Below are 57671 nucleotides of genomic sequence, written 5' to 3'. Positions count from 1 at the left end.
GTGTTGATGAGGATCGGGTAGAAGGCCCCCAGGAACACGAGGAAGAACGCCGAGCCGGCCCCGAGCCCGAACAGGATCATGGCGAGCGGCAGCCACGCGGTGACGGGAATCGGCCGCAGGATCTGCAACACGGGATCGAGCAGCGCCCGGACCACGGGCACGCGCCCGATCATCAGGCCGAGCGGCAGGGCCGCCGCGGCGGCCAGGGCGAAGCCGCCATAGACCCGGGACAACGAGGCCCAGAGATGGGTCCACAGGGTGGCGCTGAAGGCGTCGTCGTTGATGCCGCCGAAGGCCATGTCGCGCAACGCCAGCCAGACTTCGGCGGGGGGCGGGACCAAGCTGTAGGGCCGGCCCGCGGTGGCGAAGTGCCAGAACGCGAGGATCGCCAGCGGCACCACCAGGGCGAGGGCCGGCCCGCGCAGGCGGTCGAGGACGCGGAACGGGGCGGCCGGCCACGCCGCCTTCGTCTGAGCCGGCAAGGAATCCGGCGAGGGGGCCGATATGTCGGCGGGGCGCATGGCGCCCTCGATCGCGGCGCTCATGCGTCCCTCATGGCGTCGACGAAGCGGGTGTCGATGAAGCCGTCCTCAGGCAGCCGCTTGATCTGCTTCATGGCCAGCATGCGCTCGGCATAGATCTTGGCCTGACGCACCTCGTCCGGCCCGAGCTTCCAGGTGAGTTCGACGTTCGGGGCCGAGAGCACCAGCGCGTCGCGCTTCTGGCCGAGCTTGGCCACCGCCATGGCGATCATCGCCTCCCGGTCCTTGGCGGCGAACTCGGTGGCCTTGCGGTGGATCTGCAGCATGGTGCGCACGAGGTCGGGCCGCTCGGCCAGCGTGTCCCGGTGGGCGCCGAACACCATGTTCAGCGAGCCCATCTCGGTGCCGTAGGGATACTCGACGAGTTGGCCGATGCCCGAGGCGAGGCTGACGCCGGGGGCGGGCTCGGCGCCGACATAGGCGTCGACATCGCCGCGGGCGAGGGCGAGATGCATCTCCGAGAAGGAGACGCGCACCGGCGTGATGTCCTTCACGGACAGCCCCTCCATACGCATCCGCTCCAGGGCGAACACCTCCTGCGTGCTGCCGGGCCAGATCGCCACTCGCTTGCCGCGCAGGTCCTTGATCGACCGGATGTCGGAATCCTTGCGGGCGATCACCCCCATGCCGCGGTTGCAGGTCGAGGCGATCACGACGATCGGCTCGCCCGCCGCCGCCCCGAGGGTCGCCGCCGCGAGGCCGAAGGTGCCGAAATCCACCGATTTGGTGACGACGGCGTTCTTACCCTCGGTCGGGCTCTCGAACGGGATGACCTCGACCCGCACGCCCTCGGGGGTGAAGCGCTCGTAGAAATGGGGTGCGATCGAGTGGATGAGCTTGAGCGAGCCCATCCGGATGACGGTGGGGGCGGCCTGCGCCCAGGCGGGGCGGACGGGCCACGAACTCGCGACGAGGCCGGTCCCGAGACCGGCGAGTAGGCTGCGGCGGTCGATCATCGGGCGGCTCCTGCATGTTCCGATGACCCGACCCTAGGAAGCGGGGGTGTTGCCGGGAAGTGCTATTTCTTGAAGGATCTGTTGCGAATTAGGCAACACCTTCCGCGGGAGCATCGGGATGAAGCATCTGCGCAGCCTCACCGCGGTGGCCGAGGTCGCCCGCTGCGGCTCGATCCGGCGGGCGGCCGAGCGGCTCAACCTCACGCCCTCGGCCCTCACCCGGCAGATCCAGGACATCGAGTACGAGCTCGGAACGCCGATCTTCGAGCGCCTCGCCCAGGGGATGCGCCTCAACGCGGCGGGGGAATTGCTGGCGCGGCACATCCGTGACCAGGCGGCGGATCTCGACCGGGTCCGCTCCCAGATCGCCGACCTCTCCGGCGTGCGCCGGGGCCATGTGGCGCTGGCCTGCAGCCAAGCCTTCGTCACCCGGATGATCCCGGAGGAGGTCGAGACCTACCGGGCGCAATTCCCGCAGGTCGCCTTCACCGTGCAGGTGCGCGACCATACCCAGGCGGTGGCCGCCCTGGTCTCCTTCGAGGCCGACCTCGCGCTCATCCTCCAGCCGCCGCCCTCGGCGGAGCTGCAGGCGCTCTATGCGGGCCGCCAATCGCTCTGCGTGCTGATGCGCGCCCGCCATCCCCTGGCGGCGCAGGAGGGGCCGATCCGGCTGCGCGACTGCCTCGCCCACGCGCTGGCCCTGCCCGACCGCTCGCTGGCCATCCGCCACCACATCGAGCACGCCTTGGCCCGGCGCGGCGTCGAGATGCGGGCGACCGTGGAATCCGGATCGCTGGAATTCCTGCGCAACGTCGTCCTGCGGGAGGATGTCGTCAGCTTCCAGGTGCCGAGCGGAATCCCCGAGGACCCGCGCCTGCACAGCCGCCCGATCGACACCCGCGACCTCGACCCGATGTGCGTCGTGCTGGCGCAGCTGCGCGGGCGCCTGCTCCCGGTCGCGGCCACCAAGTTCGCCGATCAGCTCGCCGCGCGTCTGAACCGTCAGGCGGCCCAGGCGTGATCGCGCGTCGAGGGGTGTCGAGGCGGCGCGAGACGGGATGCGCCGGGGGTCCGCGTCAGCCGGCGGGCGGCCGCGTTCCGGCCCGGAGCGTGATGCGCGTCAGCTCGGAGGTCGGGCCCAACCTCAGGGCGAAGCCCGGCCACAGCCCCGTGCCGTTGTTGACGTAGAGCGTCATGCCCCCGACGGCGTAGGCGCCCGAGACGAAGCCGCCATTCGCCCGAGCGACCAGCCGGTCGAGCCCCACGATCATCCCGCCATGCGTGTGGCCGGACAGCTGCAGCGCCACGCCCTTCGCGGCGGCCGTCGCCGCCCCCCGCGGCTGGTGGTCGAGAAGGATGACGGGGGCCCCCGCCGGGGCGCCGGCCAGCGCCGCATCGAGGTCGTGGGGCGGTTGGCCCGCATGCGAGGCCGAAAGGTCGGTGACGCCAGCCAGGACCAGGGCCGCGTCCCCGCGCCTCAGGACCGTGTGGCGGTTCGGCAGCACGGCCATGCCCAGACCGGCATAATGGCGCATCCAGGCCGCGTATTCGAAGAAGTATTCGTGGTTGCCGGGGATCAGCCAGACCCCATCGGGCGCCCGGAGATCCCGCAGCGGCGCGACATCGGCGCGGCGGGCGGCGAGGGAGCCGTCGATCAGGTCGCCGGTGACGACGATGAGATCGACCCCGAGGGCGTTGGAGCGCGCCACGACCTCGCGCGCCCAATCCGCCGGGAACAGGCGGCTGAGATGCAGGTCGGTGAGTTGGAGGAGGGTATAGCCCTCGAAGCCGGCCGGGAGGTTTGCGATCGCGACGGTGACATCCCGGATCGGCGGCACCCGGATGGCCTGCTGCACCGCGAAGGCCGACAGGAGCAGGGCCAGGATCGCCTCGGCGTAGCGCCACCCCACGGGGATCGCCCGGCCGCCTCCGAGCACGAGCGTGCCGACCCCCATCACGAGATCGAGCACCACCTGCATCGCCGCGAGCAGGACGATGGCGCCGAAGGCCCAGTTGAACAGGATCACCAGCGCGCGCGGAAACTCGGGGGAGAACACCGAGCCCGAGGAGAGGCGGCTCCACAGGTGGTACTGGGAGGCGACGAGCAGGAGGACCGCGACGCAGGCCTTCAGCGCGAACGGCCAGGGCAGGGGCCACACCACCCGGGCGATGACGTAGAGGCTGGGCAGGCCGAAGATCAGGTGGAACATGAACCGTCCGAGCGGGGCGAGGGGAGGGCACAACCGCGGTCGCATCGGCCCGGGAGGCGGAAGGCAGGGCCCTCGAGAATCCGATGCGGCCCGACGGCTTGGAGAACCGTCCGACCCCAATGTCCAGGATGCGGCGCTAGACGCGGGACCGGGACCGGCGGAAGGCGGGCCGCGAGGGATCGGCGAGGGGGCCCGCCATGGGGGCCACCGCGAGGATCGGCCGCCAGGTCTCGCTCCAGGCCGCCAGGGGCGAGGAATCGTCCCGGAACGTCAGGTCGAGGAAGGCGAGGGCGCCTTCCGCGGTCGCCTGCTTCACCTGGGGGTTGAGCCGCGCGCCGCCCGTCAGGGCCCGGTCGGTGAAGATGCTGTGCGACCCGCCCTCGAAGACCGCCAAGGCCTTCCGGGTGGTTCCCACCGCCGCGTAGACGTCGAGACGGTCCTGCACGGCGGAGCGCCGGCCGGGCAAGGCGATCACGTCCGCGGTCGCGGTGACGTGGAAGGTCGGCAGGGTGACGGCGCCGAGCACGGCGTGCAGGTCCCGCTCGCCGTAGAACGGCGGCGCCGAGATGACGATGCCGGCCTTGAAGCGCCTGTCCCTGCGGTCGAGCATCCGTCCGTCGCGAACGACCCGCGCCCCGCCGAGGATCAGGGTCGTGTTCGCGCCATAGGAATGGCCGGCGGCGACGAGGCGCGTCCGATCGATGAAGGGGGCGAAGGCGCTGTCGGCGCCGAGAATCCGGTCGAGGGCGAAGCTCACATCGGCGGCGCGGGCGAGGGCCTCGCGTTCGTCGGCCGCCACGTTCACGCGGTCGAGAATCGCGAACGGGTTGCCGGCCCAGACGCTGCCGTCGCTCCCGACATGCTGCACGTGAAGGCTCGCGTAGCCGTTGGCCGCCCAATGGCGCCCGAGATAGGCGTAGCCCGTCCGCGACTGGCCGAGGCCGTGCGAGAACACGATCAGGGGCACCGCGCCCGCGCGTGTTTCCGAGGACGGCCAGTACAGACGGGCCGGGACGGGGCGGGCCCGGCCGGCATCGACCCAGTCCAGATCGGCGATGCGCACGTCCTCGGACGCCGCCGCGGCCGGACGGATCGCCCGCGTCGCCACGCCCGTCGCGAGGCCGCCGACGAGCAGGCCCCCGAAGCGGCGCCGGCTGAAGCCGGGGCGCGGGTGTCGTTCATTCCTCACGGAGGACGGCCTCTTCCAAACGGTGGTGCCCACCGATGCACCCTGCCGGATAGGGCACTTGTCCTCCTCGACGCGGTGAGGAGGCGCACACCGCGTCGCGACCGGGCTTACGACGTCCGATTGTCATGGAACGAGGCGCGAGCCGGCCCCGACCGGGGATCGCAGCCCTCCTGATCCGGGCTCCGCTTGATCAAAGCGGAGCCCGGATCAGGCAAGCCCGCGCGGCGTTTGAGCGAAGCCCAAATCCGCCATCCCGAAGGGATCAACCGGATTTGGTATATCCCTACGCGGGAGCGGGGCCCGCCGCCTGCGACGCTTCCCCGAAACGGGCGCGGTACTCCTGCGGCGTGCTCGCCAGGAGGCGCAGGAAGCTCCGACGCATGGTTTCCTCGGCCCCGAACCCGCAGAGCCGGGCGATCCGCTTCACGGGCTGCCGGGTCTCCGCCAGCATCTGGCGCGCGGCCTCGACCCTCAGCCGCTCGACGGCCCGGGCCGGCGTCAGCCCGGTCTCGTCCACGTAGTGGCGACTGAAGCTGCGTTCGCTCATGCCGGCTTCCGCGGCGAGGCGCGGGAGCGACAGGTCCGCGCCGACATTCGCCCGCATCCAGCGGTGCAGCGCGCCGAAGCGGTCCCCCGCCGTCTGGAGCGCGAGGGCGGCGCTGAACTGGGCCTGACCGCCGGGGCGCTTCAGGAAGACGACGAGGTAGCGCGCCACCGCCATGGCCGTTTCGCGGCCGAGATCCTCCTCGACGAGCGCCAGCGCCAGATCGATCCCCGCGGTCACGCCGGCCGAGGTCCAGACCGGCCCATCCCGCAGGAAGATCGGGTCCGCCTCCACCCGCACGGCGGGAAAGCGCCGGGCGAAGGCGTCGCAGAACGACCAGTGGGTCACGGCCCGCCGGCCGTCCAGGGCCCCCGAGGCGGCCAGGAGGAAGGCCCCCGTGCAGACGGAGGCGACGCGGCGCGCCTGCCCGGCGCGTCCGCGCAGCCACGCGATCAGGTCGGGATCGGCGGCGGCGGCATCGACGCCGGGCCCTCCGGCGACGACCAGGGTGTCGACCCCTGCGGGCGTGGACGGCAGTGGATCGGCGGCGAGCGCCAGGCCCGCGGAGGAGGCGACGGAGCCACCGCCCTTCGCGGCGACGCAGAGCCGGTAGGGCGGGACGCCGCCCCCCTTCGCGACATGCTCGTTGGCCGATGCGAAGACCTGAAGCGGCCCGGTGACGTCGAGGATCTGTACGCCGGGGAAGGCGAGCACCTCCACGGAGCGAACGGGCGTTGGCGGAAAGCGAGGGCTATTTGGCATTTGCGCCAGAGCCTGCCGGACTAGGCTGCCCCTGTCCACCGGAGGCACCGATGATTTCGCCCGACACCCATCTGGAAATCGGCTCGCTGCTCTTCGAGGGCATCGACCAGATCGACCTGACCGGCCCGTTCGAGGTGCTGTCCCGCATCCCGAATGCGACCTACCGGATCTACGGCCCGACGGCCGCGCCTGTTCGGGATGTCCGCGGCCTGCGGCTGACGCCGGATGCGGCCATCGGCGATGCCCCGCCGCTCGATGTGCTGCACGTGCCCGGCGGGTTCGGGCAGGAGGACCTGATGGAGGACGAGGCCGTCCTCGATTGGCTCCGCCGCCAAGCCGCCGGTGCGCGGAGCGTCTTCTCGGTCTGCACCGGCGCCCTGCTCTGCGGCGCCGCCGGTCTCCTGCAGGGCCGCCGGGCCACCACGCACTGGGCCTCTTTCGATCTGCTGCCCTGTTTCGGCGCGACCCCCGTCGATGCGCGGGTCGTCGTCGATGGCGACTGGGTGTTCGCGGCGGGCGTCACCGCCGGGATCGACGGGGCCCTGCGCCTCGCGGCGGATTTGCGGGGCGAGGACGTGGCCAAGGCCATCCAGCTCTACATGGCCTACGCGCCCGAACCGCCCTTCGCCTGCGGGACGCCGGAGCAGGCGCCGCCCGACATCCTCGAGCAGGCCCGCGCCTCGGTGGCGGCGATCACGGAGCGCCGCACCGCGACCGCGCGCCGCGCCGCCGCCCGGCTCGGCGTGACGATCCGAACCTGACGCGCCCGGCGGCGTCCCCGCCCGGGCGGGCGGCCCGAAACGAAGCGGGACGGGACGCTTCCGTCCCGTCCCGTCAGGCCGCGCCACGGCGGCGTTGCGGGAGCCCGGCTAGGCCGCGCCCGAGGCGCCGAACATGATCCGCCGCCGCATCTCCCGGAAGCGGCCCTCCGCGCCCTCCTCCTGGGTCGCGAGCGAGACCGCGATGGCGACGAGGAAGGACAGCGGCATGCTGATGAGCGCCGGGTTCTTCATCGGGACGAACCACCAGGCTTGGGAGACCTCGGCGAGGCTCCGGCCCAGCACGTCGACCTGAACCGTGGGGGAGAGGCCGATCAGCAGGAGCGAGGAGACCGTCCCGACCAGGATGCTCGCCACCGCCGCCGGGGTCGTGAACCGCTTCCAGGTGATGGACAGAAGCAGGGCCGGGAAGTTGGCCGCCGCGGCGACGGCGAAGGCCAGCCCGGCCATGAAGGCGACGTTCTGCCCCTCGAACACGATGCCGAGGACGACGGCCAGGACGGCGATGGCGACCGTCGCGATCCGGGCGACGGCGAGTTGCTCGCGCTCCGGCGCATGGCCGTTGCGGACCACGTTGACCCAGAGGTCGTGGCAGACCGTGGCGACCCCGGACAGGGTCAGCCCGGCGACGACGGCGAGCATCGTCGCGAAAGCGACCGCGCAGATGAACCCGAAGAACCCGTTGCCGCCGACCGTGAGGGCGAGGAGCGGGGCCGCCATGTTGCCGCCGCCGCCGGCCTTGATCACCGCCTCCGGCCCGACGAGGACCATGGCTCCGAAGCCGATCACGAAGACGAGCAGGTGGAACGAGCCGATGATGCCGGTGGCGTAGAGGATCGACATCCGCGCCTCCTTGACGTCCGGGACCGTGAAGGCGCGCATCAGGATGTGCGGCAGCGCCGCCGTCCCGAACATCAGCCCCACGCCCAGCGAGATCGCGTCCCACCCGCTGCCGGCGACCTTGGAGCCGGGCTGCAGCACGCGCTCGCCGTATTTGTCGGCGGCCGCCGCGAAGAGACGCAGCGGGTTCATGTCGAAATGGGCGAGCACGAGGAGCGCCAGGACGAGCCCGCCGACGGAGAGGAGCACGGCCTTGATGACCTGGACCCAGGTCGTCGCCAGCATGCCGCCGAAGATCACGTAGGTGAGCATCGCCGTCCCGACCACGATGACCGAGGCCGCGTAGGGCATCCCGAAGAGGAGTTTGATCAGCGAGCCCGTCGCGACCATCTGGGCGATCAGATAGAGCAGGATCACGGTCAGCGTGCCGAGGGCGGCGGCCATGCGCACGGGCCGCTGCCGCAGGCGATAGGCGACGACGTCCGCGAAGGTGAACTTGCCCAGGTTGCGCAGCGGCTCGACGATCAGGAACGAGATGATCGGCCAGCCGACCAGGAAGCCGATGGAGTAGATCAGCCCGTCGAAGCCGTTCGACGTGATGATGCCGGCGATGCCCAGGAGCGCAGCGGCGCTGAGGAAGTCCCCCGCGAGCGCCCAGCCGTTCTGCCAGGCCGTGATCTGGCCGCCCGCGGCGAAGAACTGGTCCGTGGTGCGCGTGCGCCGCGCGGCCCAGTAGGTGATCCCGAGCGTCAACGCCATGAAGACGAAGAAGAAGGTGACGGCCAGTGGATTGTTCGCTGCCTGCATGGTCCCCTCCTCAGCGCATGATCCGGCGCACGGCCGGGTCGTAGACGCGGTTTGCCCAGACGACGTAGACGAGGCACAGGACGAACGACCCGACGATCACGCCCGCCCCGAGCAAGATGCAGAGCGACAATCCGGGCGCCAGAATCGTCCCCATCACAGGCTTCGCGAACGCGAACATCGTCATGAAGCTGAAATACATCGCGATCATCACGACACTCAAACCGATCGCGACGTGAGATCTGGTTCGCGCGATCCTGGCGAACTCCGTTCCTTCTTCGTGAAGGTCTATTCTGTCGGGTGAAAGCACGCTGCGCCTCCGTCGATCGGGTGGGGTCTGGCGAAACATCTGCGTGAGGCCGTAAGCCTCCGACGCGGGCGCGGCTCGGGACGGGCCGCGCCCGATCCCTCAGTGGCCGCCGCGGCGCGGCGGTTCGGCCGTCGTCTCCGAGAGGCCGGGACGCGCCAGGCCGGCGCCCCCATGGGCTCCCCCGGCGGCGCTCAAGCCCGATGCGTCGGGGGTCTCGAGGCGGTCGCCGGGGTACCCCGCGGCCTGGACGGCCGCATCGAAGCTGACCGGCTCCCGCGGCGTGCGGTCGACGTTGAGTTGGAAAATGTCGAAGCGGTTGTAGTAGCCGACCACGTCGTGGAACTGCTTGGGCTCCACGCAGGCCGCGACGTCGATGTCGGCGTAGACGATCGCCTCACCGCCCTGGTGGGGCTCCACGACATGCGCGCCGGTGGGATCGAGCACCATGGACACGCCCGCCGGGGTCCGCTCGACGAGGTCGACGAGGGAGGCGTCCCGCCCGCAGACGAGCGCCTTCGCGGCCCCGTCGAGGACGGCGGAGCAGACGATGTTGAACACCTTGGCCTCAAAGGCATGGGCCCCGGCGCGGATCTCGATGGCCCGCTTCAGGTCGTAGGCCGCGCTCTCCCCCGGCGGGCGGGTCGGCCAGGCCGGCGGATAGGTCGAGATGTGAACCTGCTCGCCCTGCGCCATCAGCGCGTAGCGGGCCAGGGGATTGGTGTTCTCGCCGCAGATGAGCATACCGACCCGACCGAGTTCGGTGGGGGTCACCCGCAGGCCTCGGGCGTCGCCGTTCGCCCAGACGAGCTTCTCGTAGAAGGTCGGCACGAGCTTGCGGTGGTGGTTGAGGATGGCGCCGGTCGGCCCGATCAGGACGTTCGCGTTCCACAGGCAACCGACGCTGGCCTCGGTGCTCTCGCTGAAACCGAGCGAGACGAGAACGCCGTGGCGCCGCGCGGCGGCGCGCACCGCGCCGATCTCCGGTCCGTCGAGGCGAACGGACTCGGCCGCGAGACGCTTGAACAGGTCGTGGTTGTGGATCGGCGCGCGGAGGGCCACCCAGAGGGGGAAGCCCGGCATGAAGCCCTCGGGGAACACCACGAGACCGGCGCCGGCGCGCGCCGCCTCGCCGATCAGCGCCGCCGCCTTCTCGGCCGTGGCGGCGCTGTCCAGGTAGACCGGGGCGACGTGACAGGCGGCAGCCTTGAATTGCGGGTAGCGTGCGGACATCGGCGCGGCTCCAAGATCGGGATGCCACATTTGCAACAGAGACCGCCGAGGCCGCGAAGGCGGAAAATCCGCAACGGCCGCTGCAATCCTGCCGCCCCATGCTCACAATTCGTTCAAGTAACCTGCCTCTTGCGTGAACAGATCGGTCAAGAAGCGCGTCACCGCGCGGACGCGGCCGACATGCTCGATGTCTTCGTGGACACCGAGATAGAGTTCGCGGCGCACGACGATGTCGTCGGCGAGGACCGGCACCAATGCCGGGTTCGTCTTTGCCGAGAAAAGCGGCAACAGGGCGAGTCCCGCCCCCGCCGCGACCGCGGTCTGCTGGGCCGCCATGCTGGTCGAGCGAAACACCACGGTGCTCGGCTTCAACACCTCGAGCAGCCAATGCACCGGTTCGATGGCGACGAGATCGTCGACGTAATCCACGAAATCGTGCTCCGGCAGCTCGGCGCGCGTCCGCGGCCGGCCGCGTCGGGCGAGATAGGCCTCCGACGCGAACAGGGCGAGGCGGAACTCGCCGACCCGCCGGACCGTGAGCCGCGGTCCCTGGGGTGGGACGAACGACACCGAGATGTCGGCCTCCCGCTTCGTCAGGTTGATCAGATGCCGCTCGGTGACGAGTTCGACGACGAGGCCGGGGGCGGTCGCGGCGAAGGCGGCAAACTTGGCCGACAGGTAGAACGCGGCGATGCCTTCCATGCTGGCGACCCGCACGCGCCCGACCGGCTGCGTGCCGGCCTGCAGGCCGAGCGCCTCCGGCACGCCGAGCATCTTCTGTTCGATGGCCTCGGCGATGACGAACAGCTTGTGACCGCCCTCGGTGAGCAGGAAGCCGTCGGAGCAGCGTTGGAACAGCTTGGTGTCGAGGTTCCGCTCCAGCTCGGCGATGCGGCGGCTGACCGTCGTGTTGTCGACCTTGAGCCGCCGGGCGGCCGGCATCAGCCGACCGTGCCGGGCCAGTTCAAGGAAGAAGGTGAGGTCGTTCCAATCGAACATAGGGCCGGTGCTCTGAGGCAAAGCACGAGCAAAGCCTAGCCGGTGCCTCTCCTCTTTGAAAGCGCAGGCATGGCTTTGAAAGCGCAGGTGTGGCAGCGGCCCGGAGCGCCTCCGTCGGGACAGGGTCCGGATGACGGAGCGTGGGCGGGGCAGGGGCCCCGCGATCCGGTCCCAGGCCGTTTTGTCGCCCCTGTCATACCAAATCCGGTTGATCCCTTCGGGATGGCGGATTTGGGCTTCGCTCAAACGCCGCGCGGGCTTGCCTGATCCGGGCTTCGCTTCGATCAAGCGGAGCCCGGATCAGCCGGCACCGCTGGCGGGGGTCGGGCCCGGGGCGGCAGGCCTGTCGCGTTCGGCGAGGAGGAACGGGAGGAGGACCGCGGTGAACGCCTTCGGATGCGAATAGTTGATCCCGTGCGCGGCGCCCGGGATGACCGCGAGACGACCGCGGGGCAGGGATGAGGCGAGGCGCTTCACGAAGGCATGGGGCACGACATAGTCGCGGGTGCCCCACACCACGAGCGTGGGCTGCGTGACCCGGAGGACCTTGTCGCCGATGCGGTTGCCGACCATGCTGTGCACGGTCTGGATGTAGCGCCGGATTCCGCCACGGAGGTAGTCGGAGAGCGCCACTCCGGCGAGTGACCAGCGCTCGAACGGGGCAATGGCAAAGAAGCCGACGACTTGCCGGACGAGGCTCCGGGCCTCCGGGTCCGGCGTGGGCCCCTGCAGGACGAGGCGGTCGACGCGGTGCGGGTGAACGAGCGCCAGCTCGACCAGCACCTCGCAACCGAGCGAATTGCCGATGAAGGCCGCGCGCTCCACGCCGACCGCCTCCATCCAGGCCGCCAGCGCATCGGCGAGCTCGCGCACCGTGAGCGCCCGGCTCGGCTTGTCGCTCAGGCCGAAGCCAGGCAGGTCCGGCGCATAGACCCGGACGTGGGGTGCGAGCTGCCGCGCGAGCGGGATCATGTAGCGGCTCGACATCCCGAGCCCGTGGACGAGGATCACGGGCAGGCGGTCTCGAGGGACGGGCGAGGCCGAGACCCGGGCATGCATCGTCACGCCGTCGACGCGGGTGCGCCGCGCCACGAGCCGGCCCCGCTCCTGGCGGGCCCGTCGTCCCGGCGCGGCGCCGACCAGAGCCAGAGCGGCCACGAGGGCCCCCGCCGTGACGACGATCCATCGCAGGGGCACGCTGAACCTTCCCGTCTCTGTCGAAGCGGATCTCGAAGCCGAACCCGTCCCCGCGCGACGCATCCGCTCGGGCGATCGCTTCGGACGATCCCGTGCTCGGCCATGGGCCAAGGCGACGCTGCCGTCGAGGGCAAAACATCCGGCCATCGTGGCGGCCGCGGCATGGCGCGGGGACCCGCCTCGAGCGCCTGTTCACGGCCGCCTCGACCTCTACCCCTCGGCCGGATCGCGCTCGTTCGGCGCGGTCGATGTCACACCGGGCGGGGCCGTCCTCGTCCTCCTCGCGAAGGTCCCGATGGGGGGACCGGATTCGAGACGGAGCGTCACATGAACATCGTCGTCATCGGCGGCACGGGGCTGATCGGTTCGCAGGTCGTCGCCCATCTGAAGAGCGCCGGCCACGCGGTGCGCGCGGCCTCGCCCAAGACGGGGGTGAACGCCGTCACGGGCGAGGGGCTCGCGGAGGCGTTGCGGGGCACCGACGTCGTCGTCGACGTCGCCAACGCGCCCGACTTTGCCGACGACGCGGTGATGGACTTCTTCGTCCGCGCCGGACGCAATCTCGCCGAGGCCGAGACGGAAGCGGGCGTCGCGCATCACGTGGCGCTCTCGGTGGTCGGGACGGAGAACCTGCTCGACAGCGGCTACTTCCGCGCCAAGCTCGCCCAGGAGGAGCGGATCGCGGCGACGGGCGTGCCCTGGACGCTCGTCCGCGCCACGCAGTTCTTCGAGTTCGTCGGCACGATCGCGGACGCCGCCGTCATCGACGGCCGCGCGCGCGTGACGTCCGCGTCGATTCAGCCGATCGCCTCGGCCGATGTGGCCGCGAAGATCGCCGAGGTCGCCGTGGCACCGCCCCGGAACGGCATGATCGAGATCGCCGGCCCCGAGCGGATGCCGATGGACGCCTTGGTGAAGCGCCATTTCGACGCCATCGGCCAGGCGCGGGAGGTCCTGAGGGACGACACCGCGCCGTATTTCGGGGTGGTCCTCGCCGATCGCTGGCTGACGCCCCGGGGCGAGGCGTGGCTCTCGACGCAACGCTTCGGCGATTGGCTGGCGGCGCAGCCCAAGCGCGTCGCCTGATACGGGCTCCGCTTGATCAAAGCGGAGCCCGTATCAGGCAAGCCCGCGCGGCGTTTGAGCGAAGCCCAAATCCGCCATCCCGAAGGGATCAACCGGATTGGGTATGAGGCCCATCGGGGACCGGGCGATGGCCGGCCGAAGAGGCTCAGTGCGACGCCGGGGCTCCCGCCCCTGCGCCGAACCGCGCGGCCCAGCGCTGGAGCTTGTCCGGGTTTCGGGTGATGTAGATGCCGGCGATCAGACCGCCCTCGATCTCGAGGGCGACGGTCTGGAGCAATCCGCCGGGCTCCCGGCTGACATAGCCCGGCAGGCCGTCGATCCAGAGATCCTGCAGCTTCTGGGCATGCTGGATCCACGATTTGCGCGCGGCGCCCTCGAACATGCGCGCGACCTTGTCGAGGCCGATGATGGGCCGTGGGAACGCGTGCACCTTTCCGCCCCCGTCGGAATGAACGACGACGGCATCGGCGAGCATGCTGCGCAACGCCGCGACGTCCCCCGTCGCCGAGGCTTCGAAGAAGGCTTTCGCGATGCGCGCGCCCTCGTCCCGCTCGACGGGAAAGCGGGGGCGTGCGGATTGCACGTGCTTGCGGGCCCTCGCGGCGAGCTGGCGCACCGCCGCCGGCTCGCGCCCGAGCGTCGCCGCGATCTCCGCGAGCGGAACAGCGAAGACGTCGTGCAGCAGGAACGCCGCCCGCTCCAGCGGCGAGAGCCGCTCCAAGGCCAGCATCAGCGTCAGGGTCAGGTCGTCGCTCTGGGCTTCGTCCGACGCCAGGGCGACGGGCTCGGGCAGCCACGTTCCGACATAGGTCTCCCGCCGTGCCCGGGCGGACTTCATGACATCGAGGCAGAGCCGCGTGACCGTGCGCGAGAGGAAGGCCCCGGCCGAGGACACGCCACCGTGGTCGACATGCCGCCAGCGGAGCCAGGCGTCCTGCACGACATCCTCCGCCTCGCCCAGGGATCCGAGCATGCGGTAGGCGAGCCGGACAAGCCGCGCCCGCTCCTGCTCGAAGACGTGGGTCGGATCATCGATCGGCATGGCGGACCGACCAGAGGCTGAGGGCCACGGCCACCAGCGCCGGAAGCGTCACCGCGGGGAAGTCTCGGGGCAGAACCTCCGGCCCGCAGATGCCCACCGCAACCTCCCAGAAGTGGAACAGCGCATGCCCCGAGAGCCAGAGCGCACCGATGCTCCAGAGCAGCACGCGCGCGCGCGGTCTCACCGCACCGTACACAAATCCCGCCCCGATCAGCACGAAGATCAGGCCGATATCGCGCAGGAAATGCTGATTGAAGGGGCCCGTCGTCGTCACGCCCGGCACCGCGACGTACCATGCCCCGGGCGAGACGAGCATGAAGGTGCCGTTGCCGATCAATCCGGCCCCGAGAAGGCCTCCCATCACCGGACTTGCCTTGATCATCGCGCGCTCCCCCCGTGGTTGATCCACGCGCGTGACGAGGCGACGGGGCCCGATGTGACAGGCCGCGCGCATCATCGCGGGGGTTTTCGGCCTTTTCGAGCGTTTGTTCAGAACACGGCGTGGTCGCCACGCTCGGCCACCGCGTCGCCCCGGATCACGCGGGCGTAATAGTCGAACAACGTCTCCGTGCCTGTCGAAGGCGTGGCCTGCGCATCGTAGCGCCCGGTCGCCGGATCCAGCACGAGCATGGACTCGGTCGCGTAGTAGCGGCCGATCCGCGCGAGTTCGGCCTTGGCCGCCAGGGCCGGGACCCCTCGTCCGAGCGTCGCCAGAACGGTGACGATCACATCCAGCATGCCCACCGGGACCTGGGTGAAGCGCGGTTTTCGCCCGAGCAGGGCGAACAGCCGCTCGCCCTGCGCCTTCGGCGTGATCGCGTCCCCCGGTCCGCCGATCGGCAGGATGCGATTGCGCCGGGCGCCGTCGTCGAGGCTATCCGCGAGGTAGCGCCCCACATCGTCGTCACTGATCGGCTTGCAGGCCGTCAGGGTTCCATCGCCGAACATCAGGAACGGCTTGCCGCGCTTCAGGCGCTCGATCTGCCCCGACAGCGATTTGAAATAGGCCGTCGGCCGAACGATCGTGTAGGCGAGCCCCGAGGCGATCAGCTCCGCCTCGAAGGCAAGCTTGGCGTGCTGAAACGCCAGGATGGGCTTCTGGACGCAGATCGCCGACAAAAGCACGACATGGGTCACGCCGGCCGACCGGCTCGCCTCAAGGGCCGCGCCCTGCGCGCGGTGATCGATCGCCCACGCGTCCTCGGGCAACCCGGTGCGCGAGGCGAGGCACGACACCAGCACGTCGAACCGTTCGCCGCGGACCCCGTCGCGCGCCAGCGACAACGGATCGGTCAGATCCACGATCCGCTCGGTGAGCCCGGCGTGATGTGCGGACGGGTCGCAGGCCGCCGCGGCGAGGGCGGTGACGGTGGGGCGCCGGACGAGACAGACGACCTCATGCCCGCGTGACACGAGCGCCCGCACGGTCGCCCGGCCGATCGTGCCGCTCGCCCCCAGGACGAGGACGCGGCGCGGCGTCCTGCCCGCCGCTCGATCCGTGGTCATGATCGCGTCACTCCGGCGCTGCGCCCTCTGAGAGGAGGGTCCTGGATAGCGGATCGAGGGCGATTCCCTCGAACTCTGTGCCTCGATGGCGACGCCTTGCGATGCCCCCCCGGGCGGCGGAGCCCGCGCCTCGGCCCGGCGAGGGGCGCCGCGGGCGGTTTGGCCCAGGGCCGATCCGGCGGAGAACGGACCCATGTCAGCCCGTGACGGGCAAAGCGGGCAGCCAGACCGTGAAGACCGAGCCGCGCCCGACCTCGCTCTCGACCGTGATCGCGCCGCCGTAGCGCGCCATCAGCGTATAGCTGATCGAGAGGCCGAGGCCCGTGCCCCCGTGGGTGCGGGTGGTGAAGAACGGATCGAACACCTTCCGCAGCCGGTCGGGCGGGATGCCGACCCCGGTATCCGCCACCTCGATCGCGACACCGGGGGTGCCGGCGCGGTCCTCGTCCCGCGTCGTCAGGTCGAGCCGGCCCCCCTCCGGCATCGCGTGGATGGCGTTGACCATCAGGTTGATGACGACCTGCTGCAACTCGGTCCGGCTGACCTCGACGGTCCGGCTCGCCCTGTCCGCATTCGCGACGGTGACATCGGCCCGTTCGAGCAGATGGCGGACGAGCACGCGGCAATCGCTCACGACATCGGCGGGCACCACCGTCTCGACATAGCCCGCATACTCGTCCGGCCGGGCGAACTGGAGCAGGCGGGTGACGATCATGTTCACGCGGTGGACCTGCTGGTCGATGAGGTCGAACTCGGTCCGGACCTCGTCCGCCGCTGAACCCAGCGCCTCGCGGGCGACCTCGAGATTGCCCTGGATCACGGCGATGGGATTGTTGATCTCGTGGGCGACGCCCGCCGTGATCTCGCCGATCGAGGCGAGCTTCTCCGACATCACGAGCTGGCGGCGGATCTCCTCGAGCTGGCGCGTGCGCTCCTCGACGCGCGCGTCGAGTTCGCGCGCGAAGGCGCGCAGCTCCGCGTCGCGGGCCTGGAGGCGGTCGAGCAACTCGTCGAAGCGGCGCGCCACGAGGCCGATCTCGTCGTGGCTGGGGACGGTGCCGGTGCGGGCCCCGAGATCGCCGGCATCGACCGCCGCGATCGTCCGGTTCATGCGCTCCAGCGGATGGAAGATCGCGCGGGCGAGCCCGATCAGGAACGGGACCGTCACGGCGGCCGCGATCGCGAACGTCGCCAGCAGCACCCCCACCATCGTCCAGCGCGCGAGGCGGAACGGACGCTCGAGGAAGCCGACATAGAGCATGCCGATCCGGTGACCGGCGCTGTCGGCGACGGGCTCGTAGGCCGAGATGTAGTGGTCGTTCACGACGAAGGCGCTGTCGAGCCAGGTACGGCCCTGGCCCAGCACCGCATCGCGCACCTCCCGCGAGACCCGGGTGCCCAGCGCGCGGCGGTCGCCGAACAGGCGTACATTGGTGGCGACGCGCACATCCCCGAGGAACAGGGTCGCGGTGCCCTGGCTGCCGGCGGGCAGGTCGGCATGGGCGTAGATCAGGTCGTTGATGGTGTCGACGAAGCCGAGATTGCCGTTCAGGAGCGAGCCCCCGACCAAGGCGCCGCGGCTCCCGTCGGAGAGCGGCGCGGGACTGGCCGAGTGGATGACGAGGCCGCGCGTCTCGACCGTGCGGTCGGTTTCGGCCGCGGCGGTCGTCGGCACGAGATCAAGGCAGGCCCGCGCCGCCAGCTCGGGGGCGATCGCGCTCATCTCGTCCGCCTCGAACAGGTCGAGGGCCGTTTCCGGCTTGCCGGCGAGCGCGGCGGCGACGACGGGCCGGCGTGCCGGGCTCGACGGCTGCGCGCCCGCGGGCGAGGCGGCCAGGATCGTGCCGTCGGACGCCGTCAGGTAGAGGAAGTCGAGGCCGAGCGCGGTCCGGCGCGCCTCGAGGAGGGGGTCGAGACCGCCCGCGCGGGCGGCTTCGGCGAAGGCCGCGGATTGCCCGAGCGCCGCGATCTGCTCGTCGCCCCGCTCCATGATGCGGCGGAGGTACTGGCGCGCGATGATCAGGTCGTCGCGCGCCTTCGAGACGAGCAGCGCATCGAACTCGGCGAGCCACCAGAACAGGGCGAAGCCGAGGACGATCGGCAGCACCGCCACCATCGGCAGCAGCGCGATGGCGAGCAGGCGGACGCGGACCGAGCGCAGCCCCCAGCGGTCCGGGGCGGGCTCAGAGATCGGACGGCGGCGTGGCATTCCATTCCACGCATTTGCGATCGAGGGTCTTGCGCGAGACGCCGAGGCGGCGCGCGGCCTCCGCCCGGTTGCCGTCGCAGGCAGCCAGCACCCGCAGGATATGGCGCTTCTCGACATCGGCGAGGTCGTCGGTGCGCGGCTCCGCGGGCACCCCGGGACCGGGCTCGCCGAAGGTGCCGAGGATCAGGGCGCGCTCGATGCGGTTGCGCAGTTCCCGCGCGTTGCCCGGCCAGGGATAGGCCTCGAAGCGCTGCAGCACGCTCATGGAGATCGGCAGAGGCGGCAGGGCGAGCTGTTGCGAGAGCTGATCCATGAACATCCGCGTGAACGGCTCGATGTCCTCGACCCGCTCGCGCAGGGGCGGCAGGTGGATGCGGACGACGTCGAGCCGATAGAAGAGATCGGCCCGGAACTGCCCCGCCGCGACCCGCTCGGGCAGGTCGGCGTTGGTGGCGGCGATCAGGCGCACGTCGATCGGGATCTCGCGGTCCGAGCCGACGGGGCGGACCTTGCGGTCCTCGATCACCCGCAGGAGCTTGGCCTGCATCGCGAGCGGCAGTTCGGCGATCTCGTCGAGGAAGAGCGTGCCCCCTTGCGCGTAGAAGAACAATCCCTCGCGGGAGGAGGCGGCGCTCGTGAACGCGCCCTTCACGTGGCCGAACAGCTCGCTCTCGATGATGTCGGCGGCGATCGCCCCGCAATTGACCGGCACGAACGGCCGGTCGGCGAAGGGCGATTGCTCGTGGAGCGCGCGCGCCGTGATCTCCTTGGCCGTCCCCGACTCGCCGGTGATCAGGACGGTGCTGCGCGTCGGGGCGGCGCGCAGAACGAGATCGCGGACCGCCGCCATCTGCGGCGAGGTGCCGACGATGCGGTCGACGGCCTGCGTGCGGGCGGGCACCGTCAGCTGGCGGCGCAGGACGAAGTTCTCCCGCCGCAGGGCGGCGCGATCGAGGCAGCGCACCACGGCGTTGAGGATCTGCTTGGTGCGGAACGGTTTCAGCACGAAATCGGCCGCGCCCGCCCGCAGAGCCTCGATCGCGGTCTCGAGATCCGCGAAGGCGGTGATCAGGATCACGTCCGTGAACAGGCCGTCGCGGCGCAGGTCCGCGAGCCAGGCGAGCCCCGTGCGCCCGCCCAGGATGTTGTCGAGGATGATGAGGTCGAAATGGCTCGCCTCGATGAGTCGGCCCGCGGCGACGGTGTCGCCGACCGCCTCGACCCGGGCGCAGCGCGGCGCGAGCGTCCGCACGAGGAAGTTGCGCATGCCCGGCTCGTCATCGACGACGAGGATCTGCGCCTTGGCGAGCCAGGGATCGCCGGCAATCGCGGCATCGTCCGAGGCGGCGGGGCCGTGTGTCATGGAACCGCGACGGTCCGGCAGGAGGTTGGCCGGGAGCAGGCTCACAGCGTGACTCTGCTTAGCGGAAGCCGCTCCCGCTGGCGATGCGCGGGCGCTCCCCACCCTGTTTCAGATTGACGGCGCCGCCGCCTCCTCCCCGCTCGGGCCCTGGGAACAACCGCGTCCCGGTGGGCTCTCCCCTCAAAGGCGGGCGTGCAGGATCGTGGACTCCGCCTGCCAGCTGCCGACCCGTTGCACGTGGATCGGCAGACCCTCGCGGCTCCCCCCGAACCGCATCGACCGCCCCGGCGGGCCCGCCACGCCGGTCGCGTCGGCGTCCGGCGTGCGGCCCCTGAACAGGGGCGAGCCGCGCTGGGTGAGGACGCCCGCCGTGTCGATGGAATCCTTCACCGTGAACGGCACGCCGTGGAGCGGCCCGAGCTCTCCGCCCGCCATGACCGCCGCCTCGGCCTCCTTCGCCAGGGCGAGCGCATCCTCCGCAACGGTGACGATGGCGTTGACCGTGGGGTCGACCGCCGCGATGCGATCGAGATGCGCCCGCATGATGTCGACCGGCGAGAGCTGCCGGGTGCGGATCCGTTCGGCGAGGCGGGTCGCGTCCGAGAAGACGATGTCTTGGGACATGGGCCGGACTCCGTCGTGGGCGCCGAGACGGGGGGCGCCCGGGCTCGGCCGGGCGACGATCTGAGGTTTCGGCGGGGAGTTACGGGCGCCCGCGTCCTCAATGCGCGGCGAGGTGGGCGAGAAGGCGCTCGGCGGCCGGGCCGGAGGAGGCCGGGTTCTGGCCGGTGATGAGAGGGCCGTCCGCCACGACGAAGGGCCCCCAGTCGGCGCCCTTGGCGTAGAGGCCGCCCTTCCGCTTCAGCTCGTCCTCGACCAGGAACGGAACCACCTGGGTGAGGCCGACGGCCTCCTCCTCGGTGTTGGTGAAGCCGGTGACGGTGCGGCCTTCGACCAGCGGCGTCCCGTCGGGCGCCCTGGCATGGCGCAGGACGCCGGGGGCGTGGCAGACCAGGGCCACGGGCTTGCCGGCCGCCAGCGTCGTCTCGATCAGCCCGATCGAGGCAGGGTCCTCGGCGAGATCCCAGAGGGGGCCGTGCCCGCCGGGATAGAACACGGCGTCGAAGCCCGCATGGCCGACGGCGTCGAGCCGGCCCGTCTCGGCCAGCACCGCCAGGGCCGCCGCGTCGGCTTCGAAGCGGCGCGTCGTGTCGGTCTGGAAGTCCGGCTCGGCGCTCTTCGGATCAAGCGGCGGGCGGCCCCCCTTGGGCGACACCAGCACGACCTCCGCACCCGCATCCTTGAACACGTAGTAGGGCGCCGCGAGCTCCTCCAGCCAGAAGCCGGTCTTTCGGCCGGTGTCGCCGAGGCGGTCGTGTGAGGTCAGCACCATGAGAATTTTCATCGTCGGTCTCCGGGTTTTCCGCTTGAGGGGAAAGGATGTTGTGAGCGCCGGGATCCAGCCCGGCCCCGGCTCGGGGACGGTGGGCCGGCGCTATCGCGCCGTCGCGGTACGTCCCGCGGCCGAGTCCCGGCCTTGCGGCGCTTGCGCCGGGCGGAGCGGGGGGTTCGCACCGCGGATTTCCTCGAACCGGACCATGCGGACTGCGCCGATCGCCTCCAGGGTGATCCGCTCCTGGAGGGTGATCCGCTCCTGCGCCGTCGCTTCTCCGGTGATCAGAAGCGCCGTCAGTCCGGCCGCGATGACGGTCGCCTTGAGGGATGGCGTCGTGGGGTTGGGCATGGGGTGGAGCATGGGTGTTCTCCGTCTGGAGGCTGGTCCCCCGCCGGCCCGGGGGAATTGCGTGCGATTCGGTTGAGTAGACCAGTCGTCTCGTTTTTGGACCGCGGAAGGGGGTGCTCCCGGTCCTGTCGGGACGCGGTGGATCAGCGCGACGCGAGGCCGAGGATGCGCCGGGTCGTCCCCATGGCCGCCTCGAACGGTGCGTCGGTCCGGACGATCTTGGCCATCAGGCTCGCACCGAGCCAGAGGTGATAAAGGTCCTCGGCAATCGTCTGCGGCGCGCTCTCGACCGTGAGCGAGCCCTCCGCCACGCCCGCCGCGATGGCGTGCGACAGCCGTTCGATGATCGCGGCGGTGCCGCCCTTGAGGGCGAGGCGCATCGCCTCGGACAGGTCCGAGACCTCCGCGGCAAGCTTCACCGCGAGGCACTTGCGCTGATCGTCGATGCTCCCCTGCGTCGCCTGCCATTTGCGCCAGTAGGTCATCAGGCGCTCGGCATGGCTCAGGCCCGGCTCGGCCAGCGTCTTGTCGAGGTCGGCGAGATAGGTCTCGAAGTAATCCGCCAGGAGGGCCTCGCCGAACGCCTCCTTGGAGCCGAAGTAATGGTAGAACGACCCCTTCGGCACGCCCGCCGAGGTCAGGATCTCGTTGAGCCCGACCCCGGAGAACCCCTTCGCGCCGACGAGGCCGTAGGCGGTGTCGAGGATCCCCTGGCGGGTGTCGGTCTGTGCGGTGACGCGTGGCATGACGGTGAAATAGATCTGATTAGACCGGTCGTCTAGTGGGGCTTCCGAATTTTCCGTCAGACGCGTGACGCGCCGACGCCACACCGTTTCTTGGGCTGCGGGTTCTTGGGCTGCGGATCCTTGGGCTGCGGATCCTTGGGCTGCGGATCCTTGGGCTGCGGATCCTTGGGCTGCGGATCCTTGGGCTGCGGATCCTTGGGCTGCGGATCCTTGGGCTGCGGATCCTTGGGCTGCGGATCCTTGGGCTGCGGATCCTTGGGCTGCGGATCCTTGGGCTGCGGACGTCACGGCGGCCCGGCTCATGCCGATCTCCGTGGTCGGGAGGCAGGCGCCTCGCTGGCTTCGACCGGACGGGATCGGACCTCCCCATCTGCGCTCACCGTCGGGCAGGGCACCCCGCCGGCACCGGGCCGGCGGGGTGCCGGCGCGCGTCAATGCAGCAGGATCGCCGCCTTCTGGAGCGTGATCACCACGCCGGCCGCGAGCGGCAGGCCGACGGCGGCCCAGGCCAGCACGACGAGGGCGGGCGCGGACGTGCGCTCGGCTGTCGGCGTGGCGGCGAGCGTTCCCTGCGCCACCGGGCGAGCGGCCACGGGTGCCGCCGCCTCCGCCATGTGGTGCCGGGCCGCGACCGGGCGGACCAAGAGGTTGCAGATCAGGCCGAGGACCAGGAGCCCGGCCAGGATGTACATGGTCTGATTGTAGGCCTGCGCGTTGGGCAGGCCCGCGGCGAGCTGATACTCGCGCAGATAGTTCACGAGCACCGGGCCGAGGATTCCGGCGGTCGCCCAGGCGGTCAGGAGCCGGCCGTGGATCGCGCCGACCATCTTGGTCCCGAACATGTCGGCGAGATAGGCCGGCACCGTGGCGAAGCCGCCGCCGTACATCGAGATGATGACGCCCATGGCCAGCACGAACAACAGCGTCGTGCCGAGCCCCGAGAGCGTCGGCACCGCCGCGTAGAGCACCATGCCGAGCAGGAAGAAAATCGCGAAGGTGCGCTTGCGGCCGAGCTTGTCCGAGGAGGTCGCCCACAGGAAGCGGCCGCCGATGTTGCACAGGCTGAGCAGCCCGGTGAAGCCTGCCGCGATGGCCGCGATCTGCGCCTTCTGCCCGGCATCGAGTTGGCCGAAGGGTAGGTCGAGGCCGATGAGACGTCCGCCGAACACCTCCTGCAGCATCGGCGAGGCCATGCCGATGACGCCGATGCCGGCCGAGACGTTCAGGCAGAGCGCGGCCCAGATCAGCCAGAACTGCGGCGTGCGCGTCGCGACGTCGAGATCGACGTTTTTGGACGAGACCATCGCGCTCTTGGTCGTCGTGGGCGGCGTCCAGCCCGCCGGTTTCCAGCCCTCGCGCGGCACGCGGTAGCCCAGCGCCCCGGCCGTCATGAAGACCGCGTAGATCACCGCCATCGCCACGAAGGTCTGCCAGACGCCCACCGAGGTCGGGCTCGCGAACTGGCGCATCAGCCAATCGGCGAGCGGCGCCCCGATCATCGCGCCGCCGCCGAAGCCCATGATCGCCATGCCGGTGGCCATGCCGCGCCGGTCGGGAAACCATTTGATCAGCGTCGAGACCGGCGAGATGTAGCCGAGGCCGAGCCCGATGCCGCCGATGACGCCGGAGCCGAGCCAGAGCAGCCACAGCTGATGCCAGTAGACACCGAGCGCCGAGATCAGCAGCCCGCCGCACCAGCACAGGGCCGAAACCAGACCGGCCTTGCGCGGCCCGGCGCGCTCGAGCCAGCCGCCCCAGACCGCCGCGGAGCATCCGAGCAGCACGAAGAACAGCGTGTACATCCAGCCGAGCTGGCTGATCTTCCAGTCGCAGTTCGAAGCGATGAGACCGGCGAGGAAGCCCATCTCGGCCGGGCAGGCGACCGGCTGCGTGACGCCGACGGCCCGCGAGAGGGGCAGCCAGAAGACGCTGAACCCGTAGGCCATGCCGATGCAGAGATGGATCGCGAGGGCGGCCGGCGGCACCAGCCATCGATTGAAGCGCGGCGCGGCGACCGTGCGCTCGCGACTGAGAAAGCTTGGCTCGGCGGCGAGACTGACCGACATGGATCCTCCTGGCATGGTTCCTCGAGTGCGGTCTCCGCCGCATCGCGAGAGCGCTTGAGCAAGGTCCAAGCCAGCCCGGAGATTTCCTGTTTTCCGTTCAACATCAATATGTTGGCCGCCCCGAACCCACACCGGCCAGGGACATTTTGTCCTGACCGGGATGCGGGTCCGACGATGCAAGTGGACATTTCGACCGGCAGAGGCCGCACGGGGTTCGTGTGCCCACCACACAGAGGCTGCCGGCACGATGCCGAAGGCGTGCCTCGCCGCGGCGCCCAACCTGTGATCCAATCCGACAGCGCGATCCCGCCGCTCATGGTTCGGGCGGAACGGCCCCCCTTGGCATCAACGGAGCGAGTCCGCCCATGTTTGACGAATACGGCATTCCCCGCGGCGCCGAGCGGGATGGAGCCGGGTTGCCGGCGCTTCATCATTTCGTCTACTGCAGCCGCGCCTCCGACGGCGTCGACGACGCCGAGGTCGGACGCATCGTCGAGTCGGCTCAGCGGCTCAATCACGCACGCGGGATCACCGGAGTGCTTGTGTTCGGCAGCGGCGTCTTCTTCCAATGGATCGAGGGGCCGGCGGCTCCGATCCAGACGCTGATCGCAAGCCTGTATAGCGATCCGCGCCATTACGATGTCGTCTCGCTGGACCAGAGCGAGGAGGAGCGAGAGCGTCTCTATCCGAGCTGGGACATGGAGAGAGTGGAAGCTGACGATATCCGCATCGTCCTGCAGGACGCGCTCGAAAGCTCTGAGAACGAGAGCAACAGAGCAGCGCTGACGCGAATTCTCAAACAGCTCGATTCGGGTCCGCTGCATTCGCTCGGGTGACGCGCGTCGGGCCCACGCCCGAAACTGAGTGACGGGGACGCCGAGAAGCCCCCACTTTGACATCGCGGACGTTTGGGGGTTTTCTAGGCTCGAGGCATGGTCGCAGCGACGATCAACAAACCAGCCGGGGATTCAACCCTGGATCGTGGGAGGGGTGATGCTGGATTTCGGGCCATCCCACCATGAGTGGGCCGAGTTCCTGACGACCGAGATCGCTGAGGTTGCGGAAGTCCGAGAGGCTTACGCGCGGCGGCGATCCGCTCAGGACGCGCGCGCGCGGACCATCGCTCTCGGTCGCGTCATCCAGAACGAGATCATCCCGCGCCTGATGCTGCTGGATCGCTCGGATCTCCAAGCCAAGCCCCGCGCCCAGCCCAAGCCCGACACGGAGGTGGTGGCCGAATTCACCGACGTCGTTCTCACGCAGGACGTCGCGGCCCTCATCACAGCGTTCAAGGCCCTGGTGGAGAAGGGCTATTCAGCCGATGAGCTGTTTCTCGACCTGCTGGCGCCCTCCGCTGCGCTGCTGGGACGCCTTTGGGACGAGGATCTGTGCGACTTCATCGAGGTGACGGCAGGACTCGCCCGATTGCAGTTCCTGCTCTCGATGTTCCGCACCGACGGGGGGATCGCGCCGTTCGACAGCAAGCGCAGCGTCCTCCTGATGGGAGCCCCCGGTGAGCAGCACACGTTCGGTGTGGCGATCATCGAGCAGTTCCTGCGCAAGGCCGGCTGGAATGTTGTGAGCGGTCTCGCCTGCAGCGCCCAGCAGATCGCCGAACTGGTCGGATCGGAATGGTTTGGCGTCGTGGGTCTGACCCTCAGCCGTGAGACCCATCTCGACCAGTTGGCGGCCTCGATCCGTGCCGTGCGTCGAGCCTCCCGCAACCCCTCGATCGGCGTCATGGTCGGCGGGCCGGTTTTCCTGGAGCATCCGGAATTCGTCCGGCAGGTCGGCGCCGACGCCTCGGCCGTCGATGCGCCGACGGCCGTGCTGCTCGCTCAACGATTGCTGTCGTACAAGCACGCCTCTGTTTCCTGAGTGGAGAGCAATTTTTGTCAGCATTTGGTGCCGCAATTCTTACATTTTTTCAGAACGCATTCGCCGATCGCATTGGATGCTTGGCTTATAAAATTGTCGTAAATTGATTTATCATAATCGATCTTAGCGCGCATCTCGGTAACGGAAAAAACCGTGCCTTCGACACACCGCTGCCGGCGTTTCGGTGCAAGCCCTGACCCTGCTGACATTCTCGCTGGCTCGGTGCCGGCGTCCATGCCCGCCGAGGGATCTTGGCCCCCTCCCTTGTCGGCCTCGCGGCGCGCGTCATGTCGTGACGACCCATCGGGAGCCGACGAAATGGATCGTGAACGCCCCCTCGATGCCGCCGAGGGGCTGATCGACGACGCCTAGCAGGGGGCCGGCCGGCGCTGGCCATGGAGACCAGCCCGGCAGCGCCGAGGCACCGACGGACGGATGCCGCGGATGATCGGCGTTTGAGCGAAGCCCAAATCCGCCATCCCGCGGGGATCAACCGGATTTGGTATGAGCCGAGGAGGCTTCGGGCCCGGCATGCGCATCAAGAGACACCACGCGGAGAGGGCCACTGATGGCAAAAACCCTCGTCTACGAATTCGTGTTCGGCCTCCCCGATGGGGAGCAGAGCCGGATTTACACGGTCAGGTCGAACAACTGGCGCGACGCCGTCAAGGCGATCCAACGCTACAACGCGAAGGACGAGGTGATCGCCTTTCAGCTCGCTGACCCGAAAACGTCCGGCCTGCGAGGCGCCAAGGCGGAGAAGGACGTGGTCGTGGAGCATCCGACCATGCCGACCATCCGGAGCTTGGCGTCGGAGCCCGATTAGGTGCGGCCGCGCGCGAGTGGGGAGCCTGGCATGCCGAGCCTCCCGCTGGCGCGGGGATGCAGATGGCAGCCTTGGAAAGGTGATGGCGATGCCTACGGGCCAGCACTCCGCCGGCCGCGCGGCCCCGCGGAGGCTGGCGTCTTGTCGTGGTTCTCGTCCAGGAGTTTCCGCCAGCGGACGAGCCGCTCGGGGTTGAGCCTGCCGTCGGCGACGGCGGCCTGCACGGCGCAGCCGGGTTCGTGCGCGTGCGTACAGTCGCGGAACCGGCACGAGGGTGCGAGTTCGGTGATCTCCGCGAACAGCGTGGCGATCCCATCCGCCGCGCCGCTGATGTGCAGCGTTCGCATCCCCGGCGTGTCGATCACCCAGCCGCCCCCGGCGATGGCGTGCAGCGAACGCGACGTTGTGGTGTGGCGCCCCTTGGCGTCGTGCTCGCGAATGCCTCCGGTTTCCTGCGGAAGCGCCTGTCCCGGACCGGCGAGCGTATTCACCAGGGTCGATTTGCCGACACCGGAGGAGCCGACCAGCGCCACGGTCTGCCCCACCCCGCACCACGGGGCTAAGGCGTGGGCCGCCGCCGGGAGGCGGGGATTGACGGTGACGACCTCGAGCCCGCGCTGCAACTCGGCAGCCTGGCGGCGGTAGACGTCCCCATCGGCCGCCAGGTCGGCCTTGGTGAACAAGATCACCGGATTCGTGCCGCCCTGGTTGGCCAGAGCCAGATAGCGCTCGAGCCGGGCCTGATTGAAATCGGCGTTGCAGGAGGTGACGATGAACAGCGTCTCGACGTTGGCTGCGGCGGGCTGCAGGGTTCGGCTGCCTTCGACGCGTCTCTCCAACACCGTCCTTCGATCCAGGCGGCGCTGGAGCATCCGGGTCCGGGGATGAACCAGGACCCAATCGCCCACGGCGAGATCACCGGTGTTCGTATGAACGGGAAGCGTCAGTTCGACCGATCCCGCCTCCGACAGGGCGGTCAGGCGTGAGCGGTGCACCGTGGCGATCCGCATGGGAGCGAGATCCGCCTCGTGCGGTTCACGCTGCTCCTCGAAGAAATCGAGCCAACCAAGGCTCGTCAGCGGCGCGGGCGGGAGCAGATCGGGAGGGTTGGTCACCGGCCTGCACATGACATGGCACCGGCCTCATGACCAGCGCTTCCCAGGACGGCACGCGTCCCCCCCCTGCGATCGGGATCGAGCGGCTTGGCTCCGCGCCCCCCCGGACCAGCCTCCTGCACCTCGCCTTCGCCGAACAGGGCGATACGATCGGCGCGGCGCACGATGGCTCCGTCGACGATGGCAAAAGCACGGTGCTGTTTGCGACACCAATCATCCTGCCCACGAATTCGCGACAGTTCATAGCGAAAAAGCGTCGTCAGGATCGGCATTTCTCTCGACGCAACTCTTCGGGCATGCTTGCTGAGAGCACCGGTCGACACGAACCGGGCTGGGAGAGAACATGCGCAACGTCTGGATTGTGATCGGCGCGCTCGGCTATTCGCTCGGCGGCGCTCTGGGCAGTGCGCCCGCTCACGCACGCATCACCGGCATCGAGATCGGCTCCGTCGAGCCGTTCGCGGATGGCGCGGCGTTCGGAGCCGCCGGCAGCTACGAGCGTGTCATCGGCACGGCCCGCGGCGAGCTCGATCCGTCCGACCCTTCGAATGCCGGCATCGTCGACATCGCCCTGGCACCCCGCAACGCCCGCGGCATGGTCGAGTACAGAACGGACCTGTTCATCCTTCGCCCGAAGGATCCCGCTCGCGGGAATGGCACGCTGCTGTTCGAAGTCCTGAACCGTGGCCGCAAGTTCCTGTTCAACTGGGTCCTCGATGCCCCCGCCCAAGCGGTTCAGGCCGTCAACGACCCGAAATCCGCGGTCGATGCCGGGACCGGTCTCGTCCTGCGTCGCGGCTACACGGTGGTCTGGTCGGGCTGGGAAGCGGACGCGCTGCGCCAACAGGGCGGCATGGCGATCGATGTCCCGGTGGCGACGCGTTACGGCCGTCCGATCGTCGAGACCGTGCGCGACGAGCTGGTCAGTGCCACGCGTGGGCCGCCCGAAGCGCCGTTCCTTCTGACCTTCAAGACGGCGAGCCAGGACAAGGCCGAGGCCCGCCTCACCGTTCGGCGCCGGGAAGCCGATCCGCCGCGCCCGGTGCCGGCCGAGGCCTGGCACTTCGCCACGCCGGGCCAGATCGAGCTTCTGCCCAAGGGGACCAAACCCCTTCCCGGCTCGCTCTACGAGTTCACCTATCAGGCCACCGAGCCGAAGGTGCTGGGCATCGGTTTCGCGGCCACGCGGGATGTGGTGGCGCATCTGCGGGGTGCGGTCGCCGACGGTGCCAATCCGGCCGGCGGCGGCATCAAACAGACCCTCGCGCTCGGGATTTCTCAGAGCGGGCGCTACCTGCGCGATTTCATTCAGCAGGGCTTCAATCGGGACGAGGCCGGGCGGCGCGTGTTCGATGGCGTCCTGTCGCATATCGCGGGGGTGGGCGGGGTGTTTCTCAACGCCCGCTTCGGCCAGCCCTCACGCACCAACACGCAGCACGAAGACCATCTCTACCCCGAGAACACGTTCCCGTTCTCAGCGGCGCCGCAGCACGATCCGGTGACGGGGCGGGCAGGGACGATCCTCCGGGGTGATGGGTTCGATCCGCTCCTGATCGAGATGAACACCGGCACCGAGTATTGGCAGAAGGGGGCTTCGCTCCTGACGACCGATCCGATCGGCCGCCACGATGTGGGGCTGCCGGACACCGCGCGGGCCTATCTCGTGTCGAGCGGCTTCCATTACGGACGCGCCGGCCTGACCTCGACCAAGGGCCCCTGCACGACGGAGCGCAGCACGTTGAATCCGGCGCCCGCGATCCGAGCCTTGCTCGTCGCGCTCGAGGAATGGGTGACGGACGGGACGGCGCCGCCGGCCAGCCGCGTGCCGCGCCTGTCGGATGGGACCTTGGTCGAGGCTGCCGCGATCGGCTTTCCGTTCATGGTCGGCGTGCCCGTGCCCACGGCCCCGAACGCCATCACGCGGTTCGGCACCTACGTGGATCCGCGCCCCGAGGGTGGGCTTCAGTACCGGCCGCTGGTCCCGCGGGTCGACGCAGACGGCAACGAGGTCGCGGGGATTCGCCTGCCGGTGATCGCCGCACCGCGCGCGACCTACACGGGCTGGAACCTCTATGCCGATCCCTTCCCCGCCGACGCGCTCTGTGATCGGGAAGGCAGCCAGATCCCCTTTCCGATGACGCAGGCCGATCGGATCGCCAAGGGTGACCCCCGGCTGTCGCTCGAGGAGCGCTATCCGGACGCGGGCGCCTACGTCGCTTCCGTCACGAAATCAGTCGAGGCGCTCGTCTCGGATCGCCTTCTCCTGCGGGAGGACGGCGACCGCATGATCGAGGCGGCCCGGCAGCGAACGCCCTGACCGTCATCCGCAGCGAGCCCCGTTCGGGGGGCTCGCGACGCGGCGCGAGGGCGCCATCGGCCGCGTCGCCCGCGGATTGAAGGCCGTCCACAAGGTGCGCCGGCTGGCGGCGTGCTGGGCGTCGGTCAATAGCGAGGCAGCCGCCGCCTATCGGTAGGCCGCCGCCTGCAGCGCGAACAGTTCGGCGTAGCGCCCGCCGCTCTCGACCAGTTCCTCGTGCGTGCCGGCCTCCTGCACCCGGCCGTCGCCGAGCACGACGATCCGGTCGGCCCGGCGCACGCTCGAGAAGCGATGCGAGATGAGGAGCGCGGTGCGCCCGAGCGCGAGCGCGCGCAGGCGGGCGAACACCTCGGCCTCGGCGCGGGCGTCGAGCGCCGCGGTCGGCTCGTCGAGGACCAAAACCTCGGATTCGCGCATATAGGCGCGGGCGATCGCGAGCTTCTGCCACTCGCCCCCGGACAGATCGACACCGTCCTCGAAGCGCCGCCCCAGCCGCTGGTCGTAGCCCGCGGGCAGCCGGTCCACCACGGTGTCGGCAAGCGCGCGGCCCGCCGCGCCTTTGACGCGCTCCGCATCCGTCCGCGCCGCGATGCGCCCGACCGCGATGTTCTCGCCCGCCGTGAGATCGAAGCGGACGAAGTCCTGGAAGATCACGCCGATGCGCGTGCGCAGAACGTCGGGGTCGTAGTCGCGCAGGTCCCGGCCCTCGAGCAGGATGCGCCCCTCGGTCGGGTCGTAGAGCCGCGCCAGAAGCTTGACGATCGTGGTCTTGCCGCTGCCGTTCTCGCCCACCAGCGCCACAACCTCGCCGGCGCGGATCGTGAGCGAGAGGTCGCGCACCGCCCAGCGCTCCGCGCCGGGATAGCGATAGCCCACCGCCTCGAACACGAAGCCCTCGCGGATCGGCGTCGGGAACGGGGCGGGTTGCTCCGGGACGGGTAGGCGAGGCGCCCGCGCGAGGAACCCGAACAGGTCGTCGAGATACTGCGCCTGACCCGAGAGCTGGGACAGGCCGAGCAGCAGCCCCTCGACGAGACCGCGCAGGCGCAGGAAGGCACCCGTCAGGAAGGTGAGATCGCCGAGCGTGAGCGTGCCGGTGGCCGCCCGCAGCGCGATCACGAGGTAGGCGAAATAGTAGGCAAGCGTGCCGAGGCTGGCGAAGAGCCCGCCCGCGACGGCCCGGCGCCGGGCGAGGCGGGTGTTCTCGCGCAAGGCCCGGTCGGCGAGCAGACGGAAGCGTTCGGCGAGGTAGCCGCTGAGGCCGAACAGCTTGACCTCCTTGGCGCTCTCGGCCCCGGCCCCGAGCTGGCGCATGTAGTCGCCCTCGCGCCGATCCGGCGAGCGCTGGTAGGCGAGGCGGTAGCCCTGGCGGTTGAAGTGGAGCTCGTTGAGGAAGGCCGGGATCAGGGCGAGCACGAGCAGGAGGACGAGCCAGGGCAGGAAGGCGACGACGGCGACCGCCAGCGAGAGGGCCGTGAGGCCGTCCTGAAGCTGACCGAGCAGCTGGCCCATCGGGTTCGCCCGCCACGCGACCTGCCGCCGGGCGCGCTCCAGCCCGTCCTGCACGGCGGGATCCTCGAACTGGGCAAGATCGAGGGTGGCGGCATGGGCCATCAGCCGGAGCGTGGTGGCGTTGCCGGTCATCTCGGCCAAAACCCCGTCGACGAGGCTCGTCGCGCGCCCGAGCAGGTCGGAGGCAAGCGCCAGCGCGAGTTCGGCCCCGATCAGCAGGCCGACCTCCCACAGGTGCGGATGGGTGAACCCGTCCGGGGCGCTCGCCAGCGCGGCGGCCTCGGCCTGTCCGGCCACGACCGTGTCGACGACGAGCTTGGCGACGTAGAGCATCAGCGCGGGGATCGCCGCACGGGCGAGGCGTAAGCCGATGCTGGCGAGCGTCAGGGCGCGGCTCGTTGCCCAGGCGAGCCGGAACAGGGCCGGGAGGTGCCGGAACGGACCGATCCGAGCCGCGGCGGCACTGCGAAGCCGGGCGATGGGTGATGGAGGCAAACGCATCGCGCGCCGCTCGGGCGCTCCCTGCTGGGTCGAAGGACGACGATCACGTCCCCTACGGCATTGCCGCCTGCTCCGCGGCGGTCCTGACACGCGACATGGTGGCGCCGGCGTTCCGCTCGGGCACCGCCCCCGCACGGGCCGCCTCTATTCGCAGGTTGCGAGGCCGTGGCGCGGCATCGACCGATTTTTAAGCACTGGACTTTCAAACGGGAATTGCAGGGTGAGGCCGAAGCTGCGGCGAATCATGCCTGCGGAGGCAGCGTCTTGGTCTGACGCGAACATCACCCGCCTGTGCCACGCGACCGAGTGTTCCGACCTGATGACCGCCCGCCCTGCACGATTTTCTGCAAGTCACGGACATTGTGGGGCTTCCTATAGACTGGCTGGGGCGCCAGGATCCTGGCCCTCGGGTCAGCCGACAAAAAGCTGCTGTCAGTTCAGACGGTTAGCTCTCAAGCCGTCTGGGGATTTGTAGCCGGCTCGTGTGTCGGTCGGCAACCTCCCTCCAAGAGACACAGCTGGGTTTTCGCGTCGGCGGCCGGGGCAGATTTCGACCGCTCTCGGACGTCCCGATTGGTGCAAGCTGATGACCGAAGAGGAGGGGAGAGCGAACCGTGGGGCCTGGATTTCCATCGAGACTTTTGCGCCTTCCAAGTGCCTGAGCGACGATGGCTCCTCATACCCAATCCGGTTGATCCCTTCGGGATGGCGGATTTGGGCTTCGCTCAAACGCCGCGCGGGCTTGCCTGATACGGGCTCCGCTTTGATCAAGCGGAGCCCGGATCAGACCATGCAAAACTCTTGAGGTGCGAGAACGAAGTGCCCCGTCTCCTTGTCGGGGACGGGGCCGAGCGCCGAAGCGGCGGGGCGCTCGAAGCTTCCGCTTCGCGCTCGTGGGGGAGACACTCAGCAGGCCGAGACGTGGCGCGAGCCGATGCGGTTGCCATCCTCGTCGAAGAGCGGGCTGTTGCGGAAGCCGCAGCCGCCGTAGGTGCTCTCGTGGCCACCGCGCACCTGACGAAAGCCGCCCTGCCGATCGTCGGGGCGCTCGTCGTAGCCGTAGGAGCGGTAGCCCTGGTCCTGCTGGGCGCGAGCGCTGCCGGCGGCGATGGCGCCGACCGCGGCGCCGAGGATGCCGATGGCGACCGCCTTGCCGAGGTTGCCGGCCTGGGCGGAGGAGGGAGCCACGATGGTGGCGCTGGTGAGGGTCAGGGCGGCCACAGTGGCGGTGAGGGTCTTCTTGAACATGACGCGATCTCCTGTCGGGTGAGGGAGGCGGTGCTTGTTCGAGCGCCCCGCCGTCCGGTGGCCGGCCCGCTCTCTCGCTGGCCGATGACCAAGACGTATCCCCGCCGAGTCCGGAGAACTGTGAGGCAGGTCACATAGACCTGTGCCGCACCAAAGCCCGAGTTTTGATCTGCACCCTATGGCTCCATGGCAGCCGCCTGGAGGGTCTTCGCTCCTCGCGATTTTGATTTCCTCAGGCGGTTTCCGCGCACATCTAAATAACTGAGATTCGTCGTTTTTTTACACAGCGCAGAAGCGCCGACCAACGCGGCCTCGGCTTAGGTTATCCATCAATCACGGCACCAAATTTGCCGCACATAATTTGGGAAACGGCCTGCTTTCGACCTGGTGGCACCCTATACCGAGCCACGAATGGAGATTTTTAATGCGGAAGATCGCATTTGCGACCATCGCTGCTCTCGGCGTTGCTACCCTTGCCGCTCCCGCTGCGGATGCACGGCCGGATCATTCGCGGCGCTGCAATCGGTCTCGGCATTGCCGGACTTGCCGCCGGCGGTCTTGCTGCCGGGGCCTATGGAAGCCAATACGGCCATCGCTACGATCGTCCAGTCGGCTACGATGACGGTTACGGACGCCGTGGCGGCTATGGCTATGATCGCGGCGGCTACGGTTACGGTGGCGGCTTCCGGGGTGGTTACTGACAGACGGTCGAGAGGCGCCTCCGGGCGCCTCCCTCCTGCCGGAGGGCAGCAAGATCCCGAACAAACGAGGCGCTACTCGGCCTCTGGCGACGCCATTGCTCGAACGTCGTTTTAGACGGTGGGGCTTGCGTCCCACCGTTGAGGCATCTGAAAATCGCCCGGGCATCCGGCTCGGTGAAACTGAACAGGAGGGGGCGACGGCATGGGCCGAAGGCGGCCCGTTCAGAGCCTGCCCGTTGCCAGCAGCACGATGAGAATGATGAGCAGGAGGCCGCCCAATCCGAAACCCGGACCACGATAGGCGCCGCCGCCGAGGAAACCGCCACCGCCGAAGGCGAGGAGAATGAGCAGGATCAGCAGGATGGTTGTAACGGACATGGGCAACGCTCCTCGAACCCCAGCGCCTACGCTTGAGCTTGGTAGCTAACCGCCACTGTCACGAATTCGTTGCAGAGTCTCGCTCGCATCCGCGTCCTGCCGCGCACCCGCAGGAGACGACTTCGGTCCATTCAAATGATGCCCCATCGCCTATGTGGAGGCGGTGGCGGAAGAGGTGCTGCCACCGGTCTCCCTTACCATCGCCCGTCACCACCGATAGATCAGGCTGCCGATGACGGTTGCTGGGGCTCCGCGGTAGCAGAAGCCCGCTTGGCACGTAAAGTAATCCCGATCGAACACGTTGTTGGCGTTCACCTGTGCGCGGAAGCCTCTGTATTTTGGATCGATGGCGGCGAAATCGTAGGCGACAAGCGCATCGAACAAGGTCACGTTCGGATTGCGGACGGTGTTGTCGTCATTGGCGTAGCTGTTGGCGCTGTATCGGATGCCACCACCCAATGTCAGACCGCGCAAGGGGGAGCTCGGCGGAAACAGATAGGTCAGGAAGCCGGTGAAGGTGTCTCCTGGGATGCCGGACAGGAAACGACCGTCCAGCGGCTGCCCCGCGAACGAAGTCTGGCTGAGATAGCGCAGATCGAGATGGGTGTAGGCGAGGGTCAGGTTGGTGCCGGGGGCGAAGTTGGCGATGGCCTCCATCTCGAAGCCGCGCGATTGGACGGCGCCCGTCGCAATCTGGAAGGCGACGTTGTTCGGGTCCGTGCGCAGAACGCTGCTCTGCACGATGTCGAAGCCGGCGAACCCCGCCTGGATATTCGTGCCCGGGATCAGGTACTTGACGCCCGCTTCGATCTGATCGCCCGTCGATGGCCGGAACGCACGCCCGGAGGCGTCCGCGCCCGGCTGCGGTGAGAAGGTGGTGGCGTAGCTGGCATAGGGCACCAGTCCGGGTGCCAGGAGGTAATTGAGACCGACGCGCCCCGTGAAGGCCTGGTCGTTCTGCTGCGTTGCGACGCCAGTGGTCGCGATGGTGTTCTGGAAGACCCAGTCGTAGCGCCCCGTCATCGTCAGGACGAAGCGGTCGAATTTGGCCTGCTCCTGCAGATAGACGCCGACCTGATCCTGGCTCTGGACGGTGCGCGGGCCGAGTGGCGGGGCGACGATTGGTTGCTGGCCATAGTTGCGGGTGACGAGGTTCAGATCGGGCGCGACACCGAAACCGAAGCGGTAGTTGAAGTCGTAATGCGCGTAGTCGAGGCCCGCCAGCAGCGTGTGCTGGACCGGTCCCGTGGTGACATGCGCCTCGATCTGATTGTCGAGCGTGATCTGGCTGAGGTGCTGGCGCGAGAAGCCCGTCGCTCGGCTCGCGCTGAGGCCGTCGGGATTGAGGCCGGTGATCGTGGTGTAGCGGTAATCGGTGTCGAGATCGTAGAAGCGGAAGTTCTGTCGGAAGAACAGATCCCCATCGAAGCGGTGCTCGAACGCGTAGCCGACTCGCCCTTGCTTTTGCCTGAAGTCGTTGAAGGCAGGGTCGCTTGAGTAGAGTCACGTCGGCCGGAAGTTCTGATTGAAGAACGTCGTACTGCCCGGCAACTTGGTTTCCTGGTACTCGCTCAGGAAGGTGAAGGTCGTATCGGCCGACGGCTTCCAGGTGACGGACGGCGCGATGTAGCTCCGGTCGTCGGAGCCCCCGGGCAGGAAGGTGTCGGATTGCCGCTGGATACCGGTGATGCGGTAGGCCAGCGTGCCGTCCGTGCCCTCGACCGGACCGCCGATGTCGAAATTGCCCTGGTAGCGGTTGAAGTTGCCGACCTGCATCTGCACCTCGCCGAAGGGGGTGAAGACCGGACGCTTCGTCGTCACGTCGAGGATGCCGCCGGGCGAGCCGAGGCCGTAGAGCCCGGCGGCTGGCCCGCGCAGGATCGTGGCGGATTCGATACCGTAAGGCTCGATCCGCGGGACCGTGAGGCCCGCTCCGATCTGGCGCAGGCCGTCCCGGAAGATTCCGTCGTAGGTCAGGCTGAAGCCTCGGACGTAGAACGAGTCGAAGCGCGGATCGAAGCCAAAGACATTCGACGAGACGCCGGCCACGTAGCCGATGGCATCGTTCAGGGTCTGGACGTTGCGGTCGTTGAGCTGCTCGCGGGTGAGCACCGTCACCGATTGGGGCGTCTCGAGCAGCGGCGTATTGGTCTTCGTCGCCGTGGGGCTGACGCGGACCGTGTAGCCAATGACCCCACTCGGGCCGCCACCGCCGCCGCTCGTGGCGGCGCTGTCCTGAGAGACCGCGACGTTGTTTCCAGATCCACCGAGGCCAGCGCCACTGCGGGTGCCTTCGACCGATATCTCGCTCAGCTCAGCGGTAGCCTGAGCCCAGGCGGACGCGGCCGGCGCGGCCAGAGCCGTGGAGGTGAGAAGGAGGCCAGCGAGGCGCTTGCGGGACAGGATCATGGAACAGACTGGGGTTTACGAGCTTGGCCTTAAGCGGACTTGCAGGTTATTGCGAGAAAAGACAAGCCGATCCGCAACAGAGGCTTCTAGTTTTGAATTGTTATAAACTCGATCACGAGAAACATTTCTCGTTGCTCTCTACGAAAGAACCTACGGAGGCATGGAGCACGGTGTCTGTATTTCGGAACAACCTGCAGTCGCCGATCGCGAGCTGGCGGCGTGTCGGCTTGTCATGGACGCGTGCCTCATGCTTCATCGACGCATGAGGCCTGTCATGCCCTATGGCGCAGCCCGATGATGCCTCTCTCCCGACGCGCCGTGCTGCAGCTCTCTGCCGGGGCGGGCCTTCTGCTCGGCACGCCGGCCCGAACGGCGAGCGCCGACGGGCCCGCCGTGCTCTCCCGCGCGGTGCAGTTCGATCTCGGCGGAGACGAACGCCCACTCCGGCGCGTCACGCTCTACGTTCCGCCCGGTGAGGCGCCGGCCACCGGATGGCCCGTCCTCACCCTCCTCGACGGTAACGCGCTGATCGGGACAGCCATCGACATCGAGCGGGTGCAGGCGGCCTATCCGAGCGGCAGCGGCATCGGCTCACGGTTCGCTATCGTCGCGATCGGATACCCGACGGACGACGCCTATGATGGCGTGGGTCGCTCGCGGGATTACACCCCGCCGCCCGGTCGGACCTACCCGCCGTACAAGCCGGGCGGTCCAGAGCTTCAGACCGGTGGAGCTGCGGCCTTCCTCGAGTTCGTGACGACGGAGCTCAGGGGCGAGATCGAGCGGCGCTGCCCGATCGACCGATCACGGCAAGCCCTGTTCGGACACTCCTTCGGCGGCTTGTTCGTCCTTTACGCCCTCGCCAATGCGCCGGGGGCGTTCTCGAGCTGGATCGCTGCCAGTCCGAGCATCTACTGGGAGGATGGCTCCCTGCTCAGCAGCATCGACGCCTTCGAGAAGGGACCGCGCGCCTGCGCCCGCGTGCTGTTGCTCGCTGCCGCCTACGAGGCCGAGTTGGCGCCATTCCAGCGGGACTTCCCCGACCGCGAACAGCGCCTCGCTCATCTGCGGGCCACCGGGATCGTCGATCGAGCCCGCGACATGGCGGAACGTCTCAGCCACCATCCCGGCGTCGTAAGCACCTTCCGGCTGATTCCTGGCCGCACCCATATGAACGTGCTTCCGGAAGCGCTCAATGAAGCGGTGGCATTCGCCTTTGCATCGCCCCTTGTGACCTGCAAGGCTGATGATCCGAAGTAGCTTCGGCGCGAGCGGAACAACCCTCACCCGGCTTCTCGCCGCGCGTTGCGTCCCGCCACCCGGCCCGAACCGCGAGGGACTCGCTCGCCACAGCGTTTGAGCCGCTCGCTTTTCGACGCCTCTACACGAACGCTTCGTTTCGGATCGGAAGCCGCCTGGTCCGCTTGCCCGTCGCGTGGAATGTCACGTTTGCGATCGCCGCGTTCACGCGGATGATGCCGAGCTCGCCCAAGCCCTTCAGGCCAAGCGGGTTCACCTCCGCGTCCGGGTCAGCCAATGAAAAGCCGCTGTCAGTTTAGACGGTTAGCTCTCAGTCTGTCAGGGGATTTGTAGCAGGCTCGTGTGCCAAAGGGCAACAGCCGTCAATGGCTGCGGTTGGGTGTTCGTGCCAGCAGATGGGACAGCTTTCGACCCTTCTCAGACTCTCGGGAGGTCTGCATACTGACACTTCTATTAAGCTAGAACGTACGGGCCAACACCATGAAACACGGCTGAAACGTACGACACCATCGTCTCGAAATATTGTCGTCCCATCCAGGACACAGCGCTGGTCCCCTCGCTTGATGGAGGCTCAGCCGGTGCATGGAGAGGCAAACATGAATTCGATGGGATCGGCGATCGGCAGAGGGCTGCTTGTGGCTGGTTTGCTCACGTCAGCGGGATCAGCGCCGGCGGCGGGGAGCGATGACGGTTTCGCAGCATTCTGGTCGAAATTTAAAGCTGCAGTCCTCAAAAGCGACGAGAAGGCCGTATCGGAGATGATCAAATATCCGGTGTTTTACAACGATCTAAGGCAAGTAGCTGATTTTCCTTTGATTTGGAAAGGTGCTTTCAAGCCGGCGCAGCGGACGTGTCTTGTTAAGCAGAAGCCCGTCAAAGAACCTCGCCAGAATAGAGTCACTTATGACGCCTTTTGCGGCGAAATCATCTACATATTTGGCAAAGATAGCGTCGGATGGAAATTGACCGAATTTGGCGTCAACGACTGATGGAGCCGAGCTTGATGCTGAACGATCTCGGTGGGTTTGGACTGACCTCCCTTTCGTCAACATAGCTTCACCGAATGGTAATCGTTCTTAGAACGCGATACAGATCTGTCGTATCAACTTGTCGGCCAAGGCGACAGACGCGATTCTCGCCGGCGCAAAGCGCTGGCGATACCTCCGCCAGATCTTCAAGTGGTCAAAATATGCTCCAATGTATCCTTCTCGCCGTCCTGAGTATCTTTCTGCTGTCTGCCTTACCAGTTTCTGCAGATCCAAAATGTGATGGACCTGAGGGTTGGCCGGCAGGCATGACTCATACTAAACTCAAGAACGCTGGGTTTCTCGTAAATGAAGAAGTGAATTTTATCCGCACATCTGTACTACAAGTTGCAAGCCAACGAATAGCAAAAAATCTTTACCATCCGGTTTTTAAGAATGTCTTTCATCTGAAAGACGACAGGCTGGTTCAGGCTATTGTCGTGAGCGATGTGTCTAAGGGAGAATGTTCAATGCCTGATGTCGCCGCGCACAGGATTGCTGAACAATTTCCAAGGTAAGTCAGCCATGGGCCAACGACAGAATTTGATCGGCAGTCTTGTTTCAAATTGAGACGCAATCTCATCATTGGGCCATTGAATCAGATATCGAATAAGCCGCGACAGGTGGGTGATAGTGCACAGTCGGCGAACACGGAACGGTCGCCTTTAAGTTTTGGGTCAGGGGCAGATGCCAATTTTTGTTAGTTTTCGACAGATCTGCTTATCACCAAGTTGCTGGCGAAAAACGGCCGAGCCGCTGCAACGGTTGGCGTTGCGACAAGTGTGTTCGGACACTCGGCCATCGGGTTTTGTCACGTATTTGCTTAATATTATCGGGCTGCGCACACGCGATCGATGATTGCTTGGTCATACAACTGGGACGCTCTGATGACTGATTTTAGGGCCGAATCATGGGCTTGCCAGCGAGTCGATGGGGCATCCAGCATGGCATGGATGACAGTCGTCGCTTGGGTTGTAGGCCTTCTTTCGACAGTTTATCTCATAGGGAATGCGCTATTATTGTCATTTCTCTCTGTAGCATTTATGAACTACTCAACATCAGATTTCGCTTGGTCAAAGTTATTTATCATCGGGCGCGACTCATTGCCTCTGGTCGTCTTCGCGACAGTTGGCTTTTTAGGTCTGAAATTCTGGCCTCGGGGACGTCTCAGGCCTTTGGCCTTAGCGGCAATCGTGTTTCAGACTTCTATGGCTATTTGGATCTACGTAGACCCTGTGTTGCCCGTACTCTTATTGTCGATCGGCCATCTTTGATGAATTTTACTTCCATTTTAGCTAGGTGTACGGTCCCGGGATGAGGTGTGACGGATCGAGCCTGAAGCGATCGGGCTCTTTCGTTCAGGCGTTCAGGATGAACTCGGTGGGCGTCAAGCCGCGCAGCGTCTTGAGCCTGCGGGCATGGTTGTAGGCATCGATGAACAGATGCAGATGCGTTCGCAGCTGAGCATGGCTGTCGTAGTGGTAGCGTTTGACCGTCGCGCCCTTAATCGTACGGTTCATTCGTTCGACTTGCCCGTTGGTCCAAGGGTGGTTCACCTTGGTCAGACGGCGTTCGATGTCATGCTCGTCGCAGACACGATCGAAGATGTGCTGACTGTCGTAGACACCTCGCTGGCGTGACGTGAACTGAATGCCGTTGTCCGTGAGCACAGTGTGGATGCGGTAAGGCACCGCTTCAATGAAGTCGCGGAGGAACTGAGCGGCTTCCATCTTGCCGGCGCTCTCGACCAGCCGCACGAAGACGAATTTGCTGGTTCGGTCGATGGCCACAAACAGCCTGAGCTTGCCCTCAGCGGTGCTGACCTCGGCGATGTCGATGTGGACGTAGCCAATGGCGTAACTCGCAAAGCGCTGCTTCTTGGATTTGTCGCCTTCGCTCTCGGGCAGTCGGCTGATGCCGTGCCGTTCCAGACAGCGATGCAGCGAGGACCGGGTCAGGTGCGGGATCGTCGGTTGCAGACCATAGAGGCAGTCGTCGAGCGGGAGCAGCGTGTGCCGTCGGAAAGCGACGATGATCGCCTCCTCCTCGACCGTGAGCACGGTGGAGCGCGGCTCTTTGGGTCCCATCCGGGCATCCGCCGTCGTCGCCCGTTCGCGCCACTTCTGCACCGTCGTCGGACTGACGCCGTAGCGCCGGGCCAGCGTCCTTACGCTCTCTTCACGTAGCTGGATCGCGACGGACTGCCTCCGTCGTGGTGGCGCTTCCATGGAGAATTTGGCCCATCGCGCTTCCCTCGCAACATAGTGCTCGACCGTATCACCACACCGCGGGATCAAACACCCAGCATCAGGGCCCCACACCAGTCTGTTCGCATGGTGCCGTGCTGGGGGTGGACGCCGAAAAGCTGTGGTACCGTCCAACCAAGGAATGCTGCCTGCGCGCCGAACCGGTCATCAAGGAACTTAGAGCGGGGTGCGGCGATGTCTCACTCAGTTGCCCCATCGTGCAAAAATCGAGAGTTCTGCACCGTGGGGCAACGCAAACTGCCTCCACATGCACAGAGCCGTTCGCATAGGGGCCTTACGGAATCCGCGTCAGAGGGGCCGATCAGAACTGAACCTTCTTTGGCGCATCACCGCCCTGTGTGACCCGCCTCACAAGTCTCCGTCGGTGGCGGGGGTACGTCTTGGTCATCGGCCAGCGAGAGAGCGGGCCGGTCAACCGGACGGCGGGGCGCTCGAACCAGCACCGCCTCTCACCCCGACAGGAGATCGTGCCGCGCTCAAGAAGACCCTCACCGCCGCCGTCGCCGCTCACACCCTCTCGGCTGCCACTCTTGCTCCCACCTCCCAGGCTCAGGCCGGCAGCCTTGGCAAAGCCGTTGCCATCGGCATCCTCGGGACCGCGATCGGTGCCATCGCCGTTGGCAGCGTCCGTGCTCGGCAGGAGCAGGACGATCGTTTCTACGGTCACTACGACGAGCGCCCCGACTACCGCTCGAGCGGCTTCCGCCCCGTGCGCGGTGGCCACGAGAGCACCTACGGCGGCTGTGGCTTCCGCAACAGCCCGATCTTCGACGAGGACGGCAACCGCATCGGCTCACGCCGTGTCCCGGCTTGCTGAGTTTCCGCTCACAAGCACGAAGCAGAAGCTTCGAGCGCCCCTCACATCGACGGTTCAGCCCCGTCCCCCGTAAAGGAGGCGGGGCATTCTTACGACCCCTTGTACAGAAAACGATCATTTTTCAATCGCTCAGGTATCTGCTCTCCTTATGATGGGCCAGCAGTTTCAATCTGCGAGCGATTTTCGTTTTAGTTCCAGCGTTTACAAAATTTATTTTCTATTAATTCAGGGCTACTTTATCACGAGCCCGTGATGTCAAAATGATGCAAGTGGCTGAAGATCATCGGTTTTCTCGCGTTCGCATTGTGTGATTCTTACGGCCAACCAAAGCGTGTGCTTCTGCGCTGCATTTTGACGCTTATGGTTTGTTAGCAAATTAATCTCAGGGTTGAACAACCTAGAATCGAGCTGATGGCTCACGACAATGGCAATTTTGGTCTATGCCCATATCGCGCTGAACAGATTTGGAGGCTGTATCAAACGATCAGCAGCCAATGATGAAGGCTCGATCACTGTCGAGTTCGTATTTCTGGCGCCGCTGTTTCTGCTGCTGATGCTCAATGTCATCACAGGTGGCATCTACATCGGCGCTTATCACATACTCCAACATACGACCGCGGAGGCTGCGCGCGCATCGCTGGCCGGGTCGAACGATAGCGAGCGATCCCTGCTCGCCCAACAGAGCATCAACACCGCCCTCGCGACCGGCTCTCTGGTCAAACCCCAGGCGATCAAGCTGCAGATCGGCTCTACTGGCGCAGGACAGACGACCTACCGGGTGGCCTTGAGCTTTGATGCGCGTTCACTCGGCCTGTCGAAGGTTCCTGGCTTCTCGGCGATCGCGCCCTCAACCCTCACCAGTTCCTACGACGTGCGGCCGGGAGGCATGTGATGCGTTTCGCCTCTGATCAACGCGGCTCGGTCATCGTGATGGCCGCGCTCAGCTTCTCAACGATGCTTGGCGTGGCCGCAATCGGGCTCGATTTGGGGATGCTCTACCACGCGAAGCGCAAGGCGCAGGGGGCGGTCGATCTCGCTGCACTCAGCGCTGCCAGCGACTTGAAGCAGGCTGAGGCAGCCGCTCGTCAAGTTCTCGCCGACAATCGCTACAGTGTCGCAGGTGCGATCTCGGTGCAACTCGGTGCCTACACGCGCCCGAACGCCGATTCACCGGCGGGACGTTTCCTCAGTGGAGGACCATCTCCCAACGCAGTGCAGGTCACCCTGAAGACGTCGTATCCGACCATCTTCGCGCGGGCCATCGGCTGGTCCTCCACCTATGACGTCGGGGTCAGCAGCACCGCCGCCACGACGCGGTTCGGTGCGTTCAGCCTCGGATCGGGCGTTGCCTCCCTCCACGCCGGCATCGCCAACGCGCTTCTCGGCTCCATGCTCGGTACGAACCTTTCCCTCAGCGTCTTGGATTACGACGCGCTCCTTTCGACCCATGTCGATGCTTTTCGTGTCCTTGACGCGCTCGGGACGAAGCTCGATCTGCAGGCCGCTACCTACAACGATCTCGTGGCCAGCTCGGCTCGCACCAGCCAAGTTCTGTCGGCGCTCGCCTCGACGGCACCGGCGGGGACCGCGAGTGATGCGCTCAGGCGACTGGCCAGTGCAACGCTTGGCGACGCGCGCCGTTTCCCGATCGGACCCTTGATCGATCTCGGCGATGCCGCCGCGCTGACGCTGTCCCGGGGCAGCACGGGTCCGGCGGTCGAATTGATGGCGATGGTCTCGGCTTTGGCCTCTGTGGCCAATGGCGACCACATCGTCTCCGCCGATCTCGGAGCCGCGATTTCGGGGCTTGCCAATGTCCGCGTATCGGTGCGGGCCGGCCAGCGCCGTCAAAGCTCCGGCTGGGTTGCAGCGGGCAGCCCCCGGGCAACATTGCGCGGCGCACAGACCCGCGTGCTGCTCGAGGCGCAGGTCAGAGCACCGCTGAACCTCGGCAGTCTGTCATTGCCGATTTACGCCGAGGTCGGCTCCGCCCAGGCGTCCTTGCGCTCGGTTTCCTGCTCGGCAGGGGCAAGCCGGCAGCGCGCGATGGAACTCGACGTGCAGCCCGGCCTGTTCAGCCTCGACCTCGCCAACGTCATGGCAGGAGACCTACGGGCCGTCGGCGCTCCGGCAGGGCTCAGCCAAGCGGCTGATCTGCTGACGCTTCAGCTGCCGCCGCTTTCGGTCCGCGCGAAAGCGAACCTGAGAGTCGGCAGCACGAGAACACAGACCTTCGCCTTCACCGAGACGGACATCACTCGGTTCACTCCGCGCACGGTCGTAAGCACTGATATGGTCGGCTCTTCCATCGCAAGCTTGCTCAGCCATACCGACCTTGAGCTGAACGGGACCAGCCTCGTTCCTTTGACGACCTTGCGCCCACTCCTGGCGGCGACGTTGAGTGCGGCTGCCGCTCCGCTCGATCTCGTGCTCGATGCGACCTTGCGGGCCTTGGGAATACGGGTCGGCAGTGCGACCGTCATGCCGGAAGGCTCGCGCTGTGAACAGGCTGTTTTGGTTCAGTGACGTCATCCGGCGATCCACCCTTCGCCAACCTGCAATCCAGATCAAATCAGCATATCGAAGAAGCCCGAAATCCGAGGTAGCCATGTCCACAACAGACAATGTTTATGTGTTTGCGATCAGCGAAGTCCTCAAAATTAGCCTTATCGACGGCGGGGATACATTGGCTGTGCAGCTGCGAGACACGGGGGGCGAGGAAATCGCATTCCTGGCGTCATGGAATGTTGCCAGAGTCTTGAGCGCAGATATTCAGGCGACGATGAGCGGGGCTGATCATGGTGGCCCGGCGCCGCGCTTCGAAGAACACTCTAGACGCCGGCGCCAGGTTCGCTGCTCGACGATCGGCGATGCGCCCGTCCTGAATGTCTCTCTTGTTGTTGAGGCATAGATTTTTCTCTGCTGCAGGGTCCCGCGAGCGTTCAAATCGGATGCCAAGTTCTAAAAACACGTCATTACTCCAGTTAGTGGTGAACACCCATGCTGCCTCGTTCTGGTTACCATGACATCAAAGCTAAACAGATCGCACTGGATCGGACGCAGGCTGTCATCGAGTTCGATCTGACTGGAAAAATCCTGTCGGCAAATGCCAATTTCTTGAGTGCAGTCGGGTACACTTGGCCGGAAATTGCCGATCGTCATCATGGAATGTTCGTTGATGATACCTATCGGGTATCAGAGGAGTACCGACATTTTTGGCACACGCTGCGTTCCGGGGCGTTCCACAAGGCGCAGTTCAGACGCATCGCGAAAGGCGGCCGCGAAATCTGGATCGATGGCTCGTACAACCCCGTGCTCGACCGATCCGGCAAGCCCTACAAGATCATCAAGTTTGCGACCGACATCACGGCGCAAAAGACCCAAGAAGCCCAGTCCATGGGCCGGTTGAACGCCATCAATAAATCCCAGGCGGTGATTGCCTTCGATCTGCAAGGCATTGTCCTTGACGCGAACGAGAATTTTCTGCGCGCAACGGGCTACAGTCTGTCTGAGATCCAGGGTCGGCATCACCGGCAATTCGTCGAGCCTGCGACGGCCGCCAGCGTTGACTACGCCCTTTTCTGGGAACGCCTGCGAGCCGGGGAATTTCAGGCCGGACAATTCAGGCGCATCGCCAAGGGTGGGCGGGAGATCTGGATCGAAGCTTCCTACAATCCGATTTTCGATCCAGCAGGACGCCCATACCAGATCGTCAAATATGCCACCGACATCACGCCGCAAATCGCATTGTTGAGCGATCTCAAGCATCTGGTCGATCGGAACTTCAGCGAGATCGATGTGGCGGTCGGTCGATCCAGCGACGAGGCGGACAAGGCTCGGACGGCTGCGGCCGCCGGTGATCAGACCATGCAAGCCATGGCCGTGGCTTCGGAACAGATGTCGACATCCATCGCGGAGGTGGCTTTGCATATGTCCAAGGCCGCCCAGGCGACGGAACAGTCGGTGGGGCGCTTGGCCACGGCCGACCAACAGATCCGCAAGCTTGCCGACAGCCTTGATGCCATGGGGGGGATCGCGGATTTGATTCGATCGGTTGCCGCGCAGATCAACCTGTTGGCCTTGAACGCGGCCATCGAGGCGGCCCGGGCTGGCGCTGCCGGGCGGGGATTTGCGGTCGTCGCCAGTGAGGTCAAGGCCTTGGCGGGCCAAGCGGCCCGGGCCACCGACCGCATTCATACCGAGATGACGGGCATTCAGAGCGACGCGCAGGGAGTCGTCACGGTCCTGGCCGAGATGCAGGCCGTGATGGCCACGATGCAGGAAACCGTGATCGGTGTCGCCGCCTCGGTGGAAGAGCAGAGTGCGGCTTCCCGAGAATTGGCTTCCAGCATGCAGGAGACGGCCGGGCTGGTGTGTGGGATGAACGGGAACATCTGCGCCATGGCTGGTGCCGTGGCGGAGGTTTCCGGGGCGGTCACGAGCGCGCGGAACGCTGCGCGTGTGCTGGTGCGCTGATACACGGTATGAAGCAGATGCAAGGGACCAACGTTGCGCCTGTCAGAACTCAAGAGCAGCGCGTAGAAGTGGCAATGCAGGCGTACCCCAACGTGCATGCCAGCAGGGTCCAGGCGAGCACGTCCCATAGACCATCGCCAACGAGTGCTACGACCAATCCTGTGCTGATCAGGACACCGGGGATGACAGGTGCTACCCAAACGGAGAGCCGGCCTGCGCGGGTTGTCGGAAGCTCCGTCATTCCGTCGCACCGAAGAACGCGCGCGCGGCCCTGGCTTCGTTCCTACCACTCGCGCGCATTCCGCCCTTCCGCCGCCGTGCCATCCACAGATACAGCCCACCGCCGAGAACGACGATCGTGGCAACGTCGAGCATGGCCCAGATCACCTTGAGCGGCAGGCCGCCGTAATCGCCGAAATGAAGCGGCTGCGCGACGAACACCGTCTGGACGTACCAGGGCATGGCGCGCAGATCCGTCAGGCGCCCCGTCGCCGCGTCGATCAAGGCGGGCTTGAGCAAGCGCGCGGTCAGCGGCGTGTCGCCGGCCATGAACACGGCGTAGTGGTTGTTGCTCGTGAACATCGTGCCTGGGTAGGCGATGATCCGAGGCGTCATCCCGGGTGCAGCGGCCTTCGCGGTGGAGACCGCCGCCTCCAGAGAGGAGAGGACGCTCGGGCGTGGCGCCCCCTGATAGGGCGCCGTCATCTCTGCGAGCTGACCCGCCTGCCAAGCTTTGAGGATCAGATCGTCCAACGCGTTGATGGTGCCCGTCGCCCCGACGACGAGCGCCCAGGTCAGCGTCGTGACGCCGATTAGGTTGTGCCAATCGAGCCATCGAATGCGGCGCGGGCGCGACCGACGGACGGTTCCGTAGGGGAGCTTCTTCATGAACGGTCCGTAGAGCACGGCGCCAGAAACGATGGCGGCCATGAACAGCAGGCCCATGGCGCCCAGGAACAATTTGCCCGGCAGACCCAGGAACATATCAACGTGTAATTTCAGGAGAAAGTAGATCGGCCCCTCGTTCAGCTTGGGCTCGCCCAGCACGGTCCCTGTGCGCAGATCAACAGCAATATGTTTGTTGCTTTCAAAGTCTGAATTAATACTCTTACTTACGCTTACGACCGCGACATCCGGCTCGTCACGACCGAAGCTGACGAACTGGATGACCTCGCCGGGACGACGCTCCAGCGCTGCCGCGGCGATACGGTCGAGGGAGACGTGCGGCGTGCCCGCCGGCATTGTCGGCGGCTCAACCTCGTAACCGAGCGCGTGGTTAAGTTCGTGGTGGAAAATCAGCGGCAGGCCGGTCAGGCACAGCAGCAACAGGAAGGCCGTGCAGATCAGGCTCGTCCAAGTATGGACGGCCGACCAGAGCCTGAAGGCGCGCAGACGTGGCAGGTTGGCGTCGGTCGCTGCCGCACTCGTTCTTCCCGCCATCCCTAGAAATCCATTTGGGCCGAGACGAGGTAGGTCCTCGGGTTTCCGAAAGTGAGGAAACCGTTGCCGGTCGAGGCCCAGTAATTGGTCCCGAAGACGTTCTCCACCGTGGCACGCAACGTCACCGGCTTGCCCCACGAGCCAAGGAACGTGTGGCGCAAGCCTGCGTCGAACCGGGTCCAGTCCGGAATGCGCTGCAGGTTGCCCTGATCGTAGAACTGGGACGAGGTGTGGATGAGACGCCCGGTCAACGTCAGCCCCAGCGCGAGCCAGGGCGGCAGGTCGTACTCGCCGTAGAGGTTGGCTGTGGTTGCCGGAACGCCCGGCGCGACCTTGCCGTCGAAGATCCCACCCTCAGTGCGCACTAGACGCCCGTCCGTGAACGCGACCCCGCCGATCAGGCGCAGGCCCGGCGCCATTTCACCGAACAGGCTCAATTCGATCCCTCGATTGCGCTGCAGGCCGTTGAGCGCGAAGTTTCGCGTCGTCGGGTCCTGAAAGGCGTTGGGCTGGTTGATTTCGAACAGGGCGGCGCTCACGCCGACCACGCCGAAATCGTATTTCACGCCGACTTCCTTCTGGTCGGCGATGGTCGGGGGCAGCGCTTGGTTCGCGTTGCTCGCCGTGATGGGCGCAGCGCCGGTCGAGAGCAGACCTTCAATGTAGTTTCCGTAGACGGAGAGGTGTTCCAGCGGCTTGACGATAAGGCCGACCGCAGGGGTCCACGCCACCTTGTCGTAGCTCGATGTCGCCTCGCCGAAGGTGGGGCTCCCCGGTGTCGAGTCGTAGCCTTTGGCCCCGATCTGCTGGAAACGCCCGCCGACCGTGAGCAGCACGCGCTCGTCCAGGGACGACAGGGTATCGGTTAGGGCGATGCTGCGGTTGAGGGTGAGCGAGCCGCGGGCGTTGCCAATGTTGATGTCGGCATAGGGTGGCGCCGCAATCGGTGAGGGATCGTAGATGTTCGAGGTACCGCCGGGCAGGAACTGGACGGCCTTGGGGTAGTTCGTCGTGCCCCAGTAGCCGGTGGCCGAGAGTGTGGCGCGATGGGCGACCGGTCCCGTTATGAACCGCGTCCGCACGCCGGTCTCGGCGGTACGGACCTCCCCGACATATTGCTGCCGCGCGAACAACCCCGCGATATCGCCGCTCGACGTGGTAAGGGTCTGGAAATCGGCCAGCGCGCTTTCTCGGGTCGAGCGGGCGCCGAACGCGGCGTAGATTGTGGTGTCCGCGTTGACGTCGTACTCGGCCCGCACCGCGCCGAACTTGGTCTGCGTCCGCTGAAACTCGTAGGGTTGGTTCTGATTGAGGGTCAGGTCTGGGGCCCTCGGGATCCGGATGCCCGGCGCGACGGTAAGGAACGATCGGTTCTGCCGGTAATCGTTGCTTTGGTAGCCAAGATCCACCGAGACGCGCACCTGCTCGCCCCGGTAATCGGCGCCGACCGAGGCAAAGCCGACCTCTAGTCGCTCGCGGTCGATGGGCGATCCGCCAGCGCGGTAGACGCCATTGACCCGCACGCCCCATTCCTTGGCTGTCCCATAGCGCCGTCCCACGTCCACCGCCGTGCCTAACTGGCTCTGTGAGATGAAGAACGGCGTGATTCGAGTCAGCGGCTCATCGTAGGCCCGCTTCGGGATCAGGTTGATGCTGCCGCCGATGCCGCCGATGGGGGCGATGCCGTTGACGAGAGCACTTGCCCCCTTCAGCACCTCGACGCGCTCGACATTGTAGATGGCCGGCCGGCGGTTATCGACGATGCCGTAAAGGCCGTCGAAGGCGATGTCGGCGGCATAGACAGGGAAGCCGCGGATAAAAAGCTGTTCACCTGCCGCACCAGTCGCCGATGAGATCGCGCGGACTGAGGGGTCGTTCGTCACGACGTCGAGCAAACTCTGGGATTGCTGGTCGCGGATCAGCGTGTCGGTGTAGCCCGTAGCGCTGAAGGGCGTATCGAAGACGCTGCCATTGCCGAGAACGCCCACGCGTGTCCCGCTGCCGACAAGGCCGCCGGCATAGGGTGGCGGGGGTGGGCCGACGACTCCGGTCGGCTTGCGGCCGTTCCCGAGACCCTCGACCTCCAGCAGATCGAGCGTGACGGTTTCCTGCGCAATGGCCGCATGCCCGACGGCACCCGAGACCAGCGTCCCGAGCACGGCCGTCCGCAACGACGAATGCCACTGCGCCCCGAAATGATCCCGCATTGCCGCCTCACGCCTCGGGCCAGCGACGATGGCTTGCTGGCCCGACCATCTCCATAGACAGCGGTCCGAGAGGAGCGGTATTGAATCCGTGCGAAAAATACGCCTATTGTGCTATCCCCCGATCAAGTGCGACGAAAATCACATGTCGTTGCCGGAATACACAGTCGAATTCGAATGATTATAAATTTGACATTCTGCCCTGGCGTGTCGACTGACGCTGGATACGACCTGAAATCACCAGCCGGTCCCTTCAGGACCGAGGCGACGCCGGATCGATGAGCGCCGAACCACCGCGTCCGATCATTGATGCAAAGGACGAGATCGTCCGCGCGGATAGGGACTTCGACACGATCATGTGTCGAGAGGATTACGATGCCTGCGAGGGCGAGTACGACAGCACCGACGGGCTCCGGATCCATTTGTGTGTGAGCGGAGGGGGGCGTCTGCTCCGCAAGAGCCGCACCCAGATGCTCGATGGACTCTTTGTGCCCGGTCGTGTGGGTCTGGGCGCCCCCTTCGACGGCGGCGAGGGCTTCATACCCGCCATGCGCCTCATCGCTCTCGAGATTTCCCAGCGGCGCCTGACGCGGCTGGTCACAGAGCTTCCGGCGGGCGGGCTGGACATGGAGGCTCTGGCCTCGACCTATCACGACGACGCGCTGCTGACCGCGACACTCACGGCGATGTGGGACCATTGCGGCCTCCACGGTTTCGCGACGGCCTTCTTCGATCACGCTTTGGCCATCGTGATTCACCAGCTTGGTCAGCCTTCGAGGCCTCGCGTGCGCATTGAGGCCCGCGGGCTCTCGACACGGCAGATCTCAGACGTGATCGCCTTCATCGAGGCCGATCTGAGCACGGATCTGCGTGTGGCGGATCTTGCCCGCATCGCCGGGTTGAGCCCCTATCACTTCAGCCGGTGTTTTCAGATTACGACGGGCTTGCCTCCCTACGCCTTCATTACTCGCCGTCGTCTCGACCGTGCAGCTGAACTGCTCCTGGACTCGCGCATCCCAGTAGCATCTATCGCGACTCTTGTCGGGTACTCCGATCCGAGCCAGTTTGCGGCAGCATTTAAGCGCTACAAGTCCGTTTCGCCTTTGATGTGGCGCCGTACACAGTAAATATGCAAATTATTGAAATTAGTTTTTTATATTACTATGTTAAGATTTTAAATATTCATCTATCAAAGCATATTATCTGTTTATGATTAGGCACAAATAAAATATTATTCTATGTGCAGATTAAATATTTTATATACCAACTCAGATGTGCGCGGAAACCCATTGAAAAATCAACTTTTGAGCTGTGAAGCCGCGGATGCTCTCAAACAGCTATAACGCATCAGTCGAAAATCAAGATTTTTGCACATTTTGCTCGATCCCGCTCCGCCAATGGGTTAGCATGTGCATAACTCATGAACGAAACTGCGTCCCAAAACACGCCCTCTCGCCTGATCGGCTACGCCCGCGCCTCGACAATCGGGCAGACCCTCGACGTGCAGCTCGATCAGCTGCGCGCAGCCGGCTGCCGAACGATCTTCCAAGAGAAGGTTAGCGGGGCGAAGTCCGACCGCAAGGAGCTCGCCCGGATGCTCAAGGGCCTGCAGCCTGGCGACGTGGTGGTCGTCACAAAGTTGGATCGCCTCGCCCGCTCGATCTTCGATCTGTTCTCTATCGTGAAGCGCATCAACGACGCCGGGGCTTGCTTCCGCTCGATCGCACAGGAATAGGCCGACACCGGCTCCGCCCAAGGCCGAATGATGCTCGCCGTTATGGGCGGGATGGCCGAGGTCGAGCGCGAGATGATCCTCACCCGCACGGCCGAGGGCAAAGCCCGCAAGACGGCCCGTGGTGAGTTGCGCGAGGGCCGTCCGCCCAAACTCAACCCGGCACAGCGGCGGGAGGCTTTGGCCCGCCTTGATGACGGCGAAACCCTCGTGGACGTGGCTCGGACGTTCAACGTCAGCCACAGCACCATTCAACGCCTCAAGCCGAAGGTGAGGCCATGAGGGCGGTACAGGTCCAGCGCATCGAGGCAGATGCATCGGCAAAGGCTACCCCCGGATCGGAGGAGAACCTGCCGGTCCCGTGTCGCCAAGCTGGCGACTCCTCGGACGTAGGCGAAAAGTTTGCGCCAACGTTGATCGGAGAGCCCACCGGTCTTCCTGCCGAGGCCGCAGCGATCGTCCAGGCTCACCAGCGCGCCAGAAAGGCGGACGCGACCGTGCGGGCCTACACGTCCGACGCGCGGACTTTTGAGGCGTGGTGCCGGGGCTACGGCTTCCGGTCCCTGCCGGCGAGCCCTGAGGCCGTGGCAGCCTTCCTCGTCGCGGAGGCGGTGGCCGGGCGCTCGGCTTCGACCATCGGCCGGCGGTGCGCTGCAATCTCCTACGCGCACAAGCTCGCCAGGGCAGACGATCCAACCAGCGACGAGGCCGTCAGGGCAACCCTCAAGGGCATCCGGCGGCGGGTGGGCGTGGCTCCGAACCGGAAGGCCGCAGCAACGGCCGAGATCGTGGCGGCCATGCTGATGCGGATCCCGGACACGATGACCGGCAAGCGGGATCGGGCGATTTTGGCGCTCGGCTTCGCGGGCGCGTTCCGGCGCTCCGAGCTCGTGGCCCTCGACATGGCGGACATCGCCGAGCATCCCGACGGGCTGCGCATCACGATCCGCAGGAGCAAGACCGACCAGGAAGGGCAGGGCATTGAGAAGGCGATTCCGCACGGGCGGTTCATCCGGCCGGTCGCGCTGCTGCGGGAATGGCTCGATGCGGCGGGGATCGCCGAAGGGCCGCTGTTTCGGCCAGTGTCGCGGTCGGGGCGGGTGCGGAAATGCCGCCAGGTTGGCGACACTTACCCCCGCCTCACGACCCAGGCCGTGGCCGATATCATCAAACGATACGCCGAGGCGGCTGGCCTCGATCCGGCGCTGTTCGGGGCGCACTCCCTGCGCGCCGGCTTCATCACCACGGCCGCCGAGCGCGGCGCCGATATGGCTCGCATCATGGACGTGTCGGGACACCGCGATCCGCGGACGGTGGTGGGGTACATCAGGCGTGCGAACGCCTTCAAGGATCACGCGGGCGGGGGCTTTCTATAGACCGAGGCAATCGTCGTGACCGCCTCGGCCTCTTGGTCTCACACGATGAAAAAGTCGTCGGACGTGAGCGCGGGCTTGTGGTCGAGCACGGCGAACTTCACCTTCACACGGCTGCCCAGACCGTCGGCGTCGTAGAACAGCTCGCCGGTCGATTGCTTGTAGAGGATGCGGTCATCCGCATCCGCCGTGCCGGTGGTGATGTTCTTGAACCGCCCCGGGTCGAGCTCGCCCGTCGCCAGCGCCTTGAAAATGCTCCTCGACAGACCGATCGTGTCCTCGGAGGCGAAGTCGGTGATGCGGTCGACGTTGTTGGTGCCCAGCGCGCTGTTGAAGAGGAACGTATCCGCGCCGCCCCGGCCGGTCAGCACATCCTTGCCCCAGCCCCCGTCGAGGACGTTGGCGCCGTTGTTGCCGATCACCGTTTGCGCGAAGGTGTTCCCCGTGAGGTTGATGGGCTGGTCGCCGGCCGACAGCAGAACCCGCAGTTCCTCGATCTCCTGGCGGGCGGTGAGGGTGTAGCTCACGCTCGCCGCAACGGCGTCCCAGCCTGCGCCCACCGCCTCGATCACCTGATCGCCGGCATTGTCGACGATGTAGGTGTCGCTGCCGGTGCCCCCGATCAGGATGTCAGCGCCGGCTCCACCATCGAGCGTATCGGTACCTGCCCCGCCATCGAGCACGTTGACACCACCATTGCCCCTGAGGATCTGCGCGAATTCGTTTCCGGTCAGGTTGATCGCTTGGTCCCCCGCGCTCCAGGCGACGCACAATTCCTCGATCTCCTGGCCGGCGGCGAGGGCGTAGCTCACTGTCGTGGCAACGGTGTCCCGCCCGCCGCCGATCGCCTCGATCACCTGATCGCCGCTCTCGTCGACGAAGTAAGTATCGTTACCGGCTCTCCCGATCAGGGTGTCTGCGCCGCCGTTACCGGTGAGCCGGTTGGCATCCGCATTGCCGATGAGGATGTCGTCGAAGGCCGATCCGGTCAGGTTCTGGATGTCGCTGAACCCGTCGCCGGCCGCGTCGCCCGTCCCGGCGACGATGGCTCCGAGATCGGCGGTCACCCCAGTCGCGGCACTGGCGTAGCTGGCAGTGTTGGTGCCCGATCCGCCTTCGAGCGAGTCGGCGCCCTCGCCACCCTCGAGCACATCGTCACCCTCGTCGCCCTCCAAACGGTCGTTGCCGGCGCCACCGACGAGAAGGTCGTTGCCCATGCCGCCGGACAGCCTGTTGGCGGCCCCATCGCCAGCGAGAACGTCGGCATAGGCGCTGCCGACGACGTTCTCGACATTGCGCACGGTGCCGAGCGCCGCGCCATCCACGATGATGGTGCCGTCGTTCGCACCATCGAGGGTGAGACGTACACTCGTGCCGAACCTGTCGAAGGAGACCGTGTCCGTCCCACCCCCGCCATCAACGGCACGGCCGGAATCGGTGATCTTGAAAATGTTGTTACCGGCATTGCCCGTTGCCGAACCCGTGACGTTGATCTTGTAGGTCGCGCTCGCCTCGAGCCCGCCGGGATCCCGCATCGTGAAGGTAAAGGTGTCGGTCTGGGTCTCGCCAACCGCGAGCGCGCCTTCCTGATCGGCGGCGTAGCGGAAGCGGCCGTTGGCCTGCACCGTCAGCGTGCCGTAGCTGCCCGCGATATCGGTCGTACCGGACGAGGCCACCATCGTCTCGGCGCCGTCATGCGCGATGCGGGCGAGCGTGAGCGTGTCGCCGTTTGGGTCCGAGAACAGGAAGTTGCTCTCTCCTCCGAGCGAGCGCTGTTGCCGGTTGCTCACGGAGGGCGTGGCGGTGGGCGCGTCGTTGACGGCGGTGATCGTCACCGTGCTCGTGCCGGAGGCGGTCCCATCCCCTCCGGCCGCTCCGCTGAGGTAGGACCAGCCGAGGGAGACCGAGGCTGGTGGCTGGTCTGAACTATTGGCGTAAGTGATCGCCCGTGCGACTGCGTCGAAGAGCGCGGATGTCGCGATGTTGGTGCCGATGAAGTTGAGGGTGATCTCGCCGTCGGCCTGATCGACCGTGGCGAAGGCGTCGCCGTTGGCGTCCCACAGCTCATTGCCAACCACGCTGAAGGCCGACGAGGCCGCGAAGGCGAAGACATCCTGCGCATGGGCGCCACCGAGCCGGGCGAGGGTCAGGCTGGCACCCGCATAGTCGCCGAGACCACCGTTGAGTACGTCCAGAACGGGGTCGGAGAGATCGACGTCGGCATCCAGTACGACGGCGGTGCCCTTCTCGGTGTAACCGACCGTTCCGCCCAGCGAGTTGCTGCCGCCGAAACTGGTATCGAGCGTGCCGTTGGCGTTGTAGCGCACCACCGCGAACTGGATGTCGCTCCCCCCGCCGATCGCGCTGTAGCCCGAAACGACGATCTTGCCGTCCGCCTGGACCACCATGCCGTAGCTGTTGTCGCTCGACGTACCGGGACCGACCGGGGTGAGAACCCGGCCGTTCGAACCGAACGCGGTGTCGAGGGCGCCGTCGGACTTGTAGCGGACCACCGCGAAGTCGCCCTCGCTGTCGGGACCGGACACGGCATAGCCCGAGACGAGGATCGTGCCATCCGCCAGAGCCACGACGTCATAGGCGACATCGAACCCGGTTCCGACGGGGGTCAGAACCTTTCCGTTGGTGCCGAAGCTCGTGTCCAGGCTCCCGTCGACATTGTAGCGCACGAGCCCGAAATCCCCGCCGGCCAAGCCTGCGACGAGGATCTTACCGTCCGCCTGGATCGTCACGGCTCGGCCGGTATCGCTCGCTGTGCCGGCGCCAACCGGGGTGACAACCTTGCCCCCCGCGCCGAAATTCGTGTCCAGGCTCCCGTCGATGTTGTAGCGGATCAGGGCAAAGTCCTGGCCGCCCCCAGAGAAGTCGTAGCTGTAGCCGGAGACGACGATCTTCCCGTCCGTCTGAAGCGCCAGGCTGTAGCCGAGGTCGTACGGCGGGTCGAAGGCGACTGCGGTGACGATCTTGCCGCCGGAGCCAAAACTCGTATCGAGCGTGCCGTTCACGTTGTAGCGCGCCATCGCGAATGCGCTGCCGCCGCTTTCGAGGTTGCTGTAGCCAGAGACGACGATCTTGCCGTCGATCTGTACCACGACGTCAAAGGCGGCATCGGAATCGTAGGGGTTGAAGTCGGTCAGGACCTTGCCGCCGACACCGAAGCCCGTGTCGAGGGTTCCGTCGACATTGAAACGCACCACGGCGAAGTCGCTGCCGCTCATGAAGACGCCGTTTCCGCTACCGGAGACAACGATCTTGCCGTCTGCTTGGATCGTTACAGCGTTGGCGCCCGCGGAGGTTCCGGGTTCACCGACTGAGACGCGGACCTTTCCACCGCTGCCGAAACTGGTGTCGAGAGAGCCGTCAGCGTTGTAGCGGACCACGGCGAGTTCGCTGGTACTCCCAAAATCGCCGCTGACGGAGCCCGAGACGACGATCTTGCCGTCCCCTTGGAGCGCCACGGCGTTGCCGTAGGAATACAACCCGTCGGCACCGACAGACGTGAGGATCTTGCCTGTGCCATTGCCGCTGAATGTCGGCGCACTGTTTCCGGCCCCTGCTCCCACGACCGTCCCCCATCTTCAAGCTGCGTTCGGCGTTCTGATCCCGCGCACCCGCAGCAAAACGCCGTGCGATAGAGCGAGTCCCTTGGCCCGCATTTTTGCTCTGGTTGTAAAAAATAAGTTAAGATTGCTCAAATCGCGCAAACCTTACGACGCGCTTCTCAAAATCTCGATGTAATTAAAAAAACTGAATTATGACTTGTTATTTTTCATCAATATGCATTTTATTTAAATTTATATTGTCTATCCACTGTAGCCGAGCTTGTTCGGATATTAAGAGATGAACTACACCAATTAGGATTAAATATAGCGGCTTTTGTCGCGACTGTGGCTAGAAAGCCGGAGAGGCGCGGACGATGAGCAAACGGCAGAGTGCAAAACGCGCAGGGCAGCCGCCGGCCGATCCGCCGAAGGGGTCGTGTCCCAGGGGGTGGTGTAGGAGCAGCCCACCGCTGAGGTGGTCATCGCCGGTCTTCGAGTAGGGTTCGAG

Annotated in this window: 44 protein-coding genes and 5 pseudogenes (1 of these 49 running past the window's edge); 19 read left to right on the top strand and 30 right to left on the bottom strand. The window is 66.6% G+C overall.

Annotation, left to right across the window (positions count from 1 at the left end; genetic code table 11):
* Window positions 1-545, bottom strand: partial view of an ABC transporter permease gene (locus tag LW587_RS06125; RefSeq protein WP_232628706.1) — the 5' portion only. 346 nt of this gene lie to the left of the window's left edge; 545 of the gene's 891 nt are visible here — the first part of the coding sequence; its start codon is at window positions 543-545; its stop codon lies off the left edge, out of view.
* Window positions 542-1498, bottom strand: a complete 957-nt coding sequence (locus LW587_RS06120; RefSeq protein ID WP_232628705.1) for an ABC transporter substrate-binding protein — start codon at window positions 1496-1498, stop codon at window positions 542-544. The genes LW587_RS06125 and LW587_RS06120 overlap by 4 nt, the downstream gene beginning before the upstream one ends.
* A gap of 118 nt (window positions 1499-1616) precedes the next feature.
* On the opposite strand from LW587_RS06120, the gene LW587_RS06115 reads away from it, so the two are divergent.
* A complete protein-coding gene (locus tag LW587_RS06115) occupies window positions 1617-2519 on the top strand; it encodes a LysR family transcriptional regulator (RefSeq protein ID WP_232628704.1) in 903 nt (300 codons plus the stop codon).
* A gap of 55 nt (window positions 2520-2574) precedes the next feature.
* Here LW587_RS06115 and LW587_RS06110 read toward each other — a convergent pair whose 3' ends face one another.
* From LW587_RS06110 to LW587_RS06100, 3 genes are all read right to left on the bottom strand, one after another.
* Entirely contained in the window at window positions 2575-3708 is a 1134-nt protein-coding gene (locus LW587_RS06110; RefSeq protein WP_232628703.1) for a metallophosphoesterase, read from the bottom strand.
* A gap of 136 nt (window positions 3709-3844) precedes the next feature.
* Window positions 3845-4897 (bottom strand): alpha/beta hydrolase family protein, encoded by a 1053-nt coding sequence (locus LW587_RS06105; protein WP_232628702.1) that lies wholly within the window; start codon window positions 4895-4897, stop codon window positions 3845-3847.
* A 283-nt stretch (window positions 4898-5180) separates the two neighbouring features.
* Window positions 5181-6203: a GlxA family transcriptional regulator gene (locus LW587_RS06100; RefSeq protein ID WP_232628701.1), complete on the bottom strand. Its 1023-nt coding sequence runs from the start codon at window positions 6201-6203 to the stop codon at window positions 5181-5183.
* A 50-nt stretch (window positions 6204-6253) separates the two neighbouring features.
* Between LW587_RS06100 and LW587_RS06095 the strand changes: the two genes are divergently transcribed.
* Window positions 6254-6964: a DJ-1/PfpI family protein gene (locus tag LW587_RS06095; RefSeq protein WP_232628700.1), complete on the top strand. Its 711-nt coding sequence runs from the start codon at window positions 6254-6256 to the stop codon at window positions 6962-6964.
* Between the two features lie 108 nt (window positions 6965-7072).
* On the opposite strand, the gene LW587_RS06090 is transcribed toward LW587_RS06095, so the two are convergent.
* The 5 genes from LW587_RS06090 to LW587_RS06070 form a co-directional block, all read right to left on the bottom strand.
* Window positions 7073-8629, bottom strand: coding sequence for a sodium:solute symporter family transporter (locus LW587_RS06090; protein ID WP_232628699.1), 1557 nt, complete (start codon window positions 8627-8629; stop codon window positions 7073-7075).
* Window positions 8630-8639: 10 nt separating this feature from the next.
* A complete protein-coding gene (locus LW587_RS06085) occupies window positions 8640-8936 on the bottom strand; it encodes a DUF485 domain-containing protein (protein WP_232628698.1) in 297 nt (98 codons plus the stop codon).
* A 99-nt stretch (window positions 8937-9035) separates the two neighbouring features.
* Window positions 9036-10166: a carbon-nitrogen hydrolase family protein gene (locus LW587_RS06080; RefSeq protein ID WP_232628697.1), complete on the bottom strand. Its 1131-nt coding sequence runs from the start codon at window positions 10164-10166 to the stop codon at window positions 9036-9038.
* 102 nt (window positions 10167-10268) lie between these two features.
* Window positions 10269-11165: a LysR family transcriptional regulator gene (locus LW587_RS06075; RefSeq protein ID WP_232628745.1), complete on the bottom strand. Its 897-nt coding sequence runs from the start codon at window positions 11163-11165 to the stop codon at window positions 10269-10271.
* 300 nt (window positions 11166-11465) lie between these two features.
* On the bottom strand, window positions 11466-12362 hold the full coding sequence (locus LW587_RS06070; protein WP_232628696.1) for an alpha/beta fold hydrolase: 897 nt from the start codon (window positions 12360-12362) through the stop codon (window positions 11466-11468).
* A gap of 327 nt (window positions 12363-12689) precedes the next feature.
* On the opposite strand from LW587_RS06070, the gene LW587_RS06065 reads away from it, so the two are divergent.
* Window positions 12690-13448 (top strand): SDR family oxidoreductase, encoded by a 759-nt coding sequence (locus LW587_RS06065; protein ID WP_232628695.1) that lies wholly within the window; start codon window positions 12690-12692, stop codon window positions 13446-13448.
* A gap of 145 nt (window positions 13449-13593) precedes the next feature.
* Here LW587_RS06065 and LW587_RS06060 read toward each other — a convergent pair whose 3' ends face one another.
* From LW587_RS06060 to LW587_RS06015, 10 genes and pseudogenes are all read right to left on the bottom strand, one after another.
* Window positions 13594-14490: a sigma-70 family RNA polymerase sigma factor gene (locus LW587_RS06060; protein ID WP_232628694.1), complete on the bottom strand. Its 897-nt coding sequence runs from the start codon at window positions 14488-14490 to the stop codon at window positions 13594-13596.
* Complete coding sequence (locus LW587_RS06055; RefSeq protein WP_232628693.1) at window positions 14477-14872, bottom strand: hypothetical protein; 396 nt, start codon at window positions 14870-14872, stop codon at window positions 14477-14479. The genes LW587_RS06060 and LW587_RS06055 overlap by 14 nt, the downstream gene beginning before the upstream one ends.
* Before the next feature lie 107 nt (window positions 14873-14979).
* Entirely contained in the window at window positions 14980-15996 is a 1017-nt protein-coding gene (locus LW587_RS06050) for an NAD(P)H-binding protein (RefSeq protein ID WP_232628692.1), read from the bottom strand.
* A gap of 196 nt (window positions 15997-16192) precedes the next feature.
* Window positions 16193-18205, bottom strand: coding sequence for a sensor histidine kinase (locus LW587_RS06045; RefSeq protein ID WP_232628691.1), 2013 nt, complete (start codon window positions 18203-18205; stop codon window positions 16193-16195).
* Complete coding sequence (locus LW587_RS06040) at window positions 18180-19568, bottom strand: sigma-54-dependent transcriptional regulator (protein ID WP_232628690.1); 1389 nt, start codon at window positions 19566-19568, stop codon at window positions 18180-18182. The genes LW587_RS06045 and LW587_RS06040 overlap by 26 nt, the downstream gene beginning before the upstream one ends.
* 294 nt (window positions 19569-19862) lie before the next feature.
* Window positions 19863-20192 (bottom strand): annotated as a pseudogene (locus tag LW587_RS06035) (amidase family protein); the annotation flags it as partial.
* Window positions 20193-20289: 97 nt separating this feature from the next.
* Window positions 20290-20973, bottom strand: a complete 684-nt coding sequence (locus LW587_RS06030; protein WP_232628689.1) for a type 1 glutamine amidotransferase domain-containing protein — start codon at window positions 20971-20973, stop codon at window positions 20290-20292.
* 90 nt (window positions 20974-21063) lie between these two features.
* Window positions 21064-21324 carry a hypothetical protein gene (locus LW587_RS06025; protein WP_232628688.1) on the bottom strand — a complete coding sequence of 87 codons (261 nt, stop codon included), beginning with the start codon at window positions 21322-21324 and terminating at the stop codon, window positions 21064-21066.
* Between the two features lie 131 nt (window positions 21325-21455).
* Window positions 21456-22058 carry a TetR/AcrR family transcriptional regulator gene (locus tag LW587_RS06020; RefSeq protein WP_232628687.1) on the bottom strand — a complete coding sequence of 201 codons (603 nt, stop codon included), beginning with the start codon at window positions 22056-22058 and terminating at the stop codon, window positions 21456-21458.
* Window positions 22059-22489: 431 nt separating this feature from the next.
* Window positions 22490-24124 carry an OFA family MFS transporter gene (locus tag LW587_RS06015; protein ID WP_232628686.1) on the bottom strand — a complete coding sequence of 545 codons (1635 nt, stop codon included), beginning with the start codon at window positions 24122-24124 and terminating at the stop codon, window positions 22490-22492.
* Between the two features lie 365 nt (window positions 24125-24489).
* Between LW587_RS06015 and LW587_RS06010 the strand changes: the two genes are divergently transcribed.
* The 3 genes from LW587_RS06010 (at window position 24490) to LW587_RS06000 (ending at window position 26828) form a co-directional block, all read left to right on the top strand.
* Window positions 24490-24960: a BLUF domain-containing protein gene (locus tag LW587_RS06010; RefSeq protein WP_232628685.1), complete on the top strand. Its 471-nt coding sequence runs from the start codon at window positions 24490-24492 to the stop codon at window positions 24958-24960.
* A gap of 157 nt (window positions 24961-25117) precedes the next feature.
* Entirely contained in the window at window positions 25118-26002 is an 885-nt protein-coding gene (locus LW587_RS06005) for a cobalamin B12-binding domain-containing protein (RefSeq protein WP_232628684.1), read from the top strand.
* 568 nt (window positions 26003-26570) lie between these two features.
* Window positions 26571-26828, top strand: coding sequence for a hypothetical protein (locus LW587_RS06000; RefSeq protein ID WP_232628683.1), 258 nt, complete (start codon window positions 26571-26573; stop codon window positions 26826-26828).
* A gap of 92 nt (window positions 26829-26920) precedes the next feature.
* Here LW587_RS06000 and rsgA read toward each other — a convergent pair whose 3' ends face one another.
* Both rsgA and LW587_RS05990 read right to left on the bottom strand, forming a co-directional pair.
* Window positions 26921-27955, bottom strand: coding sequence for a ribosome small subunit-dependent GTPase A (gene rsgA / locus LW587_RS05995; protein ID WP_232628682.1), 1035 nt, complete (start codon window positions 27953-27955; stop codon window positions 26921-26923).
* Window positions 27940-28215, bottom strand: a complete 276-nt coding sequence (locus LW587_RS05990) for a hypothetical protein (protein WP_232628681.1) — start codon at window positions 28213-28215, stop codon at window positions 27940-27942. Before LW587_RS05990 ends, rsgA begins: the two co-directional genes overlap by 16 nt.
* Before the next feature lie 71 nt (window positions 28216-28286).
* On the opposite strand from LW587_RS05990, the gene LW587_RS05985 reads away from it, so the two are divergent.
* Complete coding sequence (locus tag LW587_RS05985) at window positions 28287-30260, top strand: alpha/beta hydrolase domain-containing protein (protein ID WP_232628680.1); 1974 nt, start codon at window positions 28287-28289, stop codon at window positions 30258-30260.
* 147 nt (window positions 30261-30407) lie between these two features.
* Here the strand turns inward: LW587_RS05985 and LW587_RS05980 are convergent, their stop codons facing one another.
* Window positions 30408-32273, bottom strand: coding sequence for an ABC transporter ATP-binding protein (locus tag LW587_RS05980; RefSeq protein ID WP_232628679.1), 1866 nt, complete (start codon window positions 32271-32273; stop codon window positions 30408-30410).
* A gap of 906 nt (window positions 32274-33179) precedes the next feature.
* Window positions 33180-33521, bottom strand: a complete 342-nt coding sequence (locus tag LW587_RS05975) for a hypothetical protein (RefSeq protein WP_232628678.1) — start codon at window positions 33519-33521, stop codon at window positions 33180-33182.
* A 512-nt stretch (window positions 33522-34033) separates the two neighbouring features.
* Here LW587_RS05975 and LW587_RS05970 point away from each other — a divergent pair.
* Window positions 34034-34222 (top strand): annotated as a pseudogene (locus LW587_RS05970) (hypothetical protein); the annotation flags it as partial.
* Window positions 34223-34444: 222 nt separating this feature from the next.
* Here the strand turns inward: LW587_RS05970 and LW587_RS05965 are convergent.
* Together LW587_RS05965 and LW587_RS05960 are read right to left on the bottom strand one after the other, a co-directional pair.
* Window positions 34445-34600 carry a DUF3309 domain-containing protein gene (locus tag LW587_RS05965; RefSeq protein ID WP_232628676.1) on the bottom strand — a complete coding sequence of 52 codons (156 nt, stop codon included), beginning with the start codon at window positions 34598-34600 and terminating at the stop codon, window positions 34445-34447.
* A gap of 207 nt (window positions 34601-34807) precedes the next feature.
* Window positions 34808-37009, bottom strand: a pseudogene (locus LW587_RS05960) (TonB-dependent siderophore receptor).
* A gap of 294 nt (window positions 37010-37303) precedes the next feature.
* Here LW587_RS05960 and LW587_RS05955 point away from each other — a divergent pair.
* Window positions 37304-38269 carry an alpha/beta hydrolase-fold protein gene (locus LW587_RS05955; RefSeq protein ID WP_232628675.1) on the top strand — a complete coding sequence of 322 codons (966 nt, stop codon included), beginning with the start codon at window positions 37304-37306 and terminating at the stop codon, window positions 38267-38269.
* A gap of 596 nt (window positions 38270-38865) precedes the next feature.
* The gene (locus LW587_RS05950) at window positions 38866-39258 is read left to right on the top strand and encodes a hypothetical protein (RefSeq protein ID WP_232628674.1); all 393 of its coding nucleotides are present in this window, start codon (window positions 38866-38868) and stop codon (window positions 39256-39258) included.
* 1331 nt (window positions 39259-40589) lie between these two features.
* On the opposite strand, the pseudogene LW587_RS05945 reads toward LW587_RS05950, so the two are convergent.
* Window positions 40590-41538 (bottom strand): annotated as a pseudogene (locus LW587_RS05945) (IS481 family transposase).
* A gap of 387 nt (window positions 41539-41925) precedes the next feature.
* On the opposite strand from LW587_RS05945, the gene LW587_RS05940 reads away from it, so the two are divergent.
* The 5 genes from LW587_RS05940 to LW587_RS05920 all read left to right on the top strand — a co-directional run bounded on the left by LW587_RS05940 (window position 41926) and on the right by LW587_RS05920 (window position 46854).
* Window positions 41926-42378, top strand: a complete 453-nt coding sequence (locus tag LW587_RS05940) for a hypothetical protein (protein ID WP_232628673.1) — start codon at window positions 41926-41928, stop codon at window positions 42376-42378.
* Between the two features lie 424 nt (window positions 42379-42802).
* Complete coding sequence (locus LW587_RS05935; protein ID WP_232628672.1) at window positions 42803-43270, top strand: TadE/TadG family type IV pilus assembly protein; 468 nt, start codon at window positions 42803-42805, stop codon at window positions 43268-43270.
* On the top strand, window positions 43270-44904 hold the full coding sequence (locus tag LW587_RS05930) for a TadG family pilus assembly protein (protein WP_232628671.1): 1635 nt from the start codon (window positions 43270-43272) through the stop codon (window positions 44902-44904). The genes LW587_RS05935 and LW587_RS05930 overlap by 1 nt, the downstream gene beginning before the upstream one ends.
* A gap of 82 nt (window positions 44905-44986) precedes the next feature.
* Window positions 44987-45289: a hypothetical protein gene (locus LW587_RS05925; protein ID WP_232628670.1), complete on the top strand. Its 303-nt coding sequence runs from the start codon at window positions 44987-44989 to the stop codon at window positions 45287-45289.
* 89 nt (window positions 45290-45378) lie between these two features.
* Window positions 45379-46854 carry a methyl-accepting chemotaxis protein gene (locus LW587_RS05920; RefSeq protein WP_232628669.1) on the top strand — a complete coding sequence of 492 codons (1476 nt, stop codon included), beginning with the start codon at window positions 45379-45381 and terminating at the stop codon, window positions 46852-46854.
* A gap of 237 nt (window positions 46855-47091) precedes the next feature.
* Here LW587_RS05920 and LW587_RS05915 read toward each other — a convergent pair whose 3' ends face one another.
* Together LW587_RS05915 and LW587_RS05910 are read right to left on the bottom strand one after the other, a co-directional pair.
* Window positions 47092-48294, bottom strand: coding sequence for a PepSY-associated TM helix domain-containing protein (locus LW587_RS05915; protein WP_232628668.1), 1203 nt, complete (start codon window positions 48292-48294; stop codon window positions 47092-47094).
* Window positions 48295-48296: 2 nt separating this feature from the next.
* The gene (locus LW587_RS05910; protein ID WP_232628667.1) at window positions 48297-50501 is read right to left on the bottom strand and encodes a TonB-dependent receptor; all 2205 of its coding nucleotides are present in this window, start codon (window positions 50499-50501) and stop codon (window positions 48297-48299) included.
* Between the two features lie 275 nt (window positions 50502-50776).
* On the opposite strand from LW587_RS05910, the gene LW587_RS05905 reads away from it, so the two are divergent.
* From LW587_RS05905 to LW587_RS05890, 4 genes and pseudogenes are all read left to right on the top strand, one after another.
* A complete protein-coding gene (locus LW587_RS05905; protein ID WP_232628666.1) occupies window positions 50777-51625 on the top strand; it encodes a helix-turn-helix domain-containing protein in 849 nt (282 codons plus the stop codon).
* A 293-nt stretch (window positions 51626-51918) separates the two neighbouring features.
* Window positions 51919-52347: pseudogene (locus LW587_RS05900) on the top strand (recombinase family protein); the annotation flags it as partial.
* A gap of 12 nt (window positions 52348-52359) precedes the next feature.
* Window positions 52360-52512, top strand: a complete 153-nt coding sequence (locus LW587_RS05895) for a helix-turn-helix domain-containing protein (protein WP_269780300.1) — start codon at window positions 52360-52362, stop codon at window positions 52510-52512.
* The gene (locus tag LW587_RS05890) at window positions 52509-53606 is read left to right on the top strand and encodes a site-specific integrase (protein WP_232628665.1); all 1098 of its coding nucleotides are present in this window, start codon (window positions 52509-52511) and stop codon (window positions 53604-53606) included. The genes LW587_RS05895 and LW587_RS05890 overlap by 4 nt, the downstream gene beginning before the upstream one ends.
* 38 nt (window positions 53607-53644) lie before the next feature.
* Here the strand turns inward: LW587_RS05890 and LW587_RS05885 are convergent, their stop codons facing one another.
* Window positions 53645-57100 (bottom strand): beta strand repeat-containing protein, encoded by a 3456-nt coding sequence (locus tag LW587_RS05885; RefSeq protein WP_232628664.1) that lies wholly within the window; start codon window positions 57098-57100, stop codon window positions 53645-53647.
* Window positions 57101-57671 lie beyond the last annotated feature (571 nt).

This window comes from Methylobacterium sp. Leaf118 (genome assembly GCF_920984675.1).
Lineage (GTDB): Bacteria > Pseudomonadota > Alphaproteobacteria > Rhizobiales > Beijerinckiaceae > Methylobacterium.
This window is presented reverse-complemented; position numbering and strand designations above follow the sequence as displayed.

What these genes read in the sequence shown, in the direction of transcription:
- LW587_RS06120 (WP_232628705.1), bottom strand. Translation starts at nt 1,498, where the DNA reads ATGATCGACCGCCGCAGCCTACTCGCCGGTCTCGGGACCGGCCTCGTC.
- LW587_RS05930 (WP_232628671.1), top strand. Translation starts at nt 43,270, where the DNA reads ATGCGTTTCGCCTCTGATCAACGCGGCTCGGTCATCGTGATGGCCGCG.
- LW587_RS05955 (WP_232628675.1), top strand. Translation starts at nt 37,304, where the DNA reads ATGATGCCTCTCTCCCGACGCGCCGTGCTGCAGCTCTCTGCCGGGGCG.
- LW587_RS05950 (WP_232628674.1), top strand. Translation starts at nt 38,866, where the DNA reads ATGAATTCGATGGGATCGGCGATCGGCAGAGGGCTGCTTGTGGCTGGT.
- LW587_RS06095 (WP_232628700.1), top strand. Translation starts at nt 6,254, where the DNA reads ATGATTTCGCCCGACACCCATCTGGAAATCGGCTCGCTGCTCTTCGAG.
- LW587_RS06060 (WP_232628694.1), bottom strand. Translation starts at nt 14,490, where the DNA reads ATGCCGATCGATGATCCGACCCACGTCTTCGAGCAGGAGCGGGCGCGG.
- LW587_RS06090 (WP_232628699.1), bottom strand. Translation starts at nt 8,629, where the DNA reads ATGCAGGCAGCGAACAATCCACTGGCCGTCACCTTCTTCTTCGTCTTC.
- LW587_RS05975 (WP_232628678.1), bottom strand. Translation starts at nt 33,521, where the DNA reads ATGTTCAAGAAGACCCTCACCGCCACTGTGGCCGCCCTGACCCTCACC.
- LW587_RS06100 (WP_232628701.1), bottom strand. Translation starts at nt 6,203, where the DNA reads ATGCCAAATAGCCCTCGCTTTCCGCCAACGCCCGTTCGCTCCGTGGAG.
- LW587_RS05915 (WP_232628668.1), bottom strand. Translation starts at nt 48,294, where the DNA reads ATGGCGGGAAGAACGAGTGCGGCAGCGACCGACGCCAACCTGCCACGT.
- LW587_RS05925 (WP_232628670.1), top strand. Translation starts at nt 44,987, where the DNA reads ATGTCCACAACAGACAATGTTTATGTGTTTGCGATCAGCGAAGTCCTC.
- LW587_RS06015 (WP_232628686.1), bottom strand. Translation starts at nt 24,124, where the DNA reads ATGTCGGTCAGTCTCGCCGCCGAGCCAAGCTTTCTCAGTCGCGAGCGC.
- LW587_RS05890 (WP_232628665.1), top strand. Translation starts at nt 52,509, where the DNA reads ATGAGGGCGGTACAGGTCCAGCGCATCGAGGCAGATGCATCGGCAAAG.
- LW587_RS06050 (WP_232628692.1), bottom strand. Translation starts at nt 15,996, where the DNA reads ATGACCACGGATCGAGCGGCGGGCAGGACGCCGCGCCGCGTCCTCGTC.
- LW587_RS05990 (WP_232628681.1), bottom strand. Translation starts at nt 28,215, where the DNA reads ATGCCGATCCTGACGACGCTTTTTCGCTATGAACTGTCGCGAATTCGT.
- LW587_RS06055 (WP_232628693.1), bottom strand. Translation starts at nt 14,872, where the DNA reads ATGATCAAGGCAAGTCCGGTGATGGGAGGCCTTCTCGGGGCCGGATTG.
- LW587_RS06065 (WP_232628695.1), top strand. Translation starts at nt 12,690, where the DNA reads ATGAACATCGTCGTCATCGGCGGCACGGGGCTGATCGGTTCGCAGGTC.
- LW587_RS05910 (WP_232628667.1), bottom strand. Translation starts at nt 50,501, where the DNA reads ATGCGGGATCATTTCGGGGCGCAGTGGCATTCGTCGTTGCGGACGGCC.
- LW587_RS05965 (WP_232628676.1), bottom strand. Translation starts at nt 34,600, where the DNA reads ATGTCCGTTACAACCATCCTGCTGATCCTGCTCATTCTCCTCGCCTTC.
- LW587_RS05935 (WP_232628672.1), top strand. Translation starts at nt 42,803, where the DNA reads ATGGCAATTTTGGTCTATGCCCATATCGCGCTGAACAGATTTGGAGGC.
- LW587_RS06075 (WP_232628745.1), bottom strand. Translation starts at nt 11,165, where the DNA reads ATGTTCGATTGGAACGACCTCACCTTCTTCCTTGAACTGGCCCGGCAC.
- LW587_RS06025 (WP_232628688.1), bottom strand. Translation starts at nt 21,324, where the DNA reads ATGCTCCACCCCATGCCCAACCCCACGACGCCATCCCTCAAGGCGACC.
- LW587_RS05980 (WP_232628679.1), bottom strand. Translation starts at nt 32,273, where the DNA reads ATGCGTTTGCCTCCATCACCCATCGCCCGGCTTCGCAGTGCCGCCGCG.
- LW587_RS06020 (WP_232628687.1), bottom strand. Translation starts at nt 22,058, where the DNA reads ATGCCACGCGTCACCGCACAGACCGACACCCGCCAGGGGATCCTCGAC.
- rsgA (WP_232628682.1), bottom strand. Translation starts at nt 27,955, where the DNA reads ATGTGCAGGCCGGTGACCAACCCTCCCGATCTGCTCCCGCCCGCGCCG.
- LW587_RS06110 (WP_232628703.1), bottom strand. Translation starts at nt 3,708, where the DNA reads ATGTTCCACCTGATCTTCGGCCTGCCCAGCCTCTACGTCATCGCCCGG.
- LW587_RS06080 (WP_232628697.1), bottom strand. Translation starts at nt 10,166, where the DNA reads ATGTCCGCACGCTACCCGCAATTCAAGGCTGCCGCCTGTCACGTCGCC.
- LW587_RS06000 (WP_232628683.1), top strand. Translation starts at nt 26,571, where the DNA reads ATGGCAAAAACCCTCGTCTACGAATTCGTGTTCGGCCTCCCCGATGGG.
- LW587_RS06010 (WP_232628685.1), top strand. Translation starts at nt 24,490, where the DNA reads ATGTTTGACGAATACGGCATTCCCCGCGGCGCCGAGCGGGATGGAGCC.
- LW587_RS06030 (WP_232628689.1), bottom strand. Translation starts at nt 20,973, where the DNA reads ATGAAAATTCTCATGGTGCTGACCTCACACGACCGCCTCGGCGACACC.
- LW587_RS05985 (WP_232628680.1), top strand. Translation starts at nt 28,287, where the DNA reads ATGCGCAACGTCTGGATTGTGATCGGCGCGCTCGGCTATTCGCTCGGC.
- LW587_RS05905 (WP_232628666.1), top strand. Translation starts at nt 50,777, where the DNA reads ATGAGCGCCGAACCACCGCGTCCGATCATTGATGCAAAGGACGAGATC.
- LW587_RS05920 (WP_232628669.1), top strand. Translation starts at nt 45,379, where the DNA reads ATGCTGCCTCGTTCTGGTTACCATGACATCAAAGCTAAACAGATCGCA.
- LW587_RS06005 (WP_232628684.1), top strand. Translation starts at nt 25,118, where the DNA reads ATGCTGGATTTCGGGCCATCCCACCATGAGTGGGCCGAGTTCCTGACG.
- LW587_RS06045 (WP_232628691.1), bottom strand. Translation starts at nt 18,205, where the DNA reads ATGCCACGCCGCCGTCCGATCTCTGAGCCCGCCCCGGACCGCTGGGGG.
- LW587_RS06115 (WP_232628704.1), top strand. Translation starts at nt 1,617, where the DNA reads ATGAAGCATCTGCGCAGCCTCACCGCGGTGGCCGAGGTCGCCCGCTGC.
- LW587_RS06040 (WP_232628690.1), bottom strand. Translation starts at nt 19,568, where the DNA reads ATGACACACGGCCCCGCCGCCTCGGACGATGCCGCGATTGCCGGCGAT.